At 40.4% G+C, this 57,671-nt stretch carries 52 protein-coding genes, 10 tRNA genes and 2 pseudogenes (1 of these 64 running past the window's edge); 17 read left to right on the top strand and 47 right to left on the bottom strand.

Annotation, left to right across the window (positions count from 1 at the left end):
* From PCIT_RS14105 to PCIT_RS14125, 5 genes and pseudogenes are all read right to left on the bottom strand, one after another.
* Positions 1–1,089, bottom strand: the 5' portion of a protein-coding gene (locus PCIT_RS14105; protein WP_238348029.1) for a tyrosine-type recombinase/integrase. Its footprint begins 159 nt before the window's first position; 1,089 of the gene's 1,248 nt are visible here — the first part of the coding sequence; it begins with the start codon at positions 1,087–1,089; its stop codon lies beyond the left edge, outside the window.
* Between the two features lie 476 nt (positions 1,090–1,565).
* Positions 1,566–2,628 (bottom strand): annotated as a pseudogene (locus tag PCIT_RS14110) (IS3 family transposase).
* 33 nt (positions 2,629–2,661) lie between these two features.
* Positions 2,662–3,051, bottom strand: coding sequence for an Arm DNA-binding domain-containing protein (locus PCIT_RS14115; protein ID WP_010365077.1), 390 nt, complete (start codon positions 3,049–3,051; stop codon positions 2,662–2,664).
* A 108-nt stretch (positions 3,052–3,159) separates the two neighbouring features.
* A complete protein-coding gene (locus tag PCIT_RS14120) occupies positions 3,160–4,614 on the bottom strand; it encodes a hypothetical protein (protein WP_010365076.1) in 1,455 nt (484 codons plus the stop codon).
* Between the two features lie 12 nt (positions 4,615–4,626).
* Entirely contained in the window at positions 4,627–4,908 is a 282-nt protein-coding gene (locus PCIT_RS14125; RefSeq protein WP_010365075.1) for a hypothetical protein, read from the bottom strand.
* A 168-nt stretch (positions 4,909–5,076) separates the two neighbouring features.
* Between PCIT_RS14125 and PCIT_RS14130 the strand changes: the two genes are divergently transcribed.
* The 3 genes and pseudogenes from PCIT_RS14130 (at position 5,077) to PCIT_RS14140 (ending at position 6,602) form a co-directional block, all read left to right on the top strand.
* Positions 5,077–5,490 (top strand): S24 family peptidase, encoded by a 414-nt coding sequence (locus PCIT_RS14130; protein WP_010365074.1) that lies wholly within the window; start codon positions 5,077–5,079, stop codon positions 5,488–5,490.
* A pseudogene (locus PCIT_RS14135) lies at positions 5,478–6,183 on the top strand (Y-family DNA polymerase); the annotation flags it as partial. The gene PCIT_RS14130 and the pseudogene PCIT_RS14135, both read left to right, overlap by 13 nt.
* A 260-nt stretch (positions 6,184–6,443) precedes the next feature.
* Positions 6,444–6,602 carry a hypothetical protein gene (locus PCIT_RS14140; RefSeq protein ID WP_169727617.1) on the top strand — a complete coding sequence of 53 codons (159 nt, stop codon included), beginning with the start codon at positions 6,444–6,446 and terminating at the stop codon, positions 6,600–6,602.
* Positions 6,603–6,668: 66 nt separating this feature from the next.
* On the opposite strand, the gene PCIT_RS14145 is transcribed toward PCIT_RS14140, so the two are convergent.
* Positions 6,669–7,277 (bottom strand): hypothetical protein, encoded by a 609-nt coding sequence (locus tag PCIT_RS14145; protein ID WP_010365072.1) that lies wholly within the window; start codon positions 7,275–7,277, stop codon positions 6,669–6,671.
* Positions 7,261–7,437, bottom strand: a complete 177-nt coding sequence (locus PCIT_RS14150) for a hypothetical protein (RefSeq protein ID WP_157592869.1) — start codon at positions 7,435–7,437, stop codon at positions 7,261–7,263. Before PCIT_RS14150 ends, PCIT_RS14145 begins: the two co-directional genes overlap by 17 nt.
* A gap of 194 nt (positions 7,438–7,631) precedes the next feature.
* Here PCIT_RS14150 and PCIT_RS14155 point away from each other — a divergent pair, with 194 nt between their 5' ends.
* The gene (locus PCIT_RS14155; protein WP_010365070.1) at positions 7,632–7,946 is read left to right on the top strand and encodes a cupin domain-containing protein; all 315 of its coding nucleotides are present in this window, start codon (positions 7,632–7,634) and stop codon (positions 7,944–7,946) included.
* A 53-nt stretch (positions 7,947–7,999) separates the two neighbouring features.
* Here the strand turns inward: PCIT_RS14155 and PCIT_RS14160 are convergent, their stop codons facing one another.
* Positions 8,000–8,392 (bottom strand): tellurite resistance TerB family protein, encoded by a 393-nt coding sequence (locus PCIT_RS14160; RefSeq protein ID WP_010365068.1) that lies wholly within the window; start codon positions 8,390–8,392, stop codon positions 8,000–8,002.
* Positions 8,393–8,928: 536 nt separating this feature from the next.
* On the opposite strand from PCIT_RS14160, the gene PCIT_RS14165 reads away from it, so the two are divergent.
* Both PCIT_RS14165 and PCIT_RS14170 read left to right on the top strand, forming a co-directional pair.
* A complete protein-coding gene (locus PCIT_RS14165) occupies positions 8,929–9,339 on the top strand; it encodes a hypothetical protein (protein WP_010365067.1) in 411 nt (136 codons plus the stop codon).
* Positions 9,340–9,403: 64 nt separating this feature from the next.
* Positions 9,404–10,321 (top strand): M14 family metallopeptidase, encoded by a 918-nt coding sequence (locus PCIT_RS14170; protein ID WP_010365066.1) that lies wholly within the window; start codon positions 9,404–9,406, stop codon positions 10,319–10,321.
* A gap of 46 nt (positions 10,322–10,367) precedes the next feature.
* Here PCIT_RS14170 and PCIT_RS14175 read toward each other — a convergent pair whose 3' ends face one another.
* Positions 10,368–10,958 carry a CBS domain-containing protein gene (locus PCIT_RS14175; protein WP_010365065.1) on the bottom strand — a complete coding sequence of 197 codons (591 nt, stop codon included), beginning with the start codon at positions 10,956–10,958 and terminating at the stop codon, positions 10,368–10,370.
* Positions 10,959–11,377: 419 nt separating this feature from the next.
* Between PCIT_RS14175 and PCIT_RS14180 the strand changes: the two genes are divergently transcribed.
* Positions 11,378–12,334, top strand: coding sequence for an FHA domain-containing protein (locus PCIT_RS14180; protein ID WP_010365064.1), 957 nt, complete (start codon positions 11,378–11,380; stop codon positions 12,332–12,334).
* 48 nt (positions 12,335–12,382) lie between these two features.
* Here PCIT_RS14180 and PCIT_RS14185 read toward each other — a convergent pair whose 3' ends face one another.
* Positions 12,383–12,910: an Mpo1 family 2-hydroxy fatty acid dioxygenase gene (locus tag PCIT_RS14185; protein ID WP_010365063.1), complete on the bottom strand. Its 528-nt coding sequence runs from the start codon at positions 12,908–12,910 to the stop codon at positions 12,383–12,385.
* Between the two features lie 214 nt (positions 12,911–13,124).
* Here PCIT_RS14185 and PCIT_RS14190 point away from each other — a divergent pair, with 214 nt between their 5' ends.
* Positions 13,125–14,348: an amidohydrolase gene (locus PCIT_RS14190; protein WP_238348030.1), complete on the top strand. Its 1,224-nt coding sequence runs from the start codon at positions 13,125–13,127 to the stop codon at positions 14,346–14,348.
* Positions 14,349–14,539: 191 nt separating this feature from the next.
* Here the strand turns inward: PCIT_RS14190 and recD are convergent, their stop codons facing one another.
* From recD to PCIT_RS14220, 6 genes are all read right to left on the bottom strand, one after another.
* Positions 14,540–16,453: an exodeoxyribonuclease V subunit alpha gene (gene recD / locus PCIT_RS14195; RefSeq protein WP_010365061.1), complete on the bottom strand. Its 1,914-nt coding sequence runs from the start codon at positions 16,451–16,453 to the stop codon at positions 14,540–14,542.
* On the bottom strand, positions 16,450–19,986 hold the full coding sequence (recB, locus tag PCIT_RS14200) for an exodeoxyribonuclease V subunit beta (protein ID WP_010365059.1): 3,537 nt from the start codon (positions 19,984–19,986) through the stop codon (positions 16,450–16,452). Before recB ends, recD begins: the two co-directional genes overlap by 4 nt.
* Entirely contained in the window at positions 19,973–23,230 is a 3,258-nt protein-coding gene (recC, locus tag PCIT_RS14205) for an exodeoxyribonuclease V subunit gamma (protein WP_010365057.1), read from the bottom strand. Before recC ends, recB begins: the two co-directional genes overlap by 14 nt.
* A gap of 108 nt (positions 23,231–23,338) precedes the next feature.
* Complete coding sequence (locus tag PCIT_RS14210) at positions 23,339–24,364, bottom strand: GGDEF domain-containing protein (RefSeq protein ID WP_010365055.1); 1,026 nt, start codon at positions 24,362–24,364, stop codon at positions 23,339–23,341.
* Between the two features lie 126 nt (positions 24,365–24,490).
* On the bottom strand, positions 24,491–26,533 hold the full coding sequence (locus PCIT_RS14215; RefSeq protein ID WP_010365054.1) for an EAL domain-containing protein: 2,043 nt from the start codon (positions 26,531–26,533) through the stop codon (positions 24,491–24,493).
* Between the two features lie 100 nt (positions 26,534–26,633).
* Positions 26,634–27,677, bottom strand: coding sequence for an alkene reductase (locus PCIT_RS14220; RefSeq protein WP_010365053.1), 1,044 nt, complete (start codon positions 27,675–27,677; stop codon positions 26,634–26,636).
* Between the two features lie 151 nt (positions 27,678–27,828).
* Here PCIT_RS14220 and PCIT_RS14225 point away from each other — a divergent pair, with 151 nt between their 5' ends.
* On the top strand, positions 27,829–28,410 hold the full coding sequence (locus tag PCIT_RS14225; RefSeq protein WP_010365052.1) for a TetR/AcrR family transcriptional regulator: 582 nt from the start codon (positions 27,829–27,831) through the stop codon (positions 28,408–28,410).
* 237 nt (positions 28,411–28,647) lie between these two features.
* On the opposite strand, the gene PCIT_RS14230 is transcribed toward PCIT_RS14225, so the two are convergent.
* The 21 genes from PCIT_RS14230 to aspS all read right to left on the bottom strand — a co-directional run bounded on the left by PCIT_RS14230 (position 28,648) and on the right by aspS (position 40,875).
* A tRNA-Ser gene (locus tag PCIT_RS14230) sits at positions 28,648–28,737 on the bottom strand.
* A 96-nt stretch (positions 28,738–28,833) separates the two neighbouring features.
* Positions 28,834–29,874, bottom strand: coding sequence for a quinolinate synthase NadA (gene nadA, locus PCIT_RS14235; RefSeq protein WP_010365051.1), 1,041 nt, complete (start codon positions 29,872–29,874; stop codon positions 28,834–28,836).
* 122 nt (positions 29,875–29,996) lie between these two features.
* Positions 29,997–30,072: transfer RNA gene (locus tag PCIT_RS14240), tRNA-Lys, on the bottom strand.
* Between the two features lie 29 nt (positions 30,073–30,101).
* Positions 30,102–30,177: transfer RNA gene (locus PCIT_RS14245), tRNA-Lys, on the bottom strand.
* A 32-nt stretch (positions 30,178–30,209) separates the two neighbouring features.
* Positions 30,210–30,285, bottom strand: a tRNA-Lys gene (locus PCIT_RS14250).
* Between the two features lie 30 nt (positions 30,286–30,315).
* Positions 30,316–30,391: transfer RNA gene (locus tag PCIT_RS14255), tRNA-Lys, on the bottom strand.
* 29 nt (positions 30,392–30,420) lie between these two features.
* Positions 30,421–30,496: transfer RNA gene (locus PCIT_RS14260), tRNA-Lys, on the bottom strand.
* Positions 30,497–30,527: 31 nt separating this feature from the next.
* Positions 30,528–30,603: transfer RNA gene (locus PCIT_RS14265), tRNA-Lys, on the bottom strand.
* Positions 30,604–30,630: 27 nt separating this feature from the next.
* Positions 30,631–30,706 (bottom strand) — tRNA-Lys (locus PCIT_RS14270).
* 32 nt (positions 30,707–30,738) lie between these two features.
* Positions 30,739–30,814 (bottom strand) — tRNA-Lys (locus PCIT_RS14275).
* A 33-nt stretch (positions 30,815–30,847) separates the two neighbouring features.
* Positions 30,848–30,923: transfer RNA gene (locus PCIT_RS14280), tRNA-Lys, on the bottom strand.
* Positions 30,924–31,075: 152 nt separating this feature from the next.
* On the bottom strand, positions 31,076–31,828 hold the full coding sequence (ybgF, locus tag PCIT_RS14285) for a tol-pal system protein YbgF (RefSeq protein WP_010365050.1): 753 nt from the start codon (positions 31,826–31,828) through the stop codon (positions 31,076–31,078).
* A 16-nt stretch (positions 31,829–31,844) separates the two neighbouring features.
* Complete coding sequence (pal, locus tag PCIT_RS14290) at positions 31,845–32,378, bottom strand: peptidoglycan-associated lipoprotein Pal (RefSeq protein WP_010365048.1); 534 nt, start codon at positions 32,376–32,378, stop codon at positions 31,845–31,847.
* Between the two features lie 38 nt (positions 32,379–32,416).
* Positions 32,417–33,775 (bottom strand): Tol-Pal system beta propeller repeat protein TolB, encoded by a 1,359-nt coding sequence (gene tolB / locus PCIT_RS14295; RefSeq protein WP_010365046.1) that lies wholly within the window; start codon positions 33,773–33,775, stop codon positions 32,417–32,419.
* A 9-nt stretch (positions 33,776–33,784) separates the two neighbouring features.
* Positions 33,785–34,726 (bottom strand): cell envelope integrity protein TolA, encoded by a 942-nt coding sequence (gene tolA, locus PCIT_RS14300; protein WP_010365043.1) that lies wholly within the window; start codon positions 34,724–34,726, stop codon positions 33,785–33,787.
* A complete protein-coding gene (gene tolR, locus PCIT_RS14305) occupies positions 34,726–35,154 on the bottom strand; it encodes a protein TolR (RefSeq protein ID WP_010365041.1) in 429 nt (142 codons plus the stop codon). The genes tolA and tolR overlap by 1 nt, the downstream gene beginning before the upstream one ends.
* Positions 35,141–35,845, bottom strand: a complete 705-nt coding sequence (tolQ, locus tag PCIT_RS14310) for a protein TolQ (RefSeq protein ID WP_010365039.1) — start codon at positions 35,843–35,845, stop codon at positions 35,141–35,143. Before tolQ ends, tolR begins: the two co-directional genes overlap by 14 nt.
* Positions 35,846–36,791: 946 nt before the next feature.
* Positions 36,792–37,799, bottom strand: a complete 1,008-nt coding sequence (ruvB, locus tag PCIT_RS14315) for a Holliday junction branch migration DNA helicase RuvB (protein WP_010365037.1) — start codon at positions 37,797–37,799, stop codon at positions 36,792–36,794.
* Positions 37,800–37,805: 6 nt separating this feature from the next.
* The gene (gene ruvA, locus PCIT_RS14320) at positions 37,806–38,423 is read right to left on the bottom strand and encodes a Holliday junction branch migration protein RuvA (protein ID WP_010365036.1); all 618 of its coding nucleotides are present in this window, start codon (positions 38,421–38,423) and stop codon (positions 37,806–37,808) included.
* Between the two features lie 7 nt (positions 38,424–38,430).
* Positions 38,431–38,952, bottom strand: coding sequence for a crossover junction endodeoxyribonuclease RuvC (gene ruvC, locus PCIT_RS14325; protein ID WP_010365035.1), 522 nt, complete (start codon positions 38,950–38,952; stop codon positions 38,431–38,433).
* A gap of 132 nt (positions 38,953–39,084) precedes the next feature.
* A complete protein-coding gene (gene aspS / locus PCIT_RS14330; RefSeq protein ID WP_010365034.1) occupies positions 39,085–40,875 on the bottom strand; it encodes an aspartate--tRNA ligase in 1,791 nt (596 codons plus the stop codon).
* Positions 40,876–41,058: 183 nt separating this feature from the next.
* On the opposite strand from aspS, the gene PCIT_RS14335 reads away from it, so the two are divergent.
* Complete coding sequence (locus tag PCIT_RS14335) at positions 41,059–41,907, top strand: DUF72 domain-containing protein (RefSeq protein WP_040697907.1); 849 nt, start codon at positions 41,059–41,061, stop codon at positions 41,905–41,907.
* 72 nt (positions 41,908–41,979) lie between these two features.
* Positions 41,980–42,186 (top strand): hypothetical protein, encoded by a 207-nt coding sequence (locus PCIT_RS14340; RefSeq protein WP_010365032.1) that lies wholly within the window; start codon positions 41,980–41,982, stop codon positions 42,184–42,186.
* 41 nt (positions 42,187–42,227) lie between these two features.
* On the opposite strand, the gene PCIT_RS14345 is transcribed toward PCIT_RS14340, so the two are convergent.
* Entirely contained in the window at positions 42,228–42,635 is a 408-nt protein-coding gene (locus PCIT_RS14345; RefSeq protein ID WP_010365031.1) for a GFA family protein, read from the bottom strand.
* Between the two features lie 75 nt (positions 42,636–42,710).
* Here PCIT_RS14345 and PCIT_RS14350 point away from each other — a divergent pair, with 75 nt between their 5' ends.
* Positions 42,711–43,220, top strand: a complete 510-nt coding sequence (locus PCIT_RS14350) for a M48 metallopeptidase family protein (protein ID WP_010365030.1) — start codon at positions 42,711–42,713, stop codon at positions 43,218–43,220.
* A gap of 216 nt (positions 43,221–43,436) precedes the next feature.
* Here the strand turns inward: PCIT_RS14350 and PCIT_RS14355 are convergent, their stop codons facing one another.
* Positions 43,437–44,120, bottom strand: a complete 684-nt coding sequence (locus PCIT_RS14355) for a DUF3334 family protein (protein WP_010365029.1) — start codon at positions 44,118–44,120, stop codon at positions 43,437–43,439.
* A gap of 115 nt (positions 44,121–44,235) precedes the next feature.
* Here PCIT_RS14355 and cmoA point away from each other — a divergent pair, with 115 nt between their 5' ends.
* The 5 genes from cmoA to PCIT_RS14380 all read left to right on the top strand — a co-directional run bounded on the left by cmoA (position 44,236) and on the right by PCIT_RS14380 (position 48,650).
* Positions 44,236–44,961: a carboxy-S-adenosyl-L-methionine synthase CmoA gene (gene cmoA, locus PCIT_RS14360; RefSeq protein ID WP_010365028.1), complete on the top strand. Its 726-nt coding sequence runs from the start codon at positions 44,236–44,238 to the stop codon at positions 44,959–44,961.
* Positions 44,962–44,971: 10 nt separating this feature from the next.
* Positions 44,972–45,940 carry a tRNA 5-methoxyuridine(34)/uridine 5-oxyacetic acid(34) synthase CmoB gene (gene cmoB / locus PCIT_RS14365; RefSeq protein WP_010365027.1) on the top strand — a complete coding sequence of 323 codons (969 nt, stop codon included), beginning with the start codon at positions 44,972–44,974 and terminating at the stop codon, positions 45,938–45,940.
* Between the two features lie 310 nt (positions 45,941–46,250).
* Positions 46,251–47,303 (top strand): phosphoribosylformylglycinamidine cyclo-ligase, encoded by a 1,053-nt coding sequence (purM, locus tag PCIT_RS14370; protein ID WP_010365026.1) that lies wholly within the window; start codon positions 46,251–46,253, stop codon positions 47,301–47,303.
* On the top strand, positions 47,303–47,950 hold the full coding sequence (gene purN / locus PCIT_RS14375; protein ID WP_010365025.1) for a phosphoribosylglycinamide formyltransferase: 648 nt from the start codon (positions 47,303–47,305) through the stop codon (positions 47,948–47,950). The genes purM and purN overlap by 1 nt, the downstream gene beginning before the upstream one ends.
* Entirely contained in the window at positions 47,895–48,650 is a 756-nt protein-coding gene (locus tag PCIT_RS14380) for a DUF3108 domain-containing protein (RefSeq protein ID WP_010365024.1), read from the top strand. The genes purN and PCIT_RS14380 overlap by 56 nt, the downstream gene beginning before the upstream one ends.
* A 63-nt stretch (positions 48,651–48,713) precedes the next feature.
* On the opposite strand, the gene PCIT_RS14385 is transcribed toward PCIT_RS14380, so the two are convergent.
* The 8 genes from PCIT_RS14385 to PCIT_RS14420 all read right to left on the bottom strand — a co-directional run bounded on the left by PCIT_RS14385 (position 48,714) and on the right by PCIT_RS14420 (position 57,561).
* Entirely contained in the window at positions 48,714–49,478 is a 765-nt protein-coding gene (locus PCIT_RS14385; RefSeq protein ID WP_010365023.1) for a class II glutamine amidotransferase, read from the bottom strand.
* 641 nt (positions 49,479–50,119) lie between these two features.
* A complete protein-coding gene (locus PCIT_RS14390) occupies positions 50,120–51,505 on the bottom strand; it encodes a hypothetical protein (protein WP_010365022.1) in 1,386 nt (461 codons plus the stop codon).
* 357 nt (positions 51,506–51,862) lie between these two features.
* On the bottom strand, positions 51,863–52,189 hold the full coding sequence (locus PCIT_RS14395; protein WP_010365021.1) for a YbaB/EbfC family nucleoid-associated protein: 327 nt from the start codon (positions 52,187–52,189) through the stop codon (positions 51,863–51,865).
* Between the two features lie 59 nt (positions 52,190–52,248).
* A complete protein-coding gene (gene dnaX, locus PCIT_RS14400) occupies positions 52,249–54,534 on the bottom strand; it encodes a DNA polymerase III subunit gamma/tau (RefSeq protein WP_010365020.1) in 2,286 nt (761 codons plus the stop codon).
* Between the two features lies 1 nt (position 54,535).
* Positions 54,536–55,081 carry an adenine phosphoribosyltransferase gene (gene apt / locus PCIT_RS14405; RefSeq protein ID WP_010365019.1) on the bottom strand — a complete coding sequence of 182 codons (546 nt, stop codon included), beginning with the start codon at positions 55,079–55,081 and terminating at the stop codon, positions 54,536–54,538.
* 364 nt (positions 55,082–55,445) lie between these two features.
* Positions 55,446–56,186: an HvfC family RiPP maturation protein gene (locus PCIT_RS14410; protein WP_010365017.1), complete on the bottom strand. Its 741-nt coding sequence runs from the start codon at positions 56,184–56,186 to the stop codon at positions 55,446–55,448.
* Complete coding sequence (locus PCIT_RS14415; RefSeq protein ID WP_010365016.1) at positions 56,186–57,022, bottom strand: HvfB family MNIO-type RiPP peptide maturase; 837 nt, start codon at positions 57,020–57,022, stop codon at positions 56,186–56,188. Before PCIT_RS14415 ends, PCIT_RS14410 begins: the two co-directional genes overlap by 1 nt.
* Before the next feature lie 50 nt (positions 57,023–57,072).
* Entirely contained in the window at positions 57,073–57,561 is a 489-nt protein-coding gene (locus PCIT_RS14420; protein WP_040697910.1) for an HvfA family oxazolone/thioamide-modified RiPP metallophore, read from the bottom strand.
* Positions 57,562–57,671 lie beyond the last annotated feature (110 nt).

Genomic DNA, 57,671 nt, shown 5'->3' on the forward strand with positions numbered 1-57,671 from the left:
TCTTGTCGATACAGTTCTCCGTAAATCATGAGGCACAAACTTTGGTACTCCAAGTTGCTCTAACTTCCGACTTATAGATCGTGACAGTGAGTGCCTGTCAATCGGTTGTTCACCTGGGCCTGATTTATTGGTTGTTGTACTCGGGAATACATATTTAGAATTGAGGTAACCAAATGCTGCACGTAGCTCATCAAGCAAAATAACCATGTTTTGAGTAATCGGTACTTTGTGGATTCTTTCGCCATTTTTATTTTGCTTGACGCGCTCAGCGGGGATTGTCCATATCATTTTTTCAAAATCAAACTCTTGCCACTGAGCACCTGTGACCTCAATAGGTCTACAACCGGTTAATGTTATGCATTTCAATGCATAAATAATTTGCTGGCTTATACCTAGCTTTGGTAAGCGCTCAAATACTTGCACCACCTCTTCAAACTCAAGCGCTCTGGTTCGAGATTTTTCGAGGCCCCCCACGCTTTTCTTTTTAACTGTGCTTATGGGGTTACCTTGTATTAAATCTCGCTCAACACCAAAATTAAACATTTGCTTAAGGATAGATAGCGTTTTATTCGCCTGCGTTTTAGCACCTCTATCAGTTATTGGATCAAGTACTTTTTCGAAAATTTCACGGCGAGTTATTTCTTTAAGTTTATAATTACCAATAAAGGGCAAAATGTCTTTTTCAAACATTCTAATTACTGGATCTATACCTTTTCGATTAACTTTTATGTCTCTTTCAATAAACTCATTTGTAAGCACAGCTATAGTGGGTGAGTTATCATCAATGAACTGTTGTTTTAATGCATGTTGTTTTGTTGCGTATACGTCTTCACCTGATGCAATCCTACCTTTAAGACTTTCAACTGCTTTTCTAACATCTTTTAAATCGCACTCTCCATAGTACCCGAGGAGGTAATTTCGTTGCTTGCCTTTAACTCCACCAAAACGATAATTTAGATAAAGTGCAATTTTACGTCTTTTATCACTTTGCATTTTACCTACACGGGCATGAAAACCACTTAACTTTGTGTCATTTATTCGTTTAATAGGTTCAGGGACTGAGCTTAGTAAAGAATCGGTTAATAACATTTTCACGATCGACATATGTAGCACCAAAAGAATAAAAATAAACTACATGCAGCATATATGTAGCATCAACCATATTCAACTACTTAATCCTACTTATAGCTAACCTCAACTAGTTACTTTAATTTATTTATACATAATAACAAGTTAGCAATAAACCCAGTTCTACTTACAGCTACTTATTTCTACTTAGACCTAACGTTAATCTTTATGGGGTGTCAGGGGTCGCAGGTTCAAATCCTGCCATACCGACCAATTTTTTCTTACCTCAATCAATAAGTTACATCATTGTCTCTTCATATTTTTCGCACTAAGCGTCAGTGACATCCAACTCTATATCGCACATTTATCGCACAATATTTATCAAAAATTATTTTCTCTTTTTTTGGCTTAGTTCTGGTGTTGTGGGGGGGATATATAGGAAGACAGCTAATGGCACTGTAACTCCACCCAATTTAGTACAGCTCTTTTGTAGAATTTTATGCAGCCTCAAAATAACCAATTGGTGTCATATCACCAAGTGAATCATGAGGTCGTTCATAATTATAAATATCTAACCATTCATCTGTGATTTCATGTACTTCTTGTAGTGACTCAAACAAGTATAAATCTAGCGGTAACTTCGGTTAAACTTTTCCACAAAGCCCTTTTGATAAGGGCTACCAGGTTTTATAAACTCTAGCTTAATACTGTTTTCCATCGCCCACGTTTCAAGCATAGTGGAAGTAAACTCTGGGCCATTATCTACTCTAATTTGTTTTGGTTTACCGCGCCAAGCAATGATCTGTTTTAGTGTCCTAATTACCCTCTCAGCCGTTAAACTGGTATCAACTTCAATCGCTAATGCTTGTCGATTGAAGTCATCGAGTACATTCAATGTTCTGAACCGATGTCCATAGCTTAATGCATCACTCATAAAGTCCATTGACCTATGTTCTGCTGGGGCACTTAACGGTTCTGGCGTTCTCGTTGGTACACGGCGTTTTCCTTTGCGTCTTAAGTTGAGTTTAAGCATGTTTTAAACACGTTCAACACGCTTCTTATTCCAAGGTTTACCCTTGTTGCGAAGCCTTTTAAATAGTTTGGGCAGCCCCCATCTTTGGTGACGTTCGGCCAATGCTAGCAATGCGTCGATAACCTCATCATCTGATTGCCGTTTATGTTTGTAATAAAAAACTGAGCGGCTTAGTCCAGCCACTTCACAAGCAAATGCGACGCTGACGTTTAATTGAGTTCTCAAATGCTCAACCCAAGCTCTGCGTCTACAACTTGTCTTTACAGCTTTTTTGCAATGATATCCTCAAGCATCGAGTGCTTTAAGCTTAGCGTTGCAAACATATCTTTTAGCTTACGGTTTTCTTCTTCAAGTTCTTTAAGGCGTTTAACATCATATGCTTCCATACCACCATATTTTGAGCGCCATTTGTAAAATGTGCTTTGGCCGATGCCATGTTTACGGCAAATTTCAGGCACTGAAATACCTGATTCAGCTTCTTTGATCATGCTGACAATTTGAGTTTCGGTGAACTTACTTTTTCTCATCGTAAATTTTCCTATTTTAGTTAATGGAAAATTCTACTTATGAACTGTTTCATTTTTTGGGGGGATTACCACAGTTTTATATTTCTTTGAGATTGAAGCATTGCGCTGCTCTCGCTCGATATACCATGGGCATACCTCTGCGACATTTACAAGTGCGGTTAATTTTGCGGTTTTGTTTTGGGCTATCGCTAAAAGCAAACCTTCAAGCTGCTTTCTCGCGCCTGCGACCGAAACTAACGGCCAATCGCCTATTTTTGGTCGGGCTGTTTTTCCGTAACGGTTAAGCTCTAACAGCCAACTACCAGTTCGGTCGGCTTTATAGCGAAGTAATAACGGAGTTTTTCGATCCTTTACTTCTGCAATTGTTAAGTTTTTCCCCTGATCATATAGAACACTTTCTGAAAGCAAAGCGGTTATTCGCATATCGTTGTCAGCCTAAAAAATACTTACCAACACTTTAACGATTAATTACAGTTCATATACGACACATGATGACTACTTTATGTATGAAGCAACAAACAATTAAATAAATCATAATTGAGTATCAAATAACTTTTTCATTTGTGCCAATAAACGCTCCCTGCTAATTGTCATACCTTCAATAAAATGTTGATGGCTAATTTCTTTAGAAGAAAATTCCCAAGCTTCATCCGATACTTTCATACCAAATGTACACGGTTTATCGCCAACAAAAGTTACATCATCTAACCTCACCCCTAATTCTTTCGCCGTGAAGCCGACTTTTTTACAAAGTTCTGAGGTGCCATTCCTTATGACTAACATACCAACAAAAGTATTTTCATTTTCAGTATTTAAATCAATTTTATTTATATCGGCTTCTATAATCGCAAAATCCCCACTAAGAGATACTTGCGATGTGCCTTTTATCTCATCGGTCTTCAATTGAGAGTTTTTAATTGATAGAAATGGAAATGCCTCCGTACTATACTTATCAAACACCTCTCCATTAACAACTATTTGAGAGTTCACTAGCTCAAAATTAACATGGCGGCTTGTATAAACTTTTGAATCATCTCCATTTCTAAAATAAACTGTTTTAAAATTATAAGTATCAATTCTACCGCCTTTATCACGCTCAACTTCCCACCCCAGTTCAAAATTGATTCTAATATTTTTTGAGTCTAGTATAACCACTCTACTAATATGCGAACCATTAATTGACACCCTAGATGAGTCACTTATATGCATGCTCCCACCACCTACACATTCATGATTTGGCTTAGTAAAATTATACATACCTTCACGAAATTCAGACCGTGCCCTAGCGGTCATCATAAAAATAAATCTATATGAATCTTTAATTGTAACTTTTGAGTTTACCAAGCAACCTATAGAAATATGATTGACAGGATTCTTATTAGCTCCTGAAATAGTAACTTCACTATCCTCTAATAAAGATAATGAAACACTAGCTCGTTCAGAAAAAAAATCCACACTACTATCCCTAATCATTAAATCACTAAACTCTGTATTTACGGTGTAAAAACTTAGCGAGCTATCATCTATTATAAGATTCCATATTTTATGAATACCTTTCATTTTATTGATGTATAATTTTGAACTTTGCATATTGTGACTTTCAAAGTCATTAAAAACCAAGTTCGATATATCCATACCCTCATCCAACATCCATTGGATTGCATCTTTTCGCAGCTGGCCAGGTTTGGTAGTATCGAATGCCAATGAAATACGGCTATTCTCTTCACTCATCAAGTTTGCTTTTGATGCTAGATAAACTGAATAAACACTCAGTAAAGTAATAAATAAAACAATACAATGTAAAAAAGAAACAACAAACTTAACGCCACCACTTATTGGCTTTTCAATAAACGTCATTGAACAGAAAGTATTTTTGATTAGATCGAAAATATTTGGATCATGGTACCCTTGTGACCTCATAATTTTCTGATACACAAACTTTTTCTTTTTTGCCTTAAGATTTTTAACCTTTCGGGTGTATGACACCGCATTACTCCCTTATTTATTCTTAGCCGCTGCATAGCTATTTGAGTGAACTGCCTTTTTTTCCTTTACAAATTTACTGCCTTTGAGCTCTCCATATTTAATGTAATCAGGTTCTTCACCGATTGGATATGACTCACACTTTACGTTCTTCATTCGCTTGATGCGCTGAGTCACTTGTCTTTCAAATGAGTCAAACCCATCAGAGTGTTCTGAATATGGGTTATCACTATACGTAGGCGACTTTGGCCGACATTTTTCAATATCCCTGATAATTTTCGACTCTTCCTCTTTCACTTTATCTCCTTGAATTTATGAGCCATCACATTTGAATTGCCTCATTTAAGCACACTGCGTAAACAAAAAGAATGCAAAATGTTAATTAAGTAAGCACCATCATCCCAACATTGCACAACCCCAAACTCGCAATAACACTGTGTTTATGCACAGTATGATTTATCATGTATGAAAGTTATTCCTATTAAAGCGCAAGCGGGTATTGTTGGATTCGAGTCCCCAGCATCTGAATACAAAGGGCTTGGTCTGTCTCTAGAACAGCTCATTATCAACAACCCAAACGCCACATTCATTGGCCTAGCATCGGGTGAGTCAATGCAAGGTGTTGGCATATTCGACGGTGATATTCTAATTGTTGACCGCTCGGTTGAGCCAAAACAATACGACGTGATTATTGCAAATTATAACAACGAATTTGTATGTGAAATTATAGACATAACAAATAGAAGGTTATTATCCGCCTCCCATATTTACGCGCCAGTAGCAATATCGGAGGCTGATACTTTTCAACTTGAAGGTGTGGTGATAAGTGCCGTGAGGCTGTTTAAGAAGAACGTAGAGCTTGCGAAATGTATGCGCTAGTTGATGCCACTGCATTTTATGCCTCGGCTGAAAAGGTATTTGATCCAACAATTCGTAAAAAAACCTGTCGTCGTGCTTTCAAATAACGATGGTTGCATTGTTGCCGCATCACCAGAAGCGAGAGCCCTAGGCATTCCAAAATTTGAGCCCTACTTCAAATTAAGGCAAATACTCGAGCAAAATGATGTGATCATTCGCTCTTCAAATTACGAACTATACGCCGTACTGTTTGGCGCAGCACTAAGTTGCCCGTTGGGGTCGGTTTTGGCCCTACCCCCACTCTAGCCAAAGCCGCCAACCACGCCGCAAAAAAGTTTACAGCCGACAGGAGTAGCTGCAATTCATGACGAGCAATCCCGCAAAACGATACTCGCACGCATGAGCGTAGGTGACGTATGGGGTGTGGGTAAACGCTTATCTAAAAAGCTCTCAATTATGGGGATTGATACAGCATTAGACTTAGCAAAGCAAAGCCCAAAACACATGCGCAAACAATTTAGCGTGGTGCTAGAGCGCACAATCGAAGAGCTAAACGGCAACACGTGCCTATCGTGGGATGAAGTAAAACAGCGCAAAAAGGAAATTTACAGCACTCGTAGCTTTGGTGAACGCGTTACGACCCCCGCCGCACTAAAAGCTTCATTAATCACGCACTGCTCAATAGTAACCAAAAAGCTGCGCCAACAACAATCTGGACTTCCCAGCTTTTACTAGACAGTTTTTAACTCAGAATAGTACGCTTCCTCAAACTTAGCAGGTGAAACAGTTTAAAAGCTGCTCAATATATTCACCCCATACTTAAGGGAGTACAAACAAGTCACTCTCTCTTAGCAACATTCTTATTTTTAAAAATGTCTTGAATAGTGGGTTTTAAACTGTTAATAATGGTGCAGCTGTTGAATATTACAGCTATGTGAAATAAAAAATATAAATAAATTTTTCAAGGAAATGATATGAAACTTAATTTAAAAAAAGCACCACTAAAGAACTTATCAACACAAAATAGTCTACCAAATGATGCTACACCACAAATTGCTGGTGGCGCCAGCCGTCGTGCATGTAGACCTCCAGTGTCTCAAACCGGCGGACCATTTTGGGCATGTGAATGTTAATAAACATTAAAGCCCACGTACAGCATATATGATTATGCTGTACTATCTTCATAGCATTTATTTATACTAATTTTCAAGGCACGTTTTTTTAGAATCAACCAGTCGACAGTCGTTCATAGGTAAAATCACGTACTCTTCTCCGCCAATAATGAATTGAATTAATTTACCGTAGTTGGAGCTTGGCTTCGCGACAGAGAATAATACTGAGAATACAAACACCATCAACGCAAACAATGCAGAACCGAGGGCACCTTTTAAAATTGCACTGCCCCAGCCATCGCTGTTAAGGCCAATTGCGTGTTGAATTGCTTCACTTTCACTTTTAACAGTTTTTGCAACGGCGTCGTCTTTTAACTCATCATACAAATCATCAATACGCTGTTCTGCATAATGTTCTGCAAATGACAAAAAGGTTGCTTCAGCATCGCTCAGTAGCTTTTTTAATTTTGCATCGTGATAATTTAATAAAAAGTTTGCAACGACTTCTGGCGGCACACTGGCGTCACCATGAACTTGCCGATACTGTTCTTTCCATTGATATTTTTCTAATTTGTAATCTGCGTAGGCAAGCATACCAATGAGTCTATATTTAGAGTCTTCACTGGAGTCTATAACTAACCTTTCAAAAATTGGATTGTAATGTGGATGGGAGGTGGTATTAGCCTGCGAGACCATGTACTAAAAGCTCCTGCTCTATTTGCTTTTTACGCCCGTTCCTTACTTTTAGCGCAGCTTCAAACGCATGATCAGCACCATTTACTTGTACTTTTTTCATAACGCCATTTACCCGTACAAACCGACTCGTAATAACGTTATTTTCATTTACATGATTCATAGTGCCTCCAATTTGTCTGCCACCATAGTACCAAACCTCAAGCACCCTGCTCAAGGTAAATTAAGCGACTGTTTAAATTTAGCACATTATTGGTTAAATCAACCGCCCTTCAGACAAATTATTCTCCATTATAAGTTGCTCAACATATTGAGTGACTGATACCTTTAACTACTTTAACAAAACGATACTTAACCATGCATAACTTTCTATCTCAACTTCCTCAAGATACAACGCAAGAGCACTTTGAAGCGATCATTAACACAAAACAAACTCGTATAGAGCGGATCGTTTCATTTGGTCAAACATCTCCTGACGTTGGTTGGTATGACCAACATGAAAATGAGTGGGTTATGGTACTAGAGGGCTCTGGCACCATTGAGTTTGAAGATGGCACCAGTAAAACCCTTAGTAAAGGTGACTATTTAAATATAGCGGCTCACACTAAACATAAAGTAACGCATACGGCAATCAATGAACCAACAGTTTGGCTCGCTATTTTCTATATCTAATGCGACCACCTTAAGCGTCGGCCTTACTTTTATTTTAAGCCAATCAAGATCAGCTATACCTGATCTTCAAGCACCGACATAGCAGCTAATTCATTGCTGTCAATCTTCCCATCCGCGCTGATAACTCTGTGCGCCAGTTTTACAGCAAATTCACGCATGGGCTTATCAACAATATGTTTCATCCTATGCTGAATAAATGCTTCAATATCGTCGCTTTTTACCGCCAACACACATTTCCCAGTCATATCGCAGATATAATCATCAAGCTTAACCGCAGAATTCCAGCTTAACGTGTCAGCCCACTTTTTAACAACCGCCAATTCAGACTCAGAAATAACGCCATCCACACCCACAAAAAGTAAGGCTAAATCTAAAAGTGATTCTTTTTGTAATTGCTCTACACAAATACCACTATCAAAGTGATTTAATAATTGTTCAAATTTCATTTGATTTCCTTTTACCGACTTTGCTCAGATGTTTTCTTACCTTATGGGAAAGAAAATGCGTTGTCACGTTGGATTATTTCATACAAGGAACTCCTTCAACCCCCACACAAATAAACTTTAGAATAAAAACTCAAGATTAGCATTAAAAAGTGAAATAACACTCTAATCTACTGATAAAAATAAAAACGATGTAATTTAAAAAACTATATAAATATAAAATACTGGGGAAAATACCGCCTTAACACTCAACATATTTACAATAATACAAACAAAAACTTATACACTAAAAAAATATTTCCATACCTTTACACTTGATAAAATACTCTTTAGAGGTACTCATTATGGATTATTTAAGTTTACTCCCCCCATACTTAAAGACTGAGTTATCGTTTTTTATCATCAAAGAGCAACATTCCCTTTTGCTTATTTACCGCTAAAAACTCACTATTTTTTCTTAACTTCATATTTCATCCATTTTGTTTCAATATCTTGCACAACCTCAATATTGCCCAAACTAAAACAGGAAGAGATAGTCCATGAAAGAACTTAAGTTGCAAGTCAATTTCGCATTTTACTGCGTTATTGGTATCATTGCTTTTTCTATATATATCATATCGTTAAGTCTTGCAGGCGGATCATTTAGTGTGATATTCAAAGGGCAAATGGCCTTTGCACTGATCATTATCGTAATTGCAGCTATCAATTTCACTCTCGCCGTTACCGGTCAGAGGCATGTCCTTTTTTGCAATAATGGATTGTCGTATGTCAATGTCTTTGGTACTCAAAAGTATATACCAGCGGAAACCATCACTAATGTCAAAGTACAGACCAAACTCGGTGTTAAAGTTACAACTGTATCCACAGAGCTAAATACAATTTACCTAGTTGGCTTCAAACCTGCTAAAAATCAAAAACAGAAACTAAAAGAACTGGGTTATTTAGCCTAGAATATTTGCCTCAATACGACAAAGCCAATAGGATCGCACAATAATAATTTCACAGAGGCATCTTATGTCACAACCTTATTCTATTGGTACAGTCGGAACACCTTGGGCTACAAAGGAAAAACAACATTGGCTACATGCGCAATCGATTAAACGTAGTTACCAAGACAATGTAGTTACTAAAATAGCTGAATTGAAAAAAGCATTTACCGTCGAACAATACGGTTCGCTCAACTACAGCGAACGGACATTTGATTTGTTCGCGATAAAATCGCCAAATTGGGATATTAACAAACCCATCGCACTCGTAACGGGTGGTGTACATGGCTATGAAACCAGCGGTGTACATGGCGCATTAGAATTCGTCGAAAAGTATGGCCAGCACTACAGTCAGTCATTCAACTTGCTCGTACTCCCCTGTCTAAGCCCATGGGGGTATGAAACCATCAACCGCTGGAACCCTAATACTGTAGACCCAAACCGTTCTTTTTATAATGAAAGTCCGGCGCAAGAGTCTCAAATGGCAGCTAATTACTTAGCACAATATGATGAAAATATACTATGTCATATTGACTTGCATGAAACCACCGATACTGATAACGCTGAATTTAGGCCTGCATTAGCAGCCAGAGATGGCGTGGTAAATCATAATTGGAATATTCCTGATGGCTTTTATTTAGTTGGCCATACTCAAAAGCCACAAGCCAATTTTCAAAAGGCGATCATTGAAGAGGTCGCGACAGTAACCCACATTGCACCTGCAGACGAACAAGGTAAGTTAATTGGAGTACCTCTAGAGCAACTTGGGGTTATTAACTATGACGGAACTAAGCTTGGATTATGTATGGGTGTAACTAATGCGCCTTATGTATCAACTACAGAAGCTTACCCGGACAGCGAAAACGCTACACCTCAGTTGTGCATAGACGCTCAGGTTGCAGCAGTGAAAGGCGCACTGAATTATTTGTTAGAAAGCTCCAGCTAATACGAGATCCAATATCAAAAATATAGGCAGGCCCCCCTGCCTATATCTACGCTGTCATTTCTTGATGTTCATGAATGATGCTAAAAATATCTTTAAAGGAATGCGCTTTTTGCAAAATGTTGACTGGAATATGCAAGGCACGTGCTATATCACTGGCTGAAATCATTCCCCTTAATACCCCTTTATTATCAATCAACAAAACATGTTGATGGCCTAAGTCTTTGAGCGTTTCAAGCACGTCACCAATCTTTGCTAATTGCACCATCGCATAGGGCATTGCGTGTAAATCAGATTTGCTTATCATTAAATCTTCAACGGTTAAATCGCTGCGCGCTTGATTCCGCTGCTGCGCTACGCTCAGTACTTTTCTCCCCGTCAAGTCTTTGGAATTAATAACACCTAAAAATGTATCATCATGATCAACCACCATCTTAGAGCGTACATGACCATTTACCATCATATAAAGCGCATGGTCAATATCCACATCCTTTAATACAACTTGCGGGACTCTACGTGTAAAATCAGTGATCACCGTTGTAGCATCACTTGACAATTCAAGGCGTTGAGAATCGAATTGGTCACAAAACTGATATACTCCTTCTAACTTCACCGTATCTAACTTTGTATATTCACCCATAGAAACCCCTTTCACTTCTAACAACAAATAGGACTCATAAAAATATGGTTCACGACTAGCAATTGTGCAAGGCTAAACATTTCTCTTAGGTGTAATGTGCTGTAATAGCCAAGTGTCATTAAACCTTCTAAAATCATGTACGTTCAGTCGAGCCTATGCCCAGGTTCGTTAGATAAAAGAATTGATTGTATTCAATCTTATTTCTTTAGTTTTATCGGTGAACATGCTCATTAACCGCTGTTTATACAGTGCTTAATTGGCAGCTTCCCTCAATGATTCAGACCCACAATGTGGGTCTCTTTTGAGTAAAGAGTGGGAACGGTCTAATTAATATTTTGTTAAATAACAAAACATTGTAAAATACCGAGCTAATGTGCACCCATAATACAATATGGCGTAAAAAGATTTAAGGAATATGAATGGCTTACCTCATAGATGAACATAAACTAGAAAAAATATATCTCAAAAGCTACCACACAATTGGACGTTACAAATTTAATGTTGATACTCTGATCGACCAACCCGGAGTCTCTCGACACCATGCAATTATCGAACTTGCGCAAGGTAACTGGTTAATTCGTGATGTAAGTACGAACGGTATTTGGATCAACGATAAAAAAGTTGATAAAAACTTGCCTTATCAACTGTGCGAAAACGATAAAATTGACTTTGCCGCTCATGGCCAAAATTCATACGTTGTTGCTAACCTCAGCGATGACTGCCAGTACTTAGTATCACAAACCAATAGCAAACAAGTAATCGAAGTTAAAGACCAAATATTGCTGCCGAATAGCGGTGATCCAAGCCATATTATTTACTTTGACGCTATTTTAAATTATTGGTTTTTAGAGGACCTCACTAACAATGATCGTCAAGCTCTTATTGATGGTGGGCTTGTTAGTGCATTTAACGACCAGTGGCTATTTTACTCAGCAAGTACAGCAGCTATGACAAAGCACCTTGATAATCAACCTACGGTTAAGCCATGTGGTTTAACTTTTAGTGTGAGTCAAGATGAGGAAAGTACCCAACTATCTGTTGAGCTAAATAACGAGAGTTTTGATTTAGGCACCAGAACCCATCATTATCTTTTACTGCTGTTAGCAAGAACCCGCATACAAGATAAACACGCAGGTTTGGAGCTTGATGAGCAGGGTTGGCTATATCGTGAAGAGCTGGTTAAAGCACTCGGTGTACAGATGAATCATATGAATATCATGGTGCATAGGGCGCGTAAGCAACTCTCTGATGCTGGTGGAGAATCCAACCCTGAACTTGCTTACCTATTGGAAACGAATAACGGTCGCGTACGCTTAAATAGCCAAGACATAACCATTATTAAAGGCAGTAAACTCGAAACCCGAATTACCATATAACATGGTTACTTTTTCTCCCTTTGTGATAAGCACATTGTGCTTATCACACTATTTTTTGTTTCTCTGCTTTTTGTAAGGTCCGGCAATATCTATAACCTGTATCTCTAAACTCTTTAAAAAACCTAATTTAAAAGCAAATTCAGAAACAACAAATAGTGGGCCTATAATTAGTCCCATCAAATCATCAACAAAAGCTGGTTTTTTGCCCTCAAAATAATGCCCTATAAACTGTATAACCCAACCAATAAAAAAAATGCTAAATGCCACCATGTAAAACCACAGCTCTATACCCGAAAAATGCATGTAACTGAGCTGGGCAGAGAGATAACCTGCTGCCAAAAGTCCAGCCATAACACATCCAAGCTTTACCTCCAACCAAATATAATACAGCGATAGGCCAAAAATAATAAACAATGCAGGCGTTAGCACAACGCTCTCAACGGTCAACATAGGGATATACAATAGCCAAATAACTGCAATTACTATCAATGGTACCCCAACAAAGTGAGTGTATATGTTTCTTTCATCCCGATGATAAATGGCATATTGCCCTAAGTGTTCAGTGAGTGTTTTCATAGCACGCTCTTTTTATTTTATTTATTCAACCATATTCGACACGCCTACGACAATCAAGTTTTCGACGCAGGTTACTTGAAATACGAGCCACTCACTGTAAATTAACAACTGTCTAAGTATTAGATATATAAATATAACAACAGGAACACCTATAATGAGAACGCTATTTATCATTACTGCATTGATCATAATCGCTGGAAGTTTCTCTAAAGCGATGGCCCAAACACCTTTAATTGATAAAATCAACAAAGACGTGGTTACGTGGCGCCGTCACTTGCATCAATATCCGGAACTTAGTAATCGAGAATTCAAAACAGCTCAATACATTACCGATCATTTAACCAACTTAGGATTAGAGGTAACCACAAACATTGCACACACCGGCGTTGTTGCGACTTTAAAAGGAGCAAAGCCTGGGCCTCTCATTGCATTGCGTGCCGATATGGATGCACTGCCTATCACTGAATTAGTTATGTTACCTTTTGCATCAAAGCAGAAAGGGCAATATAAAGGGCAAGAAGTCGGAGTGATGCACGCCTGCGGTCATGATGCGCACGTAGCAATCTTAATGGCCGTTGCCAGCAGGTTAGTGGCCCAAAAAGAGCAACTAAAAGGTTCTGTTATGTTTATATTCCAACCTGCAGAAGAAGGCGCTCCTAACGGCGAAGAAGGCGGTGCACAATTGATGTTAAAAGAAGGCCTTTTTGCAAAAAGAAAACCGGATGCTATATTTGGGCTGCATGTAACAAATCGGTTAAACACCGGAGAGATTGGTTATCGCAGTGGCCCAATTATGGCAAGCGAAGATTCCTTTACAATCAAAGTGCAAGGAAAACAAACTCATGGCTCAAGGCCATGGCATGGTGTTGACCCAATAGTCACATCGGCTCAAATTATCTTGGCAACACAAACCATTGCTTCTCGACAAGTGAATGTCACTCAGTCACCCTCAGTTATTTCATTTGGTGCTGTTAATGGAGGTATTCGCTCAAACATCATCCCAGATCATGTCGAACTTGTTGGCACTATTCGCAGCTTCGACCAAGATATGCGAGCTGACATTAAAAAGCGCTTAACAAAAACAGCCAGTTATGTTGCCAAATCGACAGGTGCTACAGCCCACACTCATATCAACCATGGGTACCCTGTCACGATTAACAACCCAGAATTAACCATGCAAATGTTGCCTACTTTACAAAATGTGGTCGGTAACAATAACGTCATTGAAATGGATTTAATCACTGGTGCTGAGGACTTCTCATATTATGCATTGAAAACTGCAGGTTTATTTTTCTTCTTAGGTATTACGCCAAAAGAACAGGACCCAGCCACATCTGCCAGCAATCACTCACCACACTTTTATATTGATGAGCAAGCATTGCCAATAGGAGTAGAATCCTTAACGAGCCTTGTACTGAATTATTTAAATACCCCTTAATATGACTCGCAAAAAATACCGCCACACACAGCTAAAGTATGGCGGTGATCTGCTAACCACTGGGCAGTGGGTCTCATCATGAATGCGCTTAAACACTCACTCATTAAATTTCTTAACTTTCTGAATTAACGCTGATTATGAAACCTAACTGTAGAACAGACCATAAAAAAACACAAATAAGCATCATTAAATTAACTTAAAATCAACCTATCTCGTAACCCTGAACACCGCGATACAGACTTCGCCATCGCCATATAAAGTACTTGCGGTTGAGCAACTAATTCAAACTTGTGTTTAGCACGCGTAATGCCGGTATAAACTAACTGACGATTCACTCCTCTTGCTGCACGTTGCTTAGGGGGTAAAATCATTGCGGTATGGCTAAACTCTGAGCCTTGTGATTTATGAATAGTCATTACATAGACACTTTCGTGGCTCGGAAGTCTCGCGGGATAAAACGCCCGCTGCTCTCCTTGTTCATCAATAAAGACTGCTTTAAGTTGCTCTGTTTCATCCGGTAATAAAATCCCTATATCACCATTAAACAACTTTAACTGGTAATCGTTTTGAGTGATCATAATTGGCAACCCTGCATAATATCTACCATTAGGTATGATCAACCCTCTAGAGAACAACTGCTGCTCAATACGCTTGTTGAGCGTTGTTACACCGTAAGGCCCCTCTCGTACCGCAGCCAATAATTGGTATTGTCCAAATGCCTGGTGAATCGCAACAGGATCTGCTTTCTCATGCATCAATGTTAAATACTCGGCATACTGATCGGCTGAGCGAACTATCAACGCGGTATATTGCTCTGTATTTAAATCATACAATGCCAAATCTTTATACCCTTGTTCGATAGTATGAGCTAGCTGTGCACGACTATTATTGTTGACTGAAAATGCCAGCTGACCAATACCGCTATTGCTGTCAAAACGGTGGCTCTTTTGCAAAAATGCCACACTATCAGCCAAACAGAATTCACTATCCGTGCTACGTAGGCAAGTATTACCTGAAAAGCAAAGTTGGTTCAGTTGTGAGGTCAGGGTATTGCTATACGGTGGCTGCTCACCGAGTATCAGCCCTTGGCACAAGTCACTCAGCACACTCCCCGTATCAACCGATGTTAGCTGATCTTTATCCCCCAATAAAATCAATCGTGCGTGATCTGGCAGTGCTGTCACTAACTTAGCAAGCAGGGACAAGTCAACCATTGAGGCTTCATCAACAATCAGTACATCGAGGTGGAGCTTATTTTGTTTATTAAAACGGTAGCGGTTACTATTTGGGATCACTCCCAATAAACGGTGTATGGTTTGTGCGTGTTCAGGAATAAGCTGGTGTATCTCAGGAGCTAGGTTAAGCTTCGCTTTCGCACCCAAGATAGACTCACTTAAACGTGCTGCCGCTTTACCTGTTGGGGCAACCAATTTAATAGTCAAAGGCGCTTTTTGATACAGCGATTGCAAAATTGCCAGCAGCTTGGTGACCGTTGTCGTTTTACCCGTTCCTGGGCCACCCGTTAATACACAAAACCCTTTTATGGCTGCCATTGCACATGCAACTTTTTGCCAGTCAATATCACCTGAGGTGTTATCAAACTCACCAAAATATTCAGTCAATAAAGCGTGCAAGCGAGATAAATCTACCATTATTTTTTGCGCTTGCATCTGTTTAAAACGCTCAGCTAAGGTGATTTCATACGTTGCAAGACGACTCAAATACAATTTTTGTGCGAAAAGTTGTAATGGCTTACCTTCTCCCACGGCATGGTGTGAGTCTAGCCGTTGCCATATTTTCTTTCCTGATGAAGATTGCCATGGTGTGATAGGCATGTTTTCATCCACCAGCTCAACAACCAATGAAAAAGGGTTATCCCAATCAATATCACTATAAGCTAAGCAACTATGTTGACTTTGCTCTGACTTTAACAACAATAATATGACATAAAAGCAATCATTTAATCTCTGATTGTTTAACAGCTTTGCCAACGCAATATCACTATGGCGAATGCGCCCTTGCGAAATCAAATACGTTAAATATTTGCCATGGTCCAATATGTTTGCAGGTACTCCCTCTTCAGCAAATAAGTCTAGTTGGCTCATGACAATGCCCCCTGCGAAAATAACGCATCTAAAGAAAGTAACTGTTCTATGGTCAATTTATTAAAAAATATGCCCGCCCCATCTGGCATCGCCCTTAAAAATAAATAATATATCCCGCCTAAATGAACCTGAGGGTCATAGTTTTCTATACGTTGCTTAAGCAAACGATGTAAAGCAACCGAATAAATCAAGTATTGTAAATGGTATTGATGTGCATCCATTGCTGAGCGCAAATTGTCATTTTGATAGTCAACGGCACTATCGCCCAGATAATTAGACTTATAATCTAAAATAAAATACTGGCCATTATGGACAAAAATCAGATCAATAAAGCCTTTTAATAGACCTTTAACTTGCTCAAACTGTAAATGGCTACTCTGCCCTGTAATGTCCAACAGCAACTTGTTTAGCTTAGGCGCATTTAACGGCTCTAAAGGTAAGTAAAACTCCATTTCGACCAGACAATCCTCAGGCTTTAATTGCGATAAGCTAAGTTCACTCTCTCGATCTAACGTGCATTGTAAGCAAGCAGTGATCCACTGCTCGGTCGCTATTTGCCACTGGGCATCAATCCTAAATTTCAGTAAACACTGTTCTACTGCTTGACTCAGTGGTAATTGTTCGTCGCCTGCTGGACATTCTGGCTGCGTAAAGTCCACCAATTCAAATATTTCATGCAAACAGCTGCCGGGCTTTGCGCCTTTAGGAAAACTATATGCGCAATGCTCAATCAGTGCCTGCTGATCAGGTAAATCAAGTAGATGGTTTTCATCAAGTGCACCCAGTGGCCTTTCATCACTGTGAGCGTGATAACTCAATTGACTAAAGCTTGTCGCTCGCCAGTGTGTTTCAATTTTTGTAGTGAACCGCTTTAGGTACAATTGCTCATACTCACCATCTTGCGATACATTCAACACCTCAGCATCAGTCATTTTAACAAATTCACACTGTGTATCTGCGTGCTGTGCACAGAATGCATTGAGACGTTCATGCCACTGCTGAGCATCAGTAAATGGCGTTGCGCCAAATAAAACAAAACCTAATGAAGTGTGTGTGATCCCGGGTTTTTTCGTTCTACCTGCCGCAATGTTAAATAATCCAATATCACAATGATGCACCGCTCGGGTGATCGCCACATACAACAAACGAATGTCTTCCGCTAAACGCTCTTTTTCAGCCTGTGCGCGCTGGTCATCATCTGGTGACAGGCTGTATATTAGTTTATCATTTTCATGATACACCACATCTGAAGCTTCTCTATATGTCGTTGCAAAAGGCATGTATACAATTGGATACTCTAAGCCTTTAGATGCATGCATAGTCACGATTTTCACTAAATCAGCATCACTTTCTAAACGTACTTGAGCAGAGTCTTGCTGTGCTTCACTACATTGTGTGCCCAACCAGCGTAATACGCGCAACGTGCCGTCCAGTTCTATTTGTTTTTGCTGAAGCAACTCTGACAGATGGCGATAATCCGTTAACCAGCGCTCCACCATATAACCATTACTCTTCCACAAACGTGGCAACTGATTATCAACCAATAACTGCTCCAACATCGCCATAGCGCCTTGCTTATGCCAAATGCGCTGTAACCGAGCAAATTGATCCAAATAATGCTGCCAAGCGGCTTCTTGCTCTCGTAGTTCAAAGATGTCTTGATGGTGCAAGGCAAATAGTGGACTTGCCAGCACACCTCTCAAGGCTGCTTCATCATAGCTCCCATGAAGCACCGTTAAAAATTGCAATAATGCCACCGAGATTGGTTGTTTAAAAATACTATCTCGAGCTAAATAAACACTGGCGACCCCATGCTGCTGAAGTGCAGACTTCATGATACTCGCTTCATTACGGTCGCGGACCAGTATACAAATATCACTGGCTTTTACGGCTAAATTGCCTATTTTTGCCTCCCCATTATCGGCTCGAGTGAGCAATACAGAGATCTTTTCCGCAAAAATTGAGCTTAACGACGATAAAGCCACCGCTTTGCTAGTGGTGCTATTATCATCTTGTAATACACTAAATGTGAGTGCAGAGTGCTCTTCACCGTTTAATGTTAAGCGCTTTTCCTCACTCTTGCCTTTGGCGGCGACCGAAATAAAAGGAATGGTTTTATTAAAAATAAAACTATGTTCATGGGCAGAAAAAATACCATTCACCGCATTAACAACCCCTTGAGATGAACGATAGTTAGTCGATAGTGTATATTTGGCACTGTCAGCTACGCTCTGCTTGGCTTTCATATACGTAAATATATCAGCCCCACGAAAGCCATAAATAGCTTGTTTTGGATCACCAATCATCGTCAGCGTGGTGGTATTTTGATCACTATAAATGCGGCTAAAAATCCCATATTGTATTGGATCTGTATCTTGAAACTCGTCAATCATAGCAACTGGGTATAATTCAGATATTTTATGCCGCAATATGTGCCCTTGTTCACAGCTTAACGCCTCGTGCAAATTGCTTAGTAAGTCATCTGGTGTGATCAACCCATGCTTGAGCTTATGGGCCTTTAATAATGACTTAACCGACTGACTCGCATGTTGTACGATTGCCAACGGTAAACCTTGACTCAATTGTTCATGTAATTTAGCTAACTTGCTAAATTCAGCCAGCATGGGGTGAACAATGAACTGTCCGTTTTTCTTGTAATAGTGTGCGTCTTGAAGTAGCTCTTCACTCCACAATTTAAAAGAATGCTTTGCTGTACCAAATTCAAAATACCAATGTTCCCCATCGCAGTAGTCTCGCAGCGCATTGATATTTGCAGCACGACCGGGGGCTTTATTCTTAGCAAGATCAGAATTAGCCAATACTGTAAAAAAATCGCTGGTGGACAAACGCGCTTTAAATGCGATGGCCTCACTTTGATAAGTTTTGCGGGCAGACAATACATCATTCAAATCATAATGCGGTGTAATGTCAGCATTGCCTTTGCTTAACACCTTCATCACTTTTGACACTAACCCATGAGGATTAGAAAAATGGGTTAATATTGCTTCTGTCGTATCTTTATCCAGCGGGTAAATAAAACTACGCCAATGATCTTTTACCGCCTCAATGACCAACTCAGATTCATCTAAAATGAACTCAAGGTTAAACGCCACATTTGACTCAAAAGCATGCTGCTTAAGCATACGCTGGCAAAATCCATGAATCGTAAAAATCGCCGCTTCATCCATTGATTTTGCCGCGGCATCAAGTAATGCAAATGCAGCTCGCTGATCGGTAACTTGCTCAAGTACCGCGCAAATTAATTCGTCATCACATGGCGCACCTAACAAGGCGTCGCGCGCGGCAATGATCCGAGTACGTACTCTGTCTTTAATCTCTTGCGTTGCGGCTTCCGTAAAAGTCACGACCAAAATTTGATCTACACTGAGAGGCTCTTGATGTTCAGCAGTTTGTAGCCCAAGTAAGCAGCGAAGGTATAAACCCGTTATGGTATACGTTTTACCCGTCCCAGCACTTGCTTCAATTAAGCTTTGACCAACTAAAGGCATACTTTGCGGATTAAGCATCTGCATATTTTTGCTCCTGAGCCAACTCAATAACCGCTTTTAATAAACGATGACTTATTTGACTGAAAGCGTCTTCAACATCAAATAAATTCTTGAAATTCAATGCCACATAAGGGTTTTCACACTCACCAAAGCCAATATATTGGCCCCCAGAAAACTTGTTAGCGGCCTTTTGCATATCGCCTGTTTTAACGAGTTCATACCCTGAATTTGGAAAAAATGGCTGAGGCTCAGTTAGGACATTTTTGTAAAAGTCACACCACAGCTTTAAATGCTCAAACGCATCACTTCTATCCATAGGCGCATAAGTAATTGCTTCATCAAGCCCATAAATATGCGTGCTGACAGCTTCTCCGTGACATTGAGCAATACAGTGTAATAAAAACCCTCGTATTTTATCTTTCGCTTTAATACTTGCGCTACGATAAAACACTTGTTGATTGCCATACACGCTGTCTAACCAGCCCAATAAAGTGCAATCAGATAGCATCAACGTGACTTCTATCGGATCTCTCTGGTTTTTTAGCATTGGTTTTATATGCTTAACCATAGGCGCAATTCGTTGATGTAATTGCTCTAATTGAATGGTGCCAACATGAGCCTGCGGTAAGTTTCCTCGCTGTAGTAACTGTTTTTCATTCGGTTGCTGATCGGCTAAAGCCGCAGCTAATAGCTCGTCTAAATAATAGTACCTGTCTAAGGTATCCAATAAAAAAGGTTCTTCGTCTTTATCTTGTAATGATAAGCTGGGTAATCTAAGACCCAAGCTTTGCTGATAAAATGCGTCTTGTGGATTTAAGATAGTACGTAAAAATTGATTCAATTCAATCTCACCACTGATGTTTACTTCTAGTGGAGCAGGTGTGGTTTTAGGTAAAGGAGTTTGATCGGTCAACCATACAGGGTTGTAACTTTGAAGTGGATTATCTTCATTATAATAACTGGGATGAAAAGGCTGTAATTGCGCTTGCTGTAACAAATGCTGAGATGGGAACACCTCGCTTGCTTCATAATAGAAACTTCTATCAAGGTATTCAAGTAACTCACTGACCAGCACAGATGGCATTTGCGGCTCATTATTAAAACATGACCGCCCTACATAACTTAAATACAACGCATCACGAGCACTGAGCACCGCCTCTAAAAATAAATAGCGATCATCTAGTTTACGAGAGCGATCACCTTTTTGACGGTGCGAGTGTGGAACTAAATCAAAGCCAATTGGTTGTACAGTTCTAGGGTAATCGGCATCGTTGAGACCCAACATACAAACAACTTTAAACGGCACCGCGCGCATAGGCATTAAGGTACAAAAGTTAACCGGCCCGACTAAAAAGCGTTGCCCAACCCCCTTTTCTTGCACCCCCTGCTTCACCAAATAACTGATCACCTGAGGTGACACGGCCTCTTGCATATCAAGGTTTTCATCATGCTTATTTAAATCATCAATGACCTTCTCAAGCGTTAATAAATCCCAGCTTTGTTCAGCCTCTTGATGATAAAACTCACCCACCAATGCACGCAGTACCTCGGCTTTTACACTTAACCGTGTACTTTGTGACAACTGTGATTTGTACTTTGCTAAACATTCAACAAAATGGACTAACTTACTGAGTGTATTAACAGCCATGCCTTCTACTTGATCGGCAGGAAATACCTCATTAAATTCATTATTCTCATCAGAACACGATATGCCCAATAGCAAGCGATTTAAGCCATGCTGCCACGTATTGAGTGGCATAGCGGGTAGCTCATGCTCTTGTTTATGATCCGCATTTAATCCCCACTTCACACCTACTTGATCGAGCCAGTATTTTAATTGCTCAAATTCGCTATCTTCTATGCCAAATTGCTCAGCAATGGGCGCAGCTGCCAACAAGTCAATAATATCTGACACACCAAAACGGCTAAATGGTAAATTAACCAGTGTAACGAATGAACTGAGGATCGGCTTTTCTTGTTCAATGGCAAGATCAGCCAAGGCGTAAGGTATAAAGCGATCACCACTTGCGCCTGCAAACACCGCTTCAATATAAGGGCTATATGTACCCACATCAGGCATCATGACAATGACATCTTTTGGCGTTAACGTTGGGTTTTGTTCAAATAACCGAAGTAAATGATCATGTAAACACTCAACTTCTCTCAGTGGAGTGTGACAATCCTGTAGTAGGATGGACTGATCAGTTAACTCAATAGGCAATTTCCCTTCATCATTTATAAACCATGCTTTATCGTCAGTTAACGATTCGCCTTTAAAAGCCAGTTGATAGACTTCTTCTTGTACCTTGCCCAGTAAAGTATCCGCAAAGTCATCGACAAAGCCATCAAGCCACTGCGCATCGAGTTGTAGTAATTGTTCAAAATAATCTCGACCAAGTTTGCCCCATGATGACAAAAGGGGATTACCAATAAAGTAATACTCTCCTTGCTTTGCATCTATTTCAGGTTTTTTTGCGTATTTAGCTTCAATTTTTGCCTGTGTTTTCTCGTCTACGAGATCACCCCAATAATGCTCACTCGGGTTAAAAAAGAACAATAAAACAGATGTTTTTTCTGACAGCGCCTGAAATATCTCTAATTGGCTGGTCGCCATCGCCGATAACCCAAAAATACTGATCCGTTTCGGTAACATGCTAGGTTTAGCGTCTGCCAAAGCTTTTAGTAACTGAGTATGCATATTGGCGCGATGGTAATGGCTTTGTTGTAAGCTTTGAGTATGACTGACCAATTTTCGCCATAAATCTGGTTGCCACGCTGCAATTGATACGTCAACATCTAATAGTTCATCAGCTCCTGAATCCCAAGTGCTCAGCCATTGTGGACGATACATTAAATATTGATCGTAGATATCTGCAATTTTTTCGCATAAAGAAAATAGCTTAGCCCCATGTTCATCATCTTCTAAGTACTGGGATAATTCTTGGTACCGTAAATCGGTTAAACACGTCGGTAAAATTGTGACCAATTTCCAAGTCATATTTAACTTATTATATGGAGATTCACTCGGCACATTAGGTAAAAACTGTTGGTAAAGCTGCCATATAAAACTTGATGGTAAAGGAAAGTCTACTTGCGCGGCAACACCAAGTGCTTGACTCATACCAATCTTAAGCCACTGGGACATACCCGGTGACTGCACTAGCACCGTTTCTTTTTCAAAAGGAGAACTCAAAGGAGCAGTTTTAATCACCGTATGAAATTGCGTTTGTAGCGCTTCCATACGGTTTGACTGAATTATATGCAGCATAATGTGCCAGACCTTGCTAATCAGCTGCAATAACGACGCAATATTAAGCAGCTAGGTATTTTTATTCATTTGGCACAGTTTATGTTATTTATTAAGCCTTAGATACCTTTAGAATAAGTCGATATCGTTACTTTCTTGATGACATTCAATTAGCTTATTGGCGATAAGTTCTTCATAGAAACATAGCTTATCTCTGCCATTTTCTTTCGCATAATAAAGTGCTTTATCAGCGTTTTCTAACACAGTGATTGGAAAGTCATACGGGCTGATCCGTGACATACCAACACTGATAGTAAGTTTTTTCACAAAAGGAAAATGCGTACCGCGTACTAAATCCATAAACTCATCTAGTTTTTTGTGTATCGACTCATAATCGGTCGGCTCAAACACCATCACAAACTCTTCACCACCAAATCTAAATAACAAATCACTAGAACGAAAAAACTGCCGCATTTTTTGTGCAAGTAATAGTAAGACCTCATCACCACAGACATGCCCATAGTTATCATTCACCTTCTTAAAATGATCAATATCTACCATCGCTAACCAAGATGTAGCTCCTTGGTGTTGGCCACGTAAGTCACTTTGCCATACCGTTTTATGCTGCTTTATAACCTGCTTTTCCATCAACTGTTTTAACTTTTTCTCAAACGTTTGACGATTTAGTAGACCTGTCAATTTATCACGTTCATTCTCATGTAAGATGGTTAAATAATTTTCAAATATACGACAAAAAGCATTGAGCAATACTTGATCTGAACTCTTAAGTCCATCGCTCACGATCGCAATTGCCCCTATTGGCTTATCAAGCAAGGTGATTGGTAGCCATCTACGCTCTACGCCATCGTTTGACTGCACCGTAATAATACATGCCGATTGTAAACACGACACCAGCTCTGGCTCAGGATGGCGAACAACCTCTCTTTCTTCCCACTCGTACTCTCTGTCTGTAAGTACCTTTAATAACAAGCTTCTCTCGATAGCTAGTTCACCTTGAATCTGCAAATCTTTGTAAACCGCTACTTCTTTACACCCAATAAACTCTTGAATGGTCGAGATCAAACTGTATTCTAACGAGTCGACATCTCTGGTTTTTGTGATTTTAATCACTGAATTCAGTAATTCTTCTTGCATATACTGCCTGCTAAAATACGTTTAATGCTGCTGCCCAGCATCATTTGTGTAAGTTATAAACAACCCGCTAACGACATGCAATACTTTTCTATGATAATAGGTAATATAGCTGGCGATATTATTCAGCTAATGGTCAACATTTTTTGTCACTTGAAATGTGCGGTCGTAGTCAATGAGCTGCTCAATTGGTAACGCCTTTGCATAATACCAACCTTGTACAGTTTCAATTTCTAGTGCTTTTATGAAGTCTAGCTGAGATTGTGACTCTACGCCCTCTGCGACTAAGGTTTTATCCATTTGGTGCAACAACTGCACCACGGCACTGTAAAACTCTCGGCCTTGATCTGTTTCTACTTTGTCTAAAAATGCTTTATCCAATTTTACTCGCCGAATAGGTAAATCAGCCAGCATAGATAAACTCGAATATCCAGTGCCAAAATCATCAATGACCGTGTCAATTTTATGGGATTTTAATCTATTAATATTATTGATCACACTCGATTTATCATTAAAGTAACTTGACTCAACTACTTCAATTTTTAACTGCTCAGGAAACGCTTTGAAGCGCTCACAAATATACAAAACAGCTCGATCGTCATTAATCAGTGTCGGGTTCACATTCACGCTTATCACCGGGTAGAATGATTTAGATGCAAAATACTCCAAGTCTAAAGCGGCTTGATCAATAACCCATGAATCAATGATCGTTGTTTGTTTATGTTTAACTAAAATATCAATGAAATAGGGCCCAACAATCGTCTCATCTGCTTTTTTTAATCGTAAAAGCGCTTCGTAGCCAACAATATCACCGGTCACTTGGCTCACTTGCGGTTGATAATACAATAATAGCTCTCCTTGGGATAACTCTTCTAATACCTTATTAAGTGCTTTGGATGCGCGTTCTTGCGCTCTTTGTGTTTGAATGAACTGCGACTCACTGGCTGAACGAAGCTGTTCTGAAATATTCAATTGCTCGCTAAGATGATTAAGCGCTTTTTGGTAATGTATTTGTTCGCTATGCCACCTTAAAAATGGATAGTATATCGCTGCATTGAGTATCAGTAAGACTAGCTGTAGCATTACACCCGACAGCCCTCCACTCACTTGATATCCACTGATCAAGGTCGGTGTCATCCAACTGAGTACAATATCGTTGGTACTGACGAACCCCCACTCAATAATATGATACGAAATAATAAAGTTAATGGCAGGTGCTAGTAAGAATGGAATTAACAATACTGGATTGAGGAAGATGGGGAGTGCAAATAAAATAATTTCACAAAAATTAAATGCTGTAAATGGAATTGATAATTGTGCGATGTTGCGTTCATGCGAGCCTTTTCTCAAAAAAAACGACGCAACAATGAGCCCAGCAAAACACCCCGTACCACCCACTAAAACAAACGTATCATAAAACGTTTTAGCGGATAAATTACCCACTAATTGCTTCGCAAGGTATATTTCATCAAACAACATACTAAATGTATTATCGCCATGTACTCCAAAAAACCAAAAGCTATGTGAGGCGAGCATACGCTGAAACGTTAATTCAGCTACTGAAGCATTGACTAAATCAGGGGTAAGCCAGCCACTAAGCAGGAGCCCTATTTCGCTGAGTATTGGCACCCATAAATAGAAACTAAAAAATACGATTGTAAAAGGTAAAATAACTAAGAACTTTTCGCGTAAAAAACGACTCAAAGCACTAAATTGCCGCCTAGGCTGAGGTAGAGTCCGCATTAAATAGACAAATAGTAAACTACTCATACTCGGTAGAATAATTGCATATGCAGTGGCGGTGCTGTCACTAAGTGTAAACTCTCCGCCGTGTAACTGTAAAAAACTCCCGTGAACAGCAAAACACAGTAATGCCAGTAACGCTCCGATTATGCCACTTTGTGCATAATTTTTTGTTAAGAAAAAACCAATAGAAATACTCACTACAACAGGAAAGAACAGTAAAATAATGTGCGCACTGCGGCTAACAATATTTGCGACTTTTCCATCATCTGCAATAACGTTCAATGTCAAAGCACTATTAAGCGCCAAAATAGCCAACGCACTACTTACAAAGTATGGAATAAGCGCTATAAATGCTTCACGTAAGGACAATAAATACCGGCCATGAAGTAAATTAGAGACTTTATTTTGAAGTGCGTGCAACGGCAATGGGCATACCTATTATTGATTTACCGTAAAGTATATGCCCAGATCGCTTAGCCTGCTTAATAATTGATATCCGTTGCTCGGTATTCTCTTTTAGCTCAACCTACACCAACTCTTTAAGCATAGACTCTTCATATTCTTTCAGTGGCTCACCATTTCTAATACGATTTATATAGTCAGGGTTAGCTATCATCGGACGCCCAACCGCGACAAGATCAAAACGATTTTCTTCTATGGCTTGTGTTCCTGTTTCTGCAGTGTAACCTCCGACACCAACGAGCACCCCTGTATAGTTTGCCCTTACATAATCAGAGGCACGGCCATCTAAGTAATCAAATGTCATCGAATCATCGAATATACCAATATGTACGAATGCCAAATCTCGACTATTCAACGCTCGTAATAAATAATCAAACACTGCACGGTCGTCATTACTTCCTTCCATTAAGAAGTAAGCGCCCGGTGATAATCTTAGCGCCACCCTATCAGAACCAATAGCAGCCACCACAGCATCAACAACCTCCAGTGCAAAGCGTGACATATTTTCAGGAGTGCCACCGTATTGATCACGTCTATCGTTTGATGCATAGTGCAAAAATTGATCTATCAAATAACCATTCGCACCATGAATTTCTACACCGTCGAACCCTGCTTCTATTGCATTTTTTGCAGCTTGCGCATAATCTGCAGTTAACTGCGCTATTTCATCAACACTTGCCGCTTTTGGTGTTTGAAAATACAAGTCTCTCATACGAGGAACAGTCCCTTCGATCCCGATATTTGATGCACTTAGCACCTCTCCTTCACCAAAGAAGTGTGGGTGAGCTACACGCCCTACATGCCACAATTGCGCAAATATCTTGCCCCCAGCATTGTGCACGGCTGTGGTAACTTTTTTCCACCCGTCCACTTGTGCTTGATTAAATAACCCAGGCGTATTTGGATAGCCCTGCCCGTCTGGACGAATGATGGTTGCTTCCGAAATAATTAATCCCGTATCAGCTCGGCGCGCATAATACTGTGCCATTTGCTCTGTAGGCACTAAGTTTTCATCTGCCATACAACGTGTTAGTGGCGCCATCAGAATCCGATTTTGTAATGTCAGGGTGCTATTTAATTCAAAGGGGGAAAATAATGTGCTCGTCATTGTGCTCTCCATAATTTATGATTTTCTTGAATGATTGTTCAAGCTTAAATTTAATATATGGTTATTTGAACGATCATTCAAGAGTCATTTTTGAATAAGCAATCAAATTAAGTTATTATCTCTACTAATTAGTGGGCAATTTCGACATCAAATGAGAAGTGCAGAATTCAATAAAGAGCATGTATTACGCCAAGCCATGGCAACGTTCATGCAATACGGTTACAACAAAACCAGTATGCAAACTTTAACTAAAGCAACTGGATTACACCCCGGTTCTATTTATTGTGCTTTTAAAAATAAAAAAGGCCTGTTGCTTGGTGCCATTGAACAGTACCAACAAGACCGTAACGCACAATTTGAAACGTTATTTTCTCAACATACAACTGCGCACAATGCTTTAAGCGCATTACTCGATGTTATTGTCGACGAATGTTTAAACGGCGAGTCAGGTCAAGTTTGCTTGCTAACTAAAACCCTTACCGAACTTGAAGGACAAAATGACGAGATCTCTTCAGTTCTAGCCAATAATCTTATCTCATTCGAAAACAGCTTGGCCAAAGTCATACAAGATGGCATTGAAAGGCAGGAAATAAGCGCTAAGCCAGACGCCAAAGAACGCGCGCAATTTTTAGCGATGGGAATATACGGTATTCGCACCTACGCTGCAACACGACGACAAGCTGAGATATTAAGGCAGTTAAGTGATCGTTTACTTGCCACAGTACTGACCTAGCTACACACTAAAATAGCCGTGACTTTCACGCCGTCAATTAGCATGATAAATAGTGAATTTTTATAATTGTGGCGGGTTAACTGTAAATGGTTTTACTAAAATATGAGATATATACTACAAGAAACTTTATGAATATCTTGGTATATCGCTAATCATTAACTCTAATTAGTCAGCGATTTTTAATGTAGGAAAAGCTACTATATTTGAAAATACACGTGAGATGGTATTAGATGGAAATGGCGGAGAGGGAGGGATTCGAACCCTCGATAGGGGTTAGCCTATACACGAGTTCCAGTCGTGCGCCTTCAGCCACTCAGCCACCTCTCCGATACACCTAAGTGCGGGGCTAATACTATGAAAAGCCACGCACTTTAGCAAGCTCTTTTTAAGCCAGCACGCTTAACTGCTCAACTAACAAACAGTTTAACGTTGTAAGCTAGCCGAAAAGTCTAACATGCGATCTAATGAGCGTAATGCACCTTCGCGAAGTGACATGTCAACGAACACTTCTTTCCCTTCAGGGTTCACTAAAGACTCTTCTATGGCTTTCAAACCATTCATCGCCATCCACGGACAGTGTGCACAACTTTTACACGTCGCACCTTCACCAGCCGTTGGTGCAGCAAAAAATTCTTTATCTGGGCACAGCTGCTGCATTTTGTAAAAAATACCTCGATCAGTTGCCACAATAAACTGCGTGTTATCCATCGTTTGCGCAGCTTTTATTAATTGACTCGTAGAGCCGACAGCATCAGCTAAAGCTACAATCTCAGCAGGAGACTCTGGGTGAACGAGTACGGCAGCATCAGGCTTAAGTGCCTTCATATCTTTCAATGCTTTAGTTTTAAACTCATCATGTACAATACAGGCACCATTCCACATGATCATGTCTGCACCCGTATTCTTCTGGATGTAAGATCCTAAATGCTTATCAGGACCCCAAATGATCTTCTCACCTTGCTCATCTAAATGCTCCACAATCTCAAGCGCACATGACGATGTTACTATCCAATCAGCACGCGCTTTAACAGCCGTTGAGGTATTTGCATAAACAACGACTTTACGATCTGGATATTGATCACAAAATGCAGAAAACTCATCGATTGGACACCCAACATCTAACGAACATGTCGCTGCAAGTGTTGGCATGACCACGGTTTTGTTTGGTGTTAATATTTTGGCTGTCTCACCCATAAAACGCACACCAGCAACCACAATCACATCAGCATCGTGCTTTGCACCAAAGCGGGCCATTTCTAAAGAGTCAGCAACACAGCCACCGGTTTCTTCAGCCAAAGCTTGAATCTCAGGATCTGTATAATAATGCGCAACTAACACCGCATTCTTTTCTTTTAATAGGGTTTTTATCCGCGCTTTGTACTCATCTTGTTCTTGAGTAGTTAAAGGTGCAGGTTTTGGAGGAAAGATATAATCCTCAGGCATGATTTGTTCAGCTAGACTCATTTCTCGACCACTATAGTCCACATTGCATAATTACTGCGAATTATACGGAAATAGACACAACAATCATAGTCAATGACGCTTTTGGGATAGAAAAATTAAGAATATATGACGTTTTTTTTGAATGGTGGGTCATGATGGACTTGAACCATCGACCAATGGATTAAAAGTCCACTGCTCTACCAACTGAGCTAATGACCCGCTCTGGAAATCAGGAATGTTAACGTAAATGGTGGGTCATGATGGACTTGAACCATCGGCCAATGGATTAAAAGTCCACTGCTCTACCAACTGAGCTAATGACCCGCTCTAGATATCAGAATTGTTAACGTATTGAATGGTGGGTCATGATGGACTTGAACCATCGACCAATGGATTAAAAGTCCACTGCTCTACCAACTGAGCTAATGACCCGCTCTGATATCAAAATACTTACATGCAAAATGGTGGGTCATGATGGACTTGAACCATCGACCAATGGATTAAAAGTCCACTGCTCTACCAACTGAGCTAATGACCCGCTCGAATTATCAGTACTGTTAACTTAAATGGTGGGTCATGATGGACTTGAACCATCGACCAATGGATTAAAAGTCCACTGCTCTACCAACTGAGCTAATGACCCGCTCTGGATATCAGTTTTTGTAAATATTGAATGGTGGGTCATGATGGACTTGAACCATCGACCAATGGATTAAAAGTCCACTGCTCTACCAACTGAGCTAATGACCCGCTCGGGAAATCAATATCTTCAAAGGATGGTGGGTCATGATGGACTTGAACCATCGACCAATGGATTAAAAGTCCACTGCTCTACCAACTGAGCTAATGACCCGCTCTGAATATCACTTAAGTTAACCTGCAAAATGGTGGGTCATGATGGACTTGAACCATCGACCAATGGATTAAAAGTCCACTGCTCTACCAACTGAGCTAATGACCCGCTCTAATACTACTGACTATTTTGCAAACTAAGTGGTGGGTCATGATGGACTTGAACCATCGACCAATGGATTAAAAGTCCACTGCTCTACCAACTGAGCTAATGACCCACTTAGTCGCAGCAGTTTGGTTTGAACCAATCGCCTGCTGCGGGCGCTTATAATACTTATTTAAAAAATGAGTGCAACTTAAATACGTAGTTTTTTTCAGTTTTTATGCCTAAGCGCTTAATTTTAAACCATAGTGGCAAAAAATCGAGCTTTTAGATCTTAGATAAACGCTCGGTGGCCATTTTTGCAGCCGTTGTGCTTGGGTATTCATTTAGCAATGTTGTCAAAACAGACTTAGCCAATTCTACTTTTCCCTGCTTTTCATAGAGCGTACCCAGTTTTAACATTGCCTCAGGGCGTTTATTCGAATCAGCAAAACTATCTACCACGGTTTTAAAGTGACCAATCGCATTTTCATCGTCATTTTTAATCGATAAAAGCTGCCCTAACCAATAGTGCGCGTTAGGTATATATACCGACGTTGGGAATGTCGTCAAAAATGACTGAAACTCTGGGATCGCAGCATCATAGCGCTTATCTTTCATAATAAGCGCCACGGCTTTGTCGTACGCTTCATTTTCAGATAGATCACTACTGACAGCTTGAGATGAATCTATCACCACCTCAGTGGCTGCGGTGGTGCTCGCTTGCTCATATACTTTAGACACGCGGTTTTCTATTTCTTGGTATAATTCACGTTGGCGCTGTAACACCTTCTCAAGCTTGTAGCTCTGTTCTTCCGTTACACCACGTACCTGACTTACTTCGTCTTGCAATAGGCCGAGCTGCTGCTGTAGCTCTACTTGTAATAGGTTGCGGGTCTTCATCATGCTTTCTAACTGCGCAATGCGTTGCTCTAAAGACGATTGCGAGTTTGCAGCCTCAGAAACAGGAGCGGGAGCAGCCAAAATTTGGGTGCTCCCGCTCAGAATCATTATGGCTGCCAATAGTTTCGTTGGCTTCATAATATCTCTTATCAAATTAGTATACTAAAACCGCACGACGGTTTTTAGCAAAAGCTTCTTCAGTGCGAGACTTAACCATTGGCTTTTCTTCACCATAGCTAACAACTGAGATTTGGCTATCAGACACACCTAAGCTTTGTAAGTATTTAGCTACGGCCTTACCACGGCTTTCACCTAGTGCAATGTTGTACTCTGGCGTACCACGTTCATCAGCGTGACCTTCAACCAATACTTTTACGCTTGGGTTTTTAACCAGGAAGTCAGCATGTGCTTGTAAAAGCTCAGCGTAAGCACCTTGTACTGTTGATTTATCAAAATCAAAGTAAATGATCTGCTCTTGACGCAGTGCTTCATATTTCTCACGAAGCTTTTCTTCTGCTGATTTAACACGTGAAATCGTATTTACATCAACGTTGTTATTTTCTTGAGATGTTGCTTGGTTACTTTCATTTGCAGCACCTTCATCTACACTTGAAGATGAGCTACACGCGGCTAGCGTCATTACTGGCAACGCCACTAATAGAGCTTTTAATGTTTTGTTAAGTTGCATCGAGTATATTCCTATATCTTAAAATCTAACCAGCAAAATTACTGTAAAAATGGCGACCAAGCTGGAGCTTTCACTTGCCCATCAGAAACCGGAAGTCGCGCTTTAAACCGCCCATCCATAGACACTAAAGCCAATACCTGCTTGTTGTTATGCAGCGTACTATAAATAATCATCGAGCCATTTGGCGCTATGCTCGGAGATTCGTCTAGGCGAGTTCTTGTTAAAACTTGAAATAGCCCAGATCTCAATTCTTTTTTAGCAATATGATATTTGCCAATGGTACGATTTACCATTACCAAATGCTTCCCATCAGGTGTCACTGACCCTGCTAAATTCATATCGCCGTCAAAGGTAATACGCTTTGACCTACCAGTTTGTAAATTTAACTTATAAATCTGGGCATTACCACCCCTTTCAGACGTATACACAATTTCTTTGCCATTTGGGTGCCAACTTGGCTCAGTATCTATGCTACGGTGACGTGTTAAACGACGTTCTTTACGTGTTTGTAAGTCATAATGGTACACCTCTGTTGCACCACCTGCATCTTTAGAAAGTACAATTAGCAACTGCTTTCCATCAGGTGAAAACTGCGGTGCGCCATTAATACCCGGGTAACTCGTGATCAAGTCGCGTTTGCCGGTATAAATATCCTGCACATAAATTTGTGACTGGCGATTTTCAAACGTAACGTACGCTAACTTATTAGCATCTGGTGACCATGATGGCGACATTAAAGGCTCTTTTGAGCGTAATAATACTTGCTCATTGAACCCGTCATAATCTGCTACGACTAACTGGTAAGGTTTATCATCTGTATCACGCACAATAACATACGCAATTTTGGTTCTAAACGCACCGCGTTCTCCCGTCAATGATTCATAAACCACATCGCTTATTTGGTGTGCATACTGTCTGAATCCATCGCTAGATATTACACTTTGTCGTGCTTCTTGTACGTGATCTTGGCTTTTCATTAATTGACCATTGCTCATCATACGCGTTTCACCACCCGTAATTTGTGCTCTGATCACATCAATCAATTCATATTTAACTAAGTAACGTCCGCCAGGCTGCTGCACAATAGTGCCAACAATCACCGCTTCAACCCCTTTATTTACCCACGCAGTATAATCAACTTCTTTATCTGTGCTTGGCAATTGAGGTAATTCAGTGAATGAAAGAGGCTTAAATTTACCGCTGCGGGTTAAATCAGCTGCGATAACCTCACTCACTCGCATTGGTTTTTCACCAACGCCTTCATATTTAAAAGGAACAATCGCAATCGGGCGCGCGCTATCAACGCCTTCTGTAATAACAATCTCAAGCGCTGCATTCGCAACGCCTGACATGCCCAAAGCAACAATAACCAATAATGCTTTTATTCGGTTGAACATAAACTTCCTTTATAAATTAGGTTTAATTGTTAAATTAATATTTTTAAGCTGTTCAAAAACATCTTTCTCTTTTGAAACTGGCAGTGTATCGGCCATTCTTACTGCACGTAATGCTGCTTCACAGACTAGCTTATCACCGCCTAAGGAGCGTGAGTCAGTCACCAAACCATTAAAGCCTAGACGAATATTGACTCGGCATTGTTTGCCTTTCATCTTTTCATCGATTAACAAGTTTGCCTGTATGCGCTGCATGATCAGTGCTTTGTATTTATCAACTTCCGATAATACCTGCTGTTTACGTATTTTATTACGCGCTGCCTGCTCTTTTGCTAACTGCTCTTGCATTAGCTGCTCTTGTAAAGCCTTTTGACGCGCTTTTTCTGCTGCCTCTGCTTTACGTTTTTCTTCAGCCTCACGACGCTTGCGAGCATCTTCAGCTTTTTTAAGCGCATCTTCTTCCGCTTTGCGTTTATTCGATGCTGCTTTTGCTGCTTTTTCTGCCGCTAACTTTTCAGCGCGTGCTTTATCGGCTTGAGCGCGTTGCTTTTTCTCTATTTCACGGGCTTTTTTGGCTTGCGCTTCGGCCTTTTTCTTCTCGGCTACTTTAGCTTTACGCTGCTGCTCTAGCTTCTTAATACGTCGTGCTTCAGCTTCTCTATCTTTACGTGCTTGACTCGCTCTGCGCTCTAAATCACGAATGCGCTTTTCTTCCGCTCGCTTTTTATTTAGCTCTTGCGTTTTAAGCTCTGCTATTTTTTTCTCAACGGCAGACTGATCGACAGAAATGGCTGAAACCACCTTTTCATCTAAAGGCTCAGTAATTTCTGGGTTTAATGTCACTTCCATCACAGTAGGTTCAGGCGTATGGAAATTGGCTGAAGCAAATAATATTCCGGCCAAAGCAAAATGTAGTACCAGCGACTTTAAAATACCGCTTTGTAATGCACCCATTAGCCCTCCTCAAATGATTTTGTCATCAGGCCAACAGAGGGAACGCCCGCATTTTTTAAGAAATCCATAAGAAGGAGTACTTCTTGGTAAGACACTCTACCCGAGCCTTTTATCATCACTGGCGTATCAGGGTTTTGCTGTAATTTCAATTTAATAACCGCCGCCACTTCAACCGCATCCATCGGCGCTTCAGGATCAGTTCCGACACTGACAAAATATCGCCCCTCTGAGTCTATCGAGGCTATTATCGGCGGCGCATCTTTTGTTTTAACTAAGTCTGACTCTTGCATTTGCGGCAAGTCTACTTTAACCCCATGGGTAATGAGCGGTGCAGTGGCCATGAATATGATTAAAAGTACCAACATCACATCGATATAGGGCACAACATTGATCTCTGCGACTGGGCGACGCTTTTTACGCTGATACATGTTGCTTTACCTCAGCAGAGCTTGCGGCCTGGCGATGAAGTATATTGGCAAACTCTTCCATAAAGTTAATGTACTGCGTTTCAAGTTTCTCGACACTCTTAGCAAACTTGTTATATGCCATAACCGCTGGGATAGCGGCGAATAGACCCATTGCTGTGGCAATCAAGGCTTCGGCAATACCTGGCGCAACCATTTGTAGCGTTGCTTGTTTGACTTCACCTAACGCAATAAATGCATTCATGATCCCCCACACAGTACCAAATAAACCAACATATGGGCTTATCGAGCCAACAGTCGCTAAAAAAGACAAGCTCGATTCAAGCTTTTCCACCTCACGAGATAACGCGACGCGCATAGAACGGTGTGTGCCTTCAATAACCAGTCCTGTGGACTGAGTACTTTGCTTTTTATGTCTAGCAAATTCTTTAAAGCCAGATACAAACAACGCTTCTAAACCTTGCGGGTTAACTGCACGCGCTGTTACTTCGTTATACAGTTTACTTAAGTCCATTCCGGACCAAAATTTTTGCTCAAACTTTTTCGCATTATCCATTGCGTTTGAGATGATTGATCTACGTTGAAATATGATTGCCCATGAAGCAATAGACATGCCTACGAGTGCCAACATCACAAGTTGAACTAGCACACTGGCTTTTAATATGAGATCAATAAAATTTAGTCCCGATTCCACGTAATTATACTCCTAAGAAATAGTGTGTCGGCTTTGTCTTGCGCTATAGCTGGTTACAAGATTGACTGTAAGCGACTATAAAGGTTCAGTTAGTTTACCCACACATATCTGCGCTGACAATCTCATTACTATGAAATTACGGTATTTGGCGATAAATACGCAAAAAACATATCAGTGCGATAAACAGAACCTTCACATAGTTAATTCGAAAAATGATCGTCATGAATAATAAACGCGTATTTATGAATGGTAGCTGCATAAAACTCGCAGTTTATGCAAAATATTAGAATAAACCACCAAAAACACATTGGTAATACCAATTAACAACAAATAAACTAATACAAAAAAACAAGCAATAAAAATATGATTTTAATATAAAACAACAACTTAAAAATTATTACTGATTAAATAAAAAACAACAGGGACAAGATAAAACCATCTCGCATTAGATTTATTAATTTGAAAAAATAATTTTTCTAGTTTGATGAATTACCCAAACCTCTTTAATATACACCCTGTACTGAGCACACAGCATCTATTATGCAAAAGCACAGTTGTTAGCAATAGGATTCTGATTTTTCGTATTGCTGTGATAAGAGCGCCGAGGATAAAACCAACGTTAACTTATCAACCCCTGGATTACTTCCTTCAACTTGTTGTTTTGCCCGCATTTTTTGCGGGCTTTTTTTTGCCTGAAATTTGTGTGAATTATAAAAATATAAGGCTACTCGACACAAGAAAGTATATAGCTACAACGTAAAACCCTTATTTGCGATTGTTCGAACAAGTGCACAGTGTGAATGGGGTTGACCCTGGAAATTATGCAAGTGCTTAAGGTTATGGGTTTATAAGTTCACGCAGTAACATGCGTGTTGAGCGAGAACTTAAAAGCAAAAACTCAGCGGCTGCTGAGTTTTATGGATTTTAATCGGTGACTAAAAGATTGCTATGACTCGGGTACAGCTAAGTCAAAATGAAGATAAGCTGCATTTGATGCAATGCGCCCTCTAGGTGTTCTCTGAATAAAGCCTTGTTGGATCAAAAATGGTTCAATAACATCTTCGATGGTCTCTCGCTCTTCCCCAATGGCTGCGGCCAAGTTATCTAGACCAACTGGTCCACCCATAAACTTTTCAATAATGGCCAATAAGTATTTGCGGTCCATATAATCAAAGCCTCGCTTATCTACATCAACCATCTCAAGCGCAAGATTAGCGATCTGTGCACTTACCTTGCCATCACTCTTTACCTGTGCATAATCGCGCACTCGACGTAATAATCGATTAGCGATGCGAGGCGTGCCACGAGAGCGACGTGCAACTTCATCTGCGCCCTCAGGGCTTATTCCTAAATCCAAGTAAAATGCAGAGCGAGAAATAATCGTTGATAGATCCGATACCGAATAAAACTCTAATCGCTGCACAATACCAAAACGATCTCGTAAGGGAGATGTAAGTGATCCCGCTCTGGTTGTTGCACCAATTAAGGTAAACGGCGGCAGCTCTAACTTTATTGAGCGGGCAGCAGGTCCCTCGCCTATCATAATGTCTAACTGATAGTCTTCCATTGCGGGGTATAATATTTCTTCAACTTGCGGGCTTAGCCGGTGTATTTCATCAATAAATAATACGTCACCTTCTTCAAGGTTCGTTAATAGGGCCGCCAGATCTCCGGCTTTTTCAAGTACCGGCCCTGATGTCGCTTTAATATTTACATCAAGCTCGTTTGCGACAATGTTTGCCAGCGTGGTTTTGCCTAACCCTGGTGGTCCAAAAATCAACAAGTGGTCCAACGCTTCTTCCCGTGAACGGGCGGCTTCAATAAAAATCGCCATTTGCTTTTTTACATGATCTTGACCTGTATAATCAGCAAGTAATTTCGGTCGAATTGCCCTATCAACACTGTCTTCATTGCCTTGTACTTCAGGCTCAATTAATCTATCTGCTTCTATCATGCGTTATCACATCATTGACTTAAGGGCTTCTTTTATCAGTGTTTCAGTCCCCATATCAGGTTTTGACACTGCTTTAACCGCTTTTTGTGCTTGTGCTAGTTTATAGCCTAAAGCCAGTAATGCAGCAACTGCATCATCAGCTGGCGTATCCTGAACCGTTGGGTTTTCTTGTGGTGCAATCACCGCGCCGTCACTAAACGGCGTTAGTAAATCATGACCAAAATTCTTGAGTCTGTCCTTCATCTCAAGTACCAAACGTTCCGCCGTTTTTTTACCGACACCAGGGATCTTTACCAACGTCGTGGCATCTTCGTTGTTAACACAGTGAATAAACTGCTCCGCTGACATACCCGATAAAATAGCCAGCCCCAATTTTGGTCCAACACCGTTGGCTTTTATTAACTCTCGAAACAAGGCGCGTTCTTTTTTATGATTAAAACCAAACAATAATTGCGCATCTTCTCTTACCACAAAGTGCGTATACACCGCAGTTTGCTCACCACAATTCGGTAATTCATAAAAACAGGTCATGGGCATCTGTACTTCATAACCAACGCCAGCGACATCAAGTAATATTTCTGGCGGCTGTTTTTCTAATAAAATTCCACTCAGTCTTCCAATCATCTATTTTTTACCTCAATCTACGGCGTACAGTTTTTGTTGCACTACCAGCAAGACGAATTAAGCTTTGCTCAGAATGAGCATGACAAATCGCAATAGCCAAAGCATCTGCGGCATCAGCTTGGGGGGTGCCAGGCAACTTTAGGATACGCTTCACCATTTCTTGAACTTGTTCTTTTTTCGCCCCCCCATTACCAACCACCGCTTGTTTGACTTGCCTTGCTGAATATTCATGTACCGCGATATCCTGCATGGCAGCGGCAACAATCGCCGCACCTCGGGCTTGACCAAGCTTTAAAGCTGAGTCTGGGTTATGGGCCATAAAGACCTGTTCAATAGAAAAACTATCTGGCTGGAACTGCTCTACCAGCTGCGTTACACCTTGATAAATCATTTTTAAACGAGTCGGAAAATCAAACTCCCCTATTTTGATACAACCACTACCCAAATATTGAAATTTACTGCCTTGGTGCACGATAACGCCATAGCCTGTAAATCGAGAACCCGGGTCAATGCCCAAAATAGTAGCCAAAACATAATCCTAAATCGTTTTTTTGCATCATGCCAAAATACTGTATGAATTACCAGTTAAATACTATAGCAGGTATAAAAAAGACGACCATTTATAGTCGCCTTTTTCTCGCGTTATATTCGCTTATACGTATTACTCACCGTCTGATTGCACGGCTTCTTTTTCAACTTTAGCCACTGCAATCGCTAACTCTTTTAAAGAGTCTGGATTGGCTAGGCTTGGCGCATCAGTCAATAAACAAGATGCTTGGGTTGTTTTAGGGAATGCTATCACATCACGGATGTTATCAGTGCCACATAGCAACATTACCAAACGGTCTAAACCAAATGCTAAACCTGCATGTGGTGGTGTACCGTACTTAAGTGCATCTAATAAGAAGCCAAACTTATCTTGCTGCTCTTGCTCTTCTATGCCTAAAATTCTAAACGCCGCTTCTTGCATATCCGCAGTATGAATACGCACAGAACCACCGCCCACTTCATACCCGTTGATAACCATATCATACGCATCAGAAATTGCTCCTGCTGGTGCAGATTCTAGCGCTTGAGCTGTAATGTCTTTTGGTGCAGTAAACGGGTGGTGAACCGCATGCAAAGTCCCTTCGTCATCTTCTTCAAACATTGGGAAGTCAACAACCCATAATGGTGCCCATTTGTTTAAGTCAGTCAATTCTAGGTCTAACCCTACTTTCAAACGTAGCGCGCCCATTGCTTCATTAACCACATTGCGCTTATCGGCACCAAATAACAGGATGTCGCCAGTTTGTGCGTTAGTGCGCTCTAGCAAGCCATTGATCACCTCTTCATTTAAGAATTTGGCAATGGGTGATTGAACCCCTTCAATACCTGCATCACGGTCATTCACTTTCATCCAAGCGAGGCCTTTGGCACCATAAATACCCACAAACTTTGTGTATTCATCAATTTGCTTACGAGACAGTTTGGCACCACCTGGAACGGTTAATACCGCTACACGACCTTTTTCATCGTTAGCAGGCGCAGCAAGTACTTTAAATTCAACGTCTTTAACTAAGTCAGCAACGTCTATAAGCTCCATCGGGTTACGTAAGTCTGGTTTATCAGAACCAAAACGACGCATCGCTTCGCTGTAAGCCATTACCGGGAATGCACCTAGGTCAACGTCAAGTAGCTCTTGCCACATTTCTGTTACTAAACGCTCAGTCATCGCACGTACTTGGTCTGAGCTCATGAACGATGTTTCTAAATCGATTTGGGTAAATTCAGGCTGACGGTCAGCACGTAAATCTTCATCACGGAAACATTTCACAATTTGATAATAGCGATCGAAACCTGACATCATCAGTAATTGTTTAAACAACTGTGGTGATTGTGGTAAAGCGTAAAAGCTACCTTTATGAACACGGCTTGGTACTAAATAATCGCGAGCGCCTTCTGGCGTAGCTTTAGTAAGTACTGGCGTTTCTATATCAAGGAAATCATTACCATCTAAGAAGCGGCGAACAAAACTACTCGCTTTTGCTCTTAGCTTAATACGATCGCTCATTTCTAAACGGCGAAGATCTAAGTAACGGTACTTTAAACGGCGCTCTTCAGAGTTTTGCTGATTAAAATCCAGTGGCAATGGCTCTGAACGGTTAATAATGTTTAATCCCGTGCCCAAAATTTCAACTTCACCTGTTGCCATGTCTTTGTTTACTTGGCTATCAGGACGCGCTCGAACGGTACCTTTTACCTGCACGCAAAATTCTTGACGAAGTGTGTTCGCAGTATCCATTAGCCCTTCAACTTCTGGGTCAAAGACTACTTGAACAAGTCCTTCACGATCACGTAGGTCGATAAAAATTAAGCCACCTAAATCACGGCGTTTATTTATCCAGCCACATAATTCTACTTCTTCGCCAACATGGCTTTTATTTAAGTTCCCACAATATATCGAGCGCATAGTATTCCTGTTAGTCAGCTGCATCAAAGTACAACCAATTAGGTTAATTTAAAAAAATTACCGCCAATTATATAAAATTACACCTTAAAGTCATCCTTGATCGACATAAGTAAGCAAATTTCCCAACGATTAATGAGTTTTGATACAATTAATGTACTTAATCGTTCTTGGATCTCGCATTTTATGCTTTATATAGGTTGCCCTCAGTGGAGCTCAGCACATTGGAAAGGCCGGTTTTTCACCCGAGACTGCCAACCAAAACACATGCTCGAGCAATACAGCCAAATTTTTAGTTCTGTTGAAGGCAACACCAGTTTTTACGCTGATCCAACACCTGAAACCATTCTAAAATGGCAAAACAGTGTGCCTAACCACTTCAAATTTACCTTTAAAGTCCCAAGACGGTTTTCTCATGATATGGCACTAAAGAATTGCCAAAGCGACTTGCTCGTATGGCTAAAACTCTTTGAACCGTTGTTTGAAAATATTGGGCAAATTATGCTGCAATTACCGAAAAGCTGTGGCCCTAACTTTCTAGCCTCCATAAATGACTTTACTCGTTTATTACCTCAGGACTTACCATTAGGTATCGAAGTACGTCACCTCGATTTTTTTGACAAAGCAGCTAATGAAACAAAATTTAATCAATTTTTAATCGCTCATAATTACAATCGTATCATGATGGATACTCGGCCACTATTTAGTGAGCCACCCGTTACTGAGGCAATCATTGATGCACAAAAAAAGAAGCCAAAAGTACCATTACACGTCATTTCTACCGCTCAAGCGCCTGTAATTCGATACGTAGGATGCTCGGATTTAGAAGCAAATAAAAAATTATATCGCCCTTGGTTAAATAAGATTCGACATTGGTTAGATGAAGGGAAAACACCCTATTTGTTTTTTCATACTGCCGATAATTATGATGCACCGTTGCTCGCTAAACAGTTTATAGCCGATTTGGCACATCCATCTGCAACCTTAGGTAAGTTTCCTGCTGAGCTAGAGCCTAGTCAAAATAGCTTATTTTAACTAGGCTTGCTTTTTAAACAAATTAATAGGTACACTGCTAGTGGATGATAAATAAATCAACAAGGAATCAGCATGTTATTAAAATTACAAAAAAAGAACATCAAAACTCTTTCACAAGATAAAACTTTACTACCTGTCGCTACCCAAAAAATAGCCGGTGGTATTTCAGGTGATCACGTTTGCTGTACTGAAGAGACATTACAAGCGAACAGAAAAACAGTACAAAAAGAAGCACAATCATTCGCTTCATCTTGTTGCACAATAGAAACTAGTTATTAATTTCAAATTAAGCCTGCCAATATAGCAGGCTTTATACCTTGCTAATCACGACCAGGTTCAAACCGTTCATAACGCGGCAATTTAACGTCTAAATCCTCCCAATCAGCTTTTGATGTAACAAAATTATGTGATATCGGTCGTTCAGAAATTGGTGTATCTAAAATCCCTAATCGGAATCGAACTTTTTTGGGGTTGTCACTGTTTGAGCTATAAATCGGAGATGCACAATGGCGACAAAAATGGCGCTTGCGACCAGGCTTAAACTGAAAGTGTGTGATGTCCTCGCGCCCTTCCACTACTTTAAATAAATCAATCTCTACAAAACCATTCGTAGCGTACGCGGTACCTGTTGATTTACGACACAAAGAACAATGGCAATGAATGATATCGGTGATCGGCCCATGAATTTCTACTTTTACGGTCCCACACAAACAACTCGCTTTATACATACTTTTTCAAACTATTCGGATCCTTGTTGCGCATTAGCATATAATAACTATCACTTTTAGCCTAACGAGTTTTTTATGGATTTTAAGCACTACTTTCAGCATTATCCTGAAAACATACAGCAGCAAGTGTCACAGTTAATTAACTCTAATCAGTTGGCAACTTATTTTAAAAAAAAATATCCAAGCGCACATCAACTTAGGTCTCAGAAACAGTTATTTGAATACACCAATGAATTTAAACAGCGTTACTTAAAGAATGCGCCAAAGTTATCCAATGTTGCTTATAAAAAACAAAAAGACTTGGTAAAAAATGCACTGGGTACGCATACCTTTAAAAGTCAGCAACATGGTGGAAAACTCAAAGCTAAGCATGAAATTGCAATTGCAGACCAATTAAAATATGCACCAGAACCCTTACTTAGAATGTTAGTTGTGCATGAATTAGCCCACTTTAAAGAAAAAGACCACAATAAAGCATTTTACCAATTGTGCTGTCATATGGAGCCTGAATATCATAAGCTAGAGTTAGACTTACGCCTATTTTTGGTATTACAGCATCAAGAAATGAGTTTCTACGAAAAGTAAGACTGTTATAGTCATGATAGGAATGGCAAAGAGACGCCTTTTCAATGTAAGTGTAATAATGTGGCGCAGTAGGCGTAATGAGTACTGTGTATATGAACACGCTAATTTCATATTACAAAAGTGCAAAGTGCTTCGATAGCCTAAAATACATCTGATGAATGGTTGGTTGCGCTAATATCAGTATCACTGAGTTAGCACAACACAGAGCACGTAACCTTATAGGCCTAACTCAGCCATAAAGTCATCATCGCTTACGTCAGTCGCTTCAGACGCAGCTGCTTTTTTTGCTTTATCATCACTGGCTTGATTAGCAATAATATCATCAGGATCAACAGCCTCAGCAATATCAAAATCATGCAGTTTAATGAACTCAGTTTTGTCCATGGCCAATTCTAGATAAAAAATATTTTGGTTCTGAGTTGTAAATGTAACACGACGAGCTTGAGGTCTGTCCATCGTTGTATCGACCGAAATTTGTACTTGTTTATTAATTGCCATCATCTTAGGTTGATTTTGTGTAATTGATGTATGCAATTGACTACGCACTTTACCAGTAAAGTCACCGACAATCTGGTTCATGAGCTCACCCATCACGTTAGATACATCATCTGATAAATGGCTATGCGCTATTTCTTCTTCTGGCATTCCCATGTTACGCATATAGTCATGATAAATTTCCATTGCTGACTGCGCGGTAAAATTTGTCACTACTAACCCTGTAAACCCACCGTCAAACAACACAAAACAACCAATGTCTGGGCGCATACATGTGCGCGTGATTTTTTGAACCATTGCTGAGTACGCAATTTGATTGCCACTTGCGGAAGACAATACTTCAGTCACCGAGTTGCACAATGTGGATAGAATATCTTCTGTGCTAATTACTTTATTTCTCGCCATTTTTCGTCTCTTTTATACTTCTTATCATTAATAGTAGCCAAGCTACTGAAATTATCACTGACTATCCAGTATAAAATGTTAAAATAACCAGATTATTTAGAAAGAGAGACAAATTGTGACTGGCACAGACAGTATTTATGCCACTGAGCAGCAAATAAAAGATTTTAGCTTTGACGAAAACGTGGTCGAAGTATTTCCTGATATGATCCAACGCTCAGTACCTGGTTATGCAACCATTGTTAGCACTATGGGCAAGCTCGCGGGACAATACGCACAAAGCAACTCCAATTTATACGACTTAGGCTGCTCATTAGGCGCGGTCACGCTAAGTATGCGTCGTAACATCGAAAAACAAAACTGTGAGATCATCGCCGTTGATAATTCAAAAGCCATGGTCGAGCGCTGTCAATTGCATTTAAAAGGCTTTAAATCCGACGTACCTGTCAACGTCGTTTTAGGTGATGTAACTGAATTAGAGCTTAAAAATGCCAGTGTAGTCGCACTCAACTTTACCTTACAGTTTATTCCGCAAGAACAACGAGAAGACGTACTTCAACGCATATTCAACAGCTTAAAACCGGGTGGCGTATTGTTGCTGAGTGAAAAAATTAAAGGTGAAAATGAGTTAACTGATAACCTACTCATCGACCTTCATCATGATTTTAAACGTCATAACGGCTACTCTGAATTAGAAATAAGCCAAAAACGCACCGCCATCGAGAATGTAATGCGACCGAATACCCTGTCTACCCATCTCGAACGACTAAACAATATTGGTTTCAGCCAAACTCAGGTTTGGTACCAGTGCTTTAACTTTTGCTCACTTGTTGCCATCAAATAACGGAGTCATTATGAATTCTTGGTTTACCGACTTTTACGCAGCCATTGCCAAAACGTCTCATAGTCATTGGCTAGAAACGCTGCCAGCACAACTGAGCCACTGGCAAAAAGAAGCACAGCACGGCGACTGGCCAAAATGGGAAAAGGTTCTAAAAAACCTGCCTGAGTCAAACTCTGAGCATATTAATATTACCGATAAAGTTGAGTTTGGTTTAGCTGAGGAGTTATCCGATGGACACACTAAACAATTAACCCATTTACTAAAAAAAATGATGCCATGGCGAAAAGGCCCTTTTCATATTCATGGTATCCATATTGATACAGAATGGCGTAGCGACTGGAAGTGGGACCGATTAGTCGAACATATTTCTCCATTACACGGACGCAGTGTGCTTGATATTGGCTGTGGCTCAGGGTACCACCTGTGGCGTATGCGTGGTGCGGGTGCAAACTTCGTTGTCGGCATTGATCCTTCTGATCTATTTTTATCTCAATTTCAAGCAATCAAACATTTTAACCCGGATCCAAACGTCCATTTATTACCACTGGGTGTTGAACAGCTACCGGCGCTCAAAAGTTTTGATACGGTATTCTCAATGGGCGTACTCTATCACCGCCGCTCGCCCATAGATTTTCTATCTCAATTAAAAGCGCAATTGCGCCCTGGCGGGGAGCTTGTATTAGAAACCTTGGTCATTGAAGGCGATGTTAACACGGTACTCGTGCCAACCGATCGCTATGCAAAAATGCGCAATGTGTGGTTTATTCCCAGCACCGCAGCTCTGACTCTCTGGTTAGAGCGTGTTGGCTTCAAAAACGTAAAAGTCGTTAATAATGATGTCACTTCGCTAGATGAGCAGCGCCAAACACCTTGGATGGAAACCGAATCATTAGCAGATTTTTTAGACCCAAATGATAAAACAAAAACCATTGAAGGGTACCCTGCTCCGCTACGTGCAATACTGACTGCACAAGCGTAACAACTCAATAAAAATACGAGAAAACCACCAAACTCATATTTTTTTATTAATTTAAACAAGCGGTTTTATATGTGTTTACCACCGGACACATATAAACCCCCTTTCCTATACCTTTTCTCAAAACTAACAATCTGTGCGCCTCGTAATTTACAACTAACTTGCTGTTACTATTATAAAACACGCCCTATTTAGAGACTTATCATGACTTGCTGGTGGGATCTGTCATATTTACGCTAGCCGCCCCTAGTCAATTGTTGTAAAATACGCGCGTTTCTAAGCAATCCATAAAGCAATTTTTTGAGGAAAACCCGTGAGCGATCAAAAACAGTCTCTTAGCTACAAAGACGCAGGCGTAGATATTGATGCCGGTAATGCATTAGTAGAGCGCATTAAAGGCGTAGTGAAAAAAACTCGTCGTCCAGAAGTAATGGGCGGGATCGGTGGTTTTGGCGCACTGTGCGAACTTCCTACTGGTTATAAAGAGCCTGTATTAGTCGCTGGTACTGACGGCGTGGGCACTAAGCTTCGTCTAGCGATTGACCTAAAAAAACATGACACAGTAGGCATCGACCTTGTTGCTATGTGTGTAAACGATTTGATTGTCCAAGGTGCTGAACCCCTATTTTTCTTGGACTACTATGCAACTGGTAAACTCGATGTTGATACAGCCGCTGACGTCGTAACTGGTATTGGTAAAGGGTGTGAGCTTTCAGGCTGTGCACTTATCGGTGGTGAAACTGCTGAAATGCCAGGTATGTACGAAGGTGAAGACTATGACATGGCTGGTTTCTGTACTGGTGTTGTTGAAAAGTCTAAAATCATTGACGGAACTAAAGTAGCAGCGGGCGATCAATTAATCGCACTTGCTTCAAGTGGCCCTCACTCAAACGGCTATTCTTTAATTCGTAAAGTACTAGAAGTGTCTGGTGCTGATACAAATGCTGAATTTGAAGGTAAGACATTAGGTGAACACCTACTTGAGCCTACCCGCATTTATGTTAAGTCAATTCTTGAGTTGTTGAAAGACGTAGACGTTCATGCACTATCTCATATTACAGGTGGTGGCTTTTGGGAAAATATTCCACGCGTATTACCTGAGTCAGCAAAAGCCGTCGTTAAAGGCGATAGCTGGGAATGGCCGGCTATCTTCAACTGGTTACAAGAAAACGGTAACATCAGCACGCACGAAATGTACCGTACATTTAACTGTGGCGTTGGCATGATCTTAGTCGTTCCTGCTGACAAGCTAGCACAGAGCCTTGACGTACTTAATGCACAAGGTGAGCAAGCATGGCACATTGGTGAAATTCAAGATGCAAATGCAGGCGAAGAGCAAGTCGAAATCGTTGCTGGTAAAGACTAATGACGCCATCTCGCTTAGTTGTATTGATATCTGGTAGTGGCTCAAATTTACAAGCCATTATAGATGCTTGCCAAAACAACGAAGTTAATGGCGAGATTTGCGCCGTGATCAGCAATAAAGCTGATGCATATGGATTAGTCAGAGCTCAAAATGCAGGCCTCGAAACCTGTATTTTGAGTCATAAAGATTACCCATCACGTGAAGACTATGATGTTGAACTTGCATCATTAATTGACTCATTTAATCCAGATTTAGTTGTATTAGCTGGATTTATGCGTATTCTAACCCCACGCTTAGTGCAAAAATTTAAAGGGAAAATGTTGAACATTCACCCTTCTTTGTTGCCTAAGTATCAAGGGCTGAATACCCATCAAAGAGCAATAGATGCAAAAGACGATGTTCATGGTGTAAGCGTACACTTTGTAACGGAAGAGCTAGACGGTGGTCCCGTTGTATTACAAGCCAAAGTACCTATTTTGGCGGATGATACAGCAGAGATCCTCGCTAAGCGCGTTCATGAACAAGAGCATATTATCTATCCTTTGGTGGTCAAGTGGTTCAGCGAACACAGACTAACAATGGAAGCAGATTATGCCATTTTTGATGACCAACCCCTTCCAGCTCAAGGCGCAGCGTACCCAGAATAAAAAAATTGGCGCTTGGCTTGTCGGGTTAAGCGCTTTCTTTTCTTTTTCATTATTTGCCAATACCCTCACCCCCTACCATGCAGAGTACCAAATACTCCGTAAAGGCTCTGTCCAAGGCTCTGCCACTCGAGATCTTAGTAAAATAGATGGAAGTACATACCAACTAAAGTATCAAAGTGATATCAAGTGGATGATTTTCAATGACAAACGTATAGAAACGTCCATGTTTACGTTTGATGATAATCGTGCACAACCCATTCATTATGATATGACTCGCAGCGGGACTGGCCCAGATAAAGAATACACAGTCAGCTTTGATCACACTCAAAAAACAATCACCTCAAATAAAAAGAAATATCCGCTCGATATTACTTGGCAAACTGAACAACAAGATGCTCAAACTTACCAAATACAACTACGCCGTGATATTAAAGCGGGCAAAACTAAGGTGAGCTATCCGATTGTAGATAAAAAAGGAAATCAACGTAATTACGACTTTGAAGTAGAAGGCCACGAAACGATTACACTACCCATTGGCAACGTTAAAACAGTCAGGGTTAAAAGACTATATGATAATAATAAGCGTCAAGCCACTGTATGGCTCGCACCAGAATATGACTATATGTTAGTAAAAATGTACAAAGGCAAAGAAGGCATAGAACAATTTCAAGTACAGATGACGAAGTATGAAGTAAAATAACCTTAAACAGTACCGTAGCGTAAATCTGCGGTACTGTTTATGTACTAAAGGTAAGCACTAAGCTTAAATTTTTTCACCAAGTTTAAATAAGACAAATTCACCTGGCTCCATCTTTTGCCATTGCTCATCGTTGGTTAATGGCCTTGTTGCAATAACACTGACAATATCATTCGGTGTAGTTTCTTTTTTAAAGTCCACCACCATATCGGCATCGATCAACGTTGCTTTGCCAAATGGCGCTCTGCGAGTAAGCCAATGCAGGTTATTCGTACAATACGCAAGTACATACACCCCGTCAGTGAGCAACATATTGAAAACACCTTTGTCTTTCAACGTAGCCGCTAATCTAGCCGCATATCGAAAAACCACCGCCATATTTGAAGGTTTTTTTGGGTATTTTTCTCTGATCTTATCTAACAACCAACAAAACGCGAGTTCACTGTCTGTATTACCAACAGGGCGATAAAATTCAGGTTTTAAATCATTATAGTTAGACAGTTGTCCATTGTGCGCATAGGTGATCTCTTTTCCCCATAACTCGCGTGTAAACGGGTGAGTATTCTCTAAACACACTCTGCCACGGTTACCTTGACGAATATGACTAATGACCGAAACACTTTTTATAGGATATGCTTTAACTAATTTAGCAATTTCTGACTGACAGCTTGGTTCTGGATCTTTAAACGTCCGACAGCCCTTGCCCTCGTAAAACGTGATCCCCCAGCCATCTTTATGGGGCCCTGTATTACCACCGCGTTCTAATAACCCTGAAAAACTGAAACATATATCTGTTGGTACATTCGCAGACATACCTAATAACTCACACATTAATTAGAAACCTTTAATTCATAAACCGACGGGATAAAGACAAGAAAGAGCCACATCTTACATGAATATTGTTTCGCATGTTTCATAGAAAGGCAAGCTAATTGATGGACTTAATACAGCATTCATATACAACATAAAGCGCCAGAATCGAAGCTATTCCGTGCTTGGTACTTTAAAAGAAGCTTTTTATGAGGCGTATACAAAACTATACCAGATAAACATCGCATCAGCTTTAGGGTCAAGAGTAACTTTACTTATCTTCATACAGTAAAGACTGTGATTTATTATGCCAATCCACTAACGATTCAAACAAGTGTATTAAAGGGGAGTAATAGAAACGTCCCCTTAGCCTTTATTACCGTTAAAGAAGCTACCTTGTCGGGCAAGTACACGTCACCTCATCCGATTCTCGCTTAGGGTTGCACCACCAGATTATTGACTCATTTGTGTAAGCAGTACCTCCAACAACTTTATGTGTTGCAGCTACAGGAAATGCGTTTTTATTTAGAGATAAGTGTTTGACAATTTTTTTGTTAACTGAGATTTTCATATTAATCCTTGAATATCGACATTAGACGAATCAGAAATAAAAATATGACCATAAGCACTCACACTGTCAATAACCAGTCTATTAGTAATATTCATTTTGCCCATGTTTGGTAGACAATCTCGGCTAACTTTTTATCTGAAATAAGCAAATTCTCACGCACTAGAGTAAGCGTGTTGTGATTTTTGACAATAGAGATTTCACCGGACATCAGTCTCATTTCTAATATCATGGCACTCTCTTCTTTCAAGCTTGGTCTATTTTGCTGGGTTTGCGGAAATTCAATCAGTACAACACGGTACATATCCCCATTATGATCGACCCAATCTTTAACCTCCCAAGAGCTAATAAACCCCTCTTCCCCTTCTGGAGTAACAACAACTTGATCTTCTGTATTAAACTTCAACTCGGTTAGTTTAGGTAAGGCGTTACTATCATCTGATGTATTAATATCACGCAGGTGGTATAACGTTTTACCAGAGACAAAGCTTTTATCTATGTTTACGTCCCCTTTTGAAAAAATCGAGCTGTCAGTCCATATTGCAGGATCATTTTGCTCCGAAAGACTAAACGCATACTCCTCATTCATAACAACAAAAGTAAAGCTGCTATCACCATAAGACAATTTATTGTTTTCCAGCTTATATTCAAGATCGTTACCACGATAACTGATCACCCCATCATAAAATGACACTAACTCATCATAATCATTCCCATTTAAAATATGGTGATTGCTAAAGGTCGTTTGGATGAAAGACTTTCCAGCGATATATGAATCAATGTGTGTATCTTTTGGTCGTGAGTAAAATGCGCTGAGCAGTGAATTGTAAGTAATATCTATAGAAGTGAGGTCAACCCCTTGATTTAACGCCTCCTTGGCACGTGTTGTGATCTGCTCAACCTGAGAATTTAGCGCTTCAAGGTCATTGACTGCCACTTCTCTTGCTAAAGCGAAAGTCACAGAACGAGCAATAAGGTGTGAGAGCTGAGACTCAATATCTATATTTTTTACATAATCAGCAGTAATTGCAGCATGCTCTAAACCAAACTTTACTGCTAAGTCTTCTACAGACAGTTCATTTAAGTAAGCAAGCGTCGTAAACGGTGTTATGCGATCTTCTCCAGCTGCTGCGATTAACTCATATGATTGCGTTAATACTGACAAGCGATCGCTGTCATAAGTAACCCCAGCTTTGGCCTTCGCAATGATTGGGTATTGCGCATTATCCAGTGTAATAACAACCTGCCCCATCTCATTGGTTAATGTCGATAGTTCTTCACCTAAAGAACACACACTATTTCGATCTGTATCTATACACACCGTCGCATTATGCAAATAACCATCCATCACAGTAATGGTTTTAGTTTGTGGGGCGACAGGCGTGTTTACCACACCACCATCACTGCTCCCACCACCACAACCCGCAATTAAAAGTGGTATCACAGCCATTACCGGCGCTAAAAATTTATACTGATTCATACAATTCCTTTTTGATAACTGAACTTATTAAGACGTTTGATACTTTCCTATTTTATCAACTCGCAGATGAAGCGTTAGTAATGTTAACAGTGTGTATCTTAATTGACCACATTATATGAGTTCTACTATTGATTTAATTACCAACTGACATTTAAACCACTTTTCAGCGGTAAATCGTTAAGTTGATTAAGTAACGTCGGGCAAAGGATTAAAAACTACCCGCAGGGGTAACTAGGCAATTTACAAATGCATTTGAACATTAAAAGAGGGAAGGCAATGGGCGAAAAGAAACAATGAAACACATAAGAACAAGGCATAAAAAAACCCAAGAGCAGCTTGGGTTTTTGTCAAGTTCAGTTAGAACGGCATTTTCATCCCAGGTGGTAGTTGCATACCGCCGGTTACGTCTGCCATTTTTTTCTCTGACGCTTCACCTACACGGCGCACTGCGTCGTTCACTGCAGCGGCAAGTAAGTCTTCAATCATGTCTTTGTCGTCTTCCATTAGACTTTCGTCAATTTCAACACGACGTACATTGTGGCTACCTAGCATAGTGACTTTCACTAAACCTGCGCCCGCTTCACCTGTTACTTCTAGATTCTTAATTTCGTCTTGGGCTTTTTGCATGCGCTCTTGCATTTGCTGCGCTTGCTTCATCATGTTACCCATTCCACCTTTAAACATAAATATACTCTCTTACATCAAATCAAAACTGGCTAAAAGATAAGGGCGATTGTAACTGATTACAATGCCTGAATCGTGTTTTCATCAATAACCGCCGCAAATTCTTGTACGAACTGTACAATATTCGCGTCTTGGTTAATGACATCCACAGCTTGTTGATAACGCTGTGCATCTATTTTCTGTTGGATCAAAAATGGCGAATCAATAACGCCTGGGGCAAAATTAATATCGACCTGTACTTCATATCCATAAATTTCACTTAATGAAGCAATCAGTTTTTGCCGTAATATCGCGCTATCTAAATGCTGCTGTGAGGCATCAACATCTAACTTAATACCATTGTGTTCTTTATTAAAAATCGAATGTAACGCAAATTGTCGCATTCTACCACCCAGACCCATACGCTTAATTAGGTGCGCCCATTCGTCTTGTTGATGGGCAAAGCGAATATCACTAATTGGGCTGGTAAAATCATCTGGTATCGTAACTTGATCAATAACCTGAGTTGCCGGTTCCGCTTTTTTTACCGGTGAGATTTGTTCTAATAACTCTGGTGCTAAATTCTCAGTTTTTGCTTTATGCTTTTGCGCAAACGGCACTTTTTTCTCTGGCTTAGCAAAAGTCTGTGCTGGCTTTACTTCAGATGTTTGTGGCGCACTATGCGCCGTCGGCTTTTTTGGCTCATCACCTTTAGGCTGTAATAGCTGCCCAGCCCCTGAAATATTGCGATTTTGCAATATTTTCGCTATCGCTGAATTCGCATTCGCTTGCTTATACTCAAGCGAACTTTCGTCTGTCTGCGGTTGCTGAGCTATCTCATTGCCTGGTGCAGCTTCGCTTGGAGGCTCGTTAAACCCTTGTTCAACCGCTTGACTCATTACCTCATTATATTCACTGGCACTGTTATGCTCAGCATATTCTGTCTCTGGTGCGCGTGATGGTGCTTGCTCAGCTGCACCCACAGAAGTCGCGTTTGGTACCTCTGCATTTATATGCGCACTGTGCGCGGTCTGCGCTTGGGGCTGCTCAGTCGATTCACCCTGAGCCTGATAGTGCATATCGGCAGGAGGTGCACTGTGACGTGCTGACTCATCACTTGCCTGCTTGGGTTCTGCTGGCTTCGTAGCAAGTTGTGGTTGAGACGCTGGCTGTGATTGAGGTGCAGGCTGTGCTGGTTTATTAAATAAAGCCCGTAAATCACCTACTTTTGACTTTGTCGATGGGGTGCTTGCTACTTGCGGTGCAACAGGCTGAGACATATCACTTTGCTCAAATGCCAATAAGCGCAACATCACCATTTCAAAGCCCAGTTTTTGCTCTGGTGCCCACTTTAAGTCTTTTTTACCATTGAGCAGCAATTGGTAAAATAACTGGATCTGTTGTGCATTGGTTTGCTGCATTACAGCAACCACATCGTCTTCTTCAAATTGGCTAAACTGAACAGCTTGAGGCACTAATTGTGCGAGTTGTATCACATGGCATAAAGCGATTAAATCGTCTAATACACTAACAAAATTACCATTTTTCAGTGCTATATTTGCCACTTCTTCTAATACTAATGCACCGTCTTCGCATAACACTGCAGATAACAATAATAAAGCATGTCGGCTATCCATCAAGCCTAACATTTGCTGTACAGCTTCAACGTTCAGATCACCGTTTGTTTGTGCTATTGCTTGATCAGTTAAACTCAAACCATCCCGCATACTGCCGTCGGCGGCTTTTGCCAAGATTTGTAGTGACTGAGTGTCAAAGTTTACACTTTCTTGCGGTAAAATATTCTCTAGCTGAGCTGTTATCTCACTTTGAGACAAAGCATTTAAATTAAATTGTAAACACCGCGATAAAATCGTCACTGGTAATTTTTGAGGATCAGTCGTGGCTAATAAAAATTTTACATGCCCTGGTGGCTCTTCAAGCGTTTTAAGTAACGCGTTAAAGCTGTGTTTAGACAACATATGCACTTCATCTATTAAATAGACTTTGTATCGACCTCTTGTAGGCGAATACTGTACGTTATCTAAAATTTCTCGGGTATCTTCTACTTTGGTGCGTGAGGCTGCATCAATTTCAATTAAATCGATAAACTTGCCAACCTCTATATCTTGGCAACTACTGCACTGCCCACAAGGCGTAGAGGTGATCCCTTGCTCGCAGTTTAAGCTTTTTGCAAAAATACGGGCGATGGTAGTTTTACCAACGCCCCGAGTCCCAGTGAATAAATAAGCGTGGTGCAACCTTTGCTCATTTAATGCATTGACCAAAGCTTGCTTAACATGCTCTTGACCAACTAATTGATGAAAGGTTTGCGGACGCCATTTTCGAGCTAGGACCTGATAACTCATATTATTCGCCTTCGAACTCAACCAAGGTGAACACGTTAATACCTAAACCTTTAACGCGCTCTTCGCCACCAAGGCCTGGTAATGAAATAACAAATGCACCGTCAGTCGCTTTACCGCCTAAACGTTCAACTAACTTTGCTGTGGCTTCAATCGTGCCACCCGTTGCTAGCAAATCATCTACCAATAATACTTTATCCCCTTCAACAATAGCATCCGTATGAAGCTCAAGTGTGTCTTCACCGTATTCAAGTTGATAAGATTGGCTGATCACTTCTCGTGGCAGTTTACCTGGCTTACGCACGGGAATAAATGGAATACCCAATGCATATGACAAAGGCGCACCAAAAATAAAGCCTCGAGACTCCGTCCCGATGATTTTTGTGAACCCTTGATCTTTGTATTTTTCGATAAAGCAATCAATGGTTGCTTTAAGTGCTTCAGGGTTTGCGAGTAACGTTGTTACATCGCGGAACATGATGCCTGGTTTAGGGTAATCAGGGATCGTTGCGATACTGTCTGCAATTAAAGACAAATTAGCTTTAGTCATAATTAGGAACTTTGTTAAATAAATTATCAAAGAAGTGATTATAACAAGAATGGCCCAACATGAAATGCCAGTCGCTATGTTTATCAAAAACAAACTAAATAACTGGTCAAACAAGCAACAAAAAAGGTTGCAAAATTGCAACCTTTTTCATCTGGATGTCATTTACTTATGCGCTTAAGCTGATCCAACCTAAAATAGCATTTAAACAACCAACCACTGCAAACACCGCTAGAAATGCAAAAAAGTATGTTGCATTGAACGGATCTTTGAAATCACCTTCAGACATAGTAATTACCTTAATTATTAGCACGACAAAACGGGGCACATCATAATCTATCTGATATAGTCAATAAAGGTGTAAATGTCAGTTTTTTGATGCAACAATTTTTAATTCAGCCATCGCATTCAAAGTTTGCTGTGCGCCATTACATAATTGCTCATAACTGAATTGGGGTAATTGTCCTGCGATTTCTTCTACCAATGCTGTTAATGTTATCCCTGGGTTTTGCTCTAGCTGACTAAGTAATAACGCCGTCATTGGGTTAGACGAAATAAATGCCACCTCTTCATCACTGTCTCGATACACCACAAAGTAATGTGGCTGCTCACTGGCATTATCAGGTATAAACTCTCGACTAATTTGATGCACAGGAAAAGTATATCTTAAGTTACGTGCAGTATCGCGCAGATACAAGGGTTGAGATAGCCAGTCCGTAATATCACGGTAATCATCACTACTCTGATAGACAGCGACATCAAGTTCAACCCATTCATAATGCGCTAATTCGAGCATAAATGCTGGGTCTTGCTCAGTTACACCATATGTATGTTGTAAAAATGATAAAAACTCTTTGCTTATATCTAAGAAGTAAGGGCTTTTACAATCATGTTGCACAAAAAATTGCCTAACAATGGCAAGCCAATTATCTTCTGCATACAAACTTTTTAGAACTGGAAATGCCGAGGCAACAAACCCTTCAATATTATTGAAAAATAACTCGTTGTAAATTTTAATTCGACGCTCAGACACATCATCTGGTTTTGCATTATCCTCGGGGTTGCGAACATGTGCCATAAATGCTTGCTGCACTTCAATAAATGACATTAAGCAACCCCTTTGCTACTCAGCTCAGCAGCTTGTAACGCATGAATATGATTTAACTCAGCAGTGAGTTCCGTAATATCAGGAATATTAAAGTCTCTCTCAAGCAAAGTTGGAAATACCCCATGATGCTGATATGTTTTAGCAAGCAGGTCCCAAACAGGATCACAAACCGGTGCACCATGTGTATCAATTAATAAGTCTTCAGCCTCCACAAAATGACCTGCTACATGACCGTATGCAATACGCTCTGTGGGCATTGCTTGCATAAACGCTAACGCATCATAGCCATGGTTAATACTATTCACATATATGTTATTTACATCGAGTAGTAAATCGCACTTGGCTTCTTCTAATACTGCCAAAGTAAAGTCTAACTCTGACATCTCTTGCCCTGGTGCAGCATAGTAAGAGACATTCTCAACAACAATCTTGCGCTCTAAAATGTCTTGCACACGTCGTATTCTATCAGCAACATGACTAACCGCTTCTTCAGTGAATGGAATGGGCATCAGATCGTACATATGACCACTGCCAGAGCAGTAGCTCAAGTGCTCGCTGTACAATAAAATATTATGTTCATCGAAGAATTTTTTTAACTCTTTAACAAATGCCACATCAAGTGCATTTGGTGAGCCTAATGACAGTGATAAGCCATGGCAAATAAACTGATGTTGCTGGGTAAGCTCTTTAAACTGTCGACCAAACTTCCCCCCCATTCTTAACCAGTTTTCGGGGGCAACCTCAAAAAATTGTGATGCGGCAGGCGGAGACAATAAAAAATCTTCTAACATTTCTCGTCTCAGCCCTAAGCCAACATTTCCTATTGGGGACTGCAATATCTTTTCTCCTTATTTGGGGCAGCCAGCGCTACCCCAACATCAAGCGATTAGTGTGAACCACCGCACTTACCTTCACCACACTTGCCTTCTTTTTTACCTTTTGCGTCACCGCCACATTTACCTTCGCCGCATTTACCTTCTTTTTTACCTTTTGCGTCGCCACCACACTTGCCTTCGCCACACTTACCTTCTTTTTTACCTTTTGCGTCACCGCCACATTTGCCTTCGCCGCATTTACCTTCTTTTTTACCTTTTGCGTCACCGCCACATTTTCCTTCGCCGCATTTACCTTCTTTTTTACCTTTTGCGTCGCCGCCACATTTGCCTTCGCCGCATTTACCTTCTTTCTTTCCTTTTGCATCGCCGCCACACTTGCCTTCACCACACTTGCCTTCGCCTGCATCTAACTGGTAGCCCGCAGTCATAGTTTCAAAACCAAATGGATTAGCACTCGCTTCAGGAGCAGCTAAGCCCGCAGTACCGACTACAACAGCGCCTAACGTTAATGCAATAGAATTTTTCTTAATAGTGTTCATGCTGGATTCTCTCTGTGAAATAAACGATTCAATGAATAGACCATATGCCCAACTAAAATCTTTCACTAAAAAGTTAAAAAAAGCAAATTTGTACTTAGAAACTCTCGCAG

This window comes from Pseudoalteromonas citrea (assembly GCF_000238375.3).
GTDB classification, from domain to species: Bacteria; Pseudomonadota; Gammaproteobacteria; order Enterobacterales; family Alteromonadaceae; genus Pseudoalteromonas; species Pseudoalteromonas citrea.

Coding starts and splice junctions, on each gene's coding strand:
- PCIT_RS14115 (WP_010365077.1), bottom strand. CDS start 3,051: ATGCGAATAACCGCTTTGCTTTCAGAAAGTGTTCTATATGATCAGGGG.
- PCIT_RS14130 (WP_010365074.1), top strand. CDS start 5,077: ATGAAAGTTATTCCTATTAAAGCGCAAGCGGGTATTGTTGGATTCGAG.
- PCIT_RS14140 (WP_169727617.1), top strand. CDS start 6,444: ATGAAACTTAATTTAAAAAAAGCACCACTAAAGAACTTATCAACACAA.
- PCIT_RS14145 (WP_010365072.1), bottom strand. CDS start 7,277: ATGGTCTCGCAGGCTAATACCACCTCCCATCCACATTACAATCCAATT.
- PCIT_RS14150 (WP_157592869.1), bottom strand. CDS start 7,437: ATGAATCATGTAAATGAAAATAACGTTATTACGAGTCGGTTTGTACGG.
- PCIT_RS14155 (WP_010365070.1), top strand. CDS start 7,632: ATGCATAACTTTCTATCTCAACTTCCTCAAGATACAACGCAAGAGCAC.
- PCIT_RS14160 (WP_010365068.1), bottom strand. CDS start 8,392: ATGAAATTTGAACAATTATTAAATCACTTTGATAGTGGTATTTGTGTA.
- PCIT_RS14165 (WP_010365067.1), top strand. CDS start 8,929: ATGAAAGAACTTAAGTTGCAAGTCAATTTCGCATTTTACTGCGTTATT.
- PCIT_RS14170 (WP_010365066.1), top strand. CDS start 9,404: ATGTCACAACCTTATTCTATTGGTACAGTCGGAACACCTTGGGCTACA.
- PCIT_RS14175 (WP_010365065.1), bottom strand. CDS start 10,958: ATGGGTGAATATACAAAGTTAGATACGGTGAAGTTAGAAGGAGTATAT.
- PCIT_RS14180 (WP_010365064.1), top strand. CDS start 11,378: ATGGCTTACCTCATAGATGAACATAAACTAGAAAAAATATATCTCAAA.
- PCIT_RS14185 (WP_010365063.1), bottom strand. CDS start 12,910: ATGAAAACACTCACTGAACACTTAGGGCAATATGCCATTTATCATCGG.
- PCIT_RS14190 (WP_238348030.1), top strand. CDS start 13,125: ATGGCCCAAACACCTTTAATTGATAAAATCAACAAAGACGTGGTTACG.
- recD (WP_010365061.1), bottom strand. CDS start 16,453: ATGAGCCAACTAGACTTATTTGCTGAAGAGGGAGTACCTGCAAACATA.
- recB (WP_010365059.1), bottom strand. CDS start 19,986: ATGCAGATGCTTAATCCGCAAAGTATGCCTTTAGTTGGTCAAAGCTTA.
- recC (WP_010365057.1), bottom strand. CDS start 23,230: ATGCTGCATATAATTCAGTCAAACCGTATGGAAGCGCTACAAACGCAA.
- PCIT_RS14210 (WP_010365055.1), bottom strand. CDS start 24,364: ATGCAAGAAGAATTACTGAATTCAGTGATTAAAATCACAAAAACCAGA.
- PCIT_RS14220 (WP_010365053.1), bottom strand. CDS start 27,677: ATGACGAGCACATTATTTTCCCCCTTTGAATTAAATAGCACCCTGACA.
- PCIT_RS14225 (WP_010365052.1), top strand. CDS start 27,829: ATGAGAAGTGCAGAATTCAATAAAGAGCATGTATTACGCCAAGCCATG.
- nadA (WP_010365051.1), bottom strand. CDS start 29,874: ATGAGTCTAGCTGAACAAATCATGCCTGAGGATTATATCTTTCCTCCA.
- ybgF (WP_010365050.1), bottom strand. CDS start 31,828: ATGAAGCCAACGAAACTATTGGCAGCCATAATGATTCTGAGCGGGAGC.
- pal (WP_010365048.1), bottom strand. CDS start 32,378: ATGCAACTTAACAAAACATTAAAAGCTCTATTAGTGGCGTTGCCAGTA.
- tolB (WP_010365046.1), bottom strand. CDS start 33,775: ATGTTCAACCGAATAAAAGCATTATTGGTTATTGTTGCTTTGGGCATG.
- tolA (WP_010365043.1), bottom strand. CDS start 34,726: ATGGGTGCATTACAAAGCGGTATTTTAAAGTCGCTGGTACTACATTTT.
- tolR (WP_010365041.1), bottom strand. CDS start 35,154: ATGTATCAGCGTAAAAAGCGTCGCCCAGTCGCAGAGATCAATGTTGTG.
- ruvB (WP_010365037.1), bottom strand. CDS start 37,799: ATGATAGAAGCAGATAGATTAATTGAGCCTGAAGTACAAGGCAATGAA.
- ruvA (WP_010365036.1), bottom strand. CDS start 38,423: ATGATTGGAAGACTGAGTGGAATTTTATTAGAAAAACAGCCGCCAGAA.
- aspS (WP_010365034.1), bottom strand. CDS start 40,875: ATGCGCTCGATATATTGTGGGAACTTAAATAAAAGCCATGTTGGCGAA.
- PCIT_RS14335 (WP_040697907.1), top strand. CDS start 41,059: ATGCTTTATATAGGTTGCCCTCAGTGGAGCTCAGCACATTGGAAAGGC.
- PCIT_RS14340 (WP_010365032.1), top strand. CDS start 41,980: ATGTTATTAAAATTACAAAAAAAGAACATCAAAACTCTTTCACAAGAT.
- PCIT_RS14345 (WP_010365031.1), bottom strand. CDS start 42,635: ATGTATAAAGCGAGTTGTTTGTGTGGGACCGTAAAAGTAGAAATTCAT.
- PCIT_RS14350 (WP_010365030.1), top strand. CDS start 42,711: ATGGATTTTAAGCACTACTTTCAGCATTATCCTGAAAACATACAGCAG.
- PCIT_RS14355 (WP_010365029.1), bottom strand. CDS start 44,120: ATGGCGAGAAATAAAGTAATTAGCACAGAAGATATTCTATCCACATTG.
- cmoB (WP_010365027.1), top strand. CDS start 44,972: ATGAATTCTTGGTTTACCGACTTTTACGCAGCCATTGCCAAAACGTCT.
- purN (WP_010365025.1), top strand. CDS start 47,303: ATGACGCCATCTCGCTTAGTTGTATTGATATCTGGTAGTGGCTCAAAT.
- PCIT_RS14380 (WP_010365024.1), top strand. CDS start 47,895: ATGCCATTTTTGATGACCAACCCCTTCCAGCTCAAGGCGCAGCGTACC.
- PCIT_RS14385 (WP_010365023.1), bottom strand. CDS start 49,478: ATGTGTGAGTTATTAGGTATGTCTGCGAATGTACCAACAGATATATGT.
- PCIT_RS14390 (WP_010365022.1), bottom strand. CDS start 51,505: ATGAATCAGTATAAATTTTTAGCGCCGGTAATGGCTGTGATACCACTT.
- PCIT_RS14395 (WP_010365021.1), bottom strand. CDS start 52,189: ATGTTTAAAGGTGGAATGGGTAACATGATGAAGCAAGCGCAGCAAATG.
- dnaX (WP_010365020.1), bottom strand. CDS start 54,534: ATGAGTTATCAGGTCCTAGCTCGAAAATGGCGTCCGCAAACCTTTCAT.
- apt (WP_010365019.1), bottom strand. CDS start 55,081: ATGACTAAAGCTAATTTGTCTTTAATTGCAGACAGTATCGCAACGATC.
- PCIT_RS14410 (WP_010365017.1), bottom strand. CDS start 56,186: ATGTCATTTATTGAAGTGCAGCAAGCATTTATGGCACATGTTCGCAAC.
- PCIT_RS14420 (WP_040697910.1), bottom strand. CDS start 57,561: ATGAACACTATTAAGAAAAATTCTATTGCATTAACGTTAGGCGCTGTT.